Raw genomic sequence first — 56557 nt, forward strand, 5'->3', positions numbered from 1 at the left:
AGAATGCACTGGGCGCTGTGGGACCGTCGGAACTGGCTGTGCATCTGTGCTGGGACGGAGGGATCCGGGTCAACGGTGCGGTGTGCGGCGGGGTGCGTGGTGCAACAGACACGCGGGATAGTGGCGCAGAACCGGGGTGGCTGGTCACCGGGTTCGAATTGATTTTCGCCCGCGACACCGTTGCAGGCGGCGAGACACCCGATGAAACCGACCTGATGAGCGAAGGCTGTGGGGACCTGACCCCAACCGATCTGCTGGAAAGCTGGTCGCGGCATCTGCTGAATTGGATCAGCCGATGGGAAAGCGAAGGCATGGGACCGCTGCACACTGAATGGGCTGGTTTGGCCTATGCAATGGGCGAGGACGGAACCTTTCTTGGCCAATCGGGTCATTTTCTGGGACTGGATGAAAAGCTTGGCCTCTTGCTTCGCAGCGATGGGCAGACCATGCTCTTGCCGGTGACTGACCTTCTGGAGATCCGTTCATGAAACTCGCACGAGCCATTCATTTCGACGAAAGCGATCAGCGCGTCTTTCATTCCCCGGCCCGCACAGGCGAGTGGTGCATCTCGGGCGGGTTCGAATTTTCCAACTGGTCCGAGGTCGATTTGGAAGGCCGCGCAAAACAGGCGTTCACCAATGGCTGGCTGGGGGTCGAAACCTTTGGTCGGGTGAGCTTTGTTGCAGTGACGCAGTTGGAGCCATCAGAGCACGAAGCCTTGGTGCAGGGATTGGCGCAGCATTTCGTTGATCTTTATGGCGCACCGTCGGTGGATGCCGCGCGCCCGGTGGCCGAGGCCGAAATCGCGCATATGGCCGAGCTGTGCGACGAACATGCGCCCAACACGCTTTTGACGGTCAGCCGAGAGTTGACTGAGGCCGGGGTGAAAGAAGCGTTTCGTGTGATCGAGCCGCAAGAGGCGGATATGGCGCTTTTGGCCGTGCATGGGTCATTGGACGAGTAGACGGTCAAGTCAGCGCGCGTCTGCCACATCTTGCGTCGGCATCTCGCCAGAGATTTCCAAGATCAGCTTGCGCTTCACCGCTTCGGCAAAAGAGGCCCGGTTCTCTGCTGTCACCACAAAGGCGCCCAGTCCGCCGATGATCTGCGCCTCGTATTGCGCCTCAAGCCCGCCCTGCGCGCGGCCCGGATCGTCGGGGCGCAGGATTGGCAATGCGTTGATCGTCACGCCCGCTGCCACGACGGTGTCGCGCGCTTCGGCGATCGACGGGCCGGAATAGCTGCGTACGGAGTCGCCGGAAAAATCGATCACCCGCCGCCAGCCATCGAAATCGTTGGTGTCCATCAATCGCAGGCCTTCGAGCAATGCTGCACCTATGGCGTTGCGCCCGTAGGCCTGTCGCGGTTTGTTGAGCAATTCTGCAGCGAACAACGTGGCACTGTCCGGCCCATCAATGCGTGTCCAGTCGGCGACAACGGCCTGATTGGCGGCCCATTCGACATAGGTGACGGCAATTGAGCCATAGGCCGTATTGGCAATGGCGGCCAGCACCTCGGGATCGGTGATCGCCTGTGCGTAGCCTTGACGTTGAAAGTCGATCTCTCGCTGGTCGATGGAGCCGGATGCATCGGCGAGCAGCACCAATTCAAGATCGGTGTCTTGCGCAAAAGCGGGGGCGGCGAGGTTAAGCAGAAGGATCAGGAACAGGCGGCGCATAACAAATCCTCTTGGCTGGATGATTTATAGCTAGGGCAATCACCGCAGACCTCAAAAGGATTGATCCGGATCAACGCAATGCTGCTGGTTTGCCTGCATAATTGATGCATCTTTTGTCAGTCGGAGTGTCTTCCATGCGACGTGCTTTTGCCTGCTTTTCCCTTCTTGCCCTGACCGCTGCGCCGTTGATGGCGCAGGACGTCGATCATGGGCGTGCCCTGTTTCAAACCCATTGCGCCACATGTCACGGGGCGGATGCCAAAGGGCAGGGGCCGCTGGCCCCAGCGCTGGTCTTGCAGCCTGTGGACCTCACTGCGTTGGCCGCGCGTCACGACGGCGTGTTCCCGTTAGAGCGGGTTCTCAAACGGATCGACGGGACGGACCCATTGGTCAGCCATGGATCGCCCATGCCTGTCTACGGTCCCTATTTCGAAGGTGTGGCCAACACGCCAATGAAACTGCCAAGCGGGCAGCCGATCCTTGTATCGGACCCGATTGCGGATTTGGTTGGGTATCTACAATCGGTACAGAGCACGGACTAGTCAGCACTTAGTCCTCGGATGTCGCTGCCCGTTCCGCGATCCTCAGGCATAGATCGGTCGCTTTCGTCATGTCCTGCACCGACACCCATTCCAGTGGGCCGTGGATGTTTTGCATGCCGGTAAAGAGGTTGGGGCAAGGAACGCCCATCTCGGTCAGGCGCGACCCGTCGGTGCCGCCTCGGATCGGGACTGAAAGTTCCTGAATTCCGAGATCGGCCAGAGCGTCACGCGCCAGATTTACCGGCGTCATATCGTTTTCAAGCCAGTACCGCATGTTGCGGTATTGTGGGGTGATGGCGCAGGTGATTTCGGCGCGGGGTTCCGTGGCGGCGATGGTGTCGCAGACCTGACGCAGCAACGCGCCCTTGGCCTCGAGCCCGTCACGTTCGAAGTCGCGCAGGATAAGGCGCAGCACCATCTGGTCCGCGCTGCCCTGCATGTCGACGGCATGGATAAAGCCATCCGCCCCGTCCGTCGTTTCCGGCGTCATGGTGACCTGCGGCAAGGTCTCGACGATTTTCGATGCCAAGTGAATGGCGTTGACCAGCTTGTCTTTTGCAGTGCCGGGATGGATCGACACCCCGGTCACGGTAACGACGGCGAAATCGGCTGAGAATGTTTCGTAGGTGATTTCCCCCAACTCGCCACCGTCGAAGGTGTAGGCAAAATCGACACCCAGATCGGCGGGCAGGTTTTCATCCACGCCGCGCCCGATTTCTTCGTCAGGGGTAAACGCCACACGGATCGTCGGGCGCTTGATATCCGGGTTTTCCAAAAGATGACGGGCTGCGGCCATGATGATGGCGACCCCGGCTTTGTCATCTGCGCCGAGCAGAGTCAGGCCGGAAGCCGTGACGATGTCATGCCCGACCTTTTCCGCCAGATAGGGAAAGTCGTCGGGGGATAGCACCAGATCAGGGTCGTCCGGATAGGTGATTGCTCCGCCATTGTACCCTTCGACCACGCGGGGTTTGACATCTGTGGCGTTGAATTGTGGGGCAGTGTCGACATGCGCCAGAAAGCCGATGGTTGGACCCGGGGCGGTGCCGGGGATCGTGGCGATGACCGTGCCATAGGCGGTTTTGGTCACGTCTGATGCACCCATCTCGGTCAGTTCAGTGACCATCAGGTCGAGCATGTCATGCTGACACTCTGTCGATGGCGCGCCAGGTCGGTCCATGTCCGATTGGCTGTCGATAGCGCAATAGCGGACCAGACGGGTCTTCAGCTCATCGTGGAAGGGGTGCATGGGTGGCTCCTCGTTTGGTTGGGTGGAGGGGGCCGGACGAGGGTGGAAGAGTCAAGAGGGACTAGAATTGCCAGCCACGGGAAGTCTTGTGGCTGGCCAAGATGTTTGAAACTCGGGTTATTCGGCAAGAGCCACGTCGCGAGGGCCGGCGAAGTCGAGCAGGCCAATACACGGTACGTCGCCATCACAGCGGTCAGCATGCACGACGCCGCCTTTCACGAACGCATAGTCGCCCGCGCCGGTAGGAACCTCGGTCCCGTCTTCTTCGATGTGGACCCAGTTGCCTTGGATGCTCAGCCCCCAATAATCGTGGGTATGTATGTGCATTGGAAGGGCGACACCGGGGCCCATCTTGATAAGCCAAGCGGCACCTGTCGCGTCGTTGCCCCACGCCAATGCAAGCTGTACGCCCGGGATCGGTGCATCGACCCATTCCACCGTGTCGAGCGAGACGTGGGCACCCCCGTGGCTGTGGCTTTCGGCCATAACAGAGGTCGAGATAAGGGCAGCTGCGACTGCAGAAATCAAAGTCTTCAACATTGGTTTGTCCTGTTTGGAATTATTTGGTACTGGTTGGTACGAATAAAATTTGACTACTGTCAATAATAAAAAACCGACTGGTATAAAATGTCATCAGAAACCAAGAAGCCGGGGCGAGGACGCCCGAAGACACTTAGCAAAGACCACGTGATCGACGTGGCGATGCACGCCTATTGGGAGGAGGGACCAAGCGAGGTGTCGTTGAACGAGGTCTGCCAACGGGCTGGGGTGTCCAAACCGTCGGTGTACCGAGAATTCGGCAATGACGATGGTTTGTCCGCGGCTGCCCTTCAAAGATATGCCGAAACTGTGCTGTCGGAGATGCTGGCTATCGTTGGCAGTGACGACGGAGTTGCCGACAAGATTCGCAAAATCGCTTTTCTCTCGGCCGAAGACCCGTTGCACGAACACGGCTGCCTGTTTGTCAGTATGCGCAGCACCAAAGCGCAGATGGGGCCGCAAACCCAAGAGTTGATCGACCAGATCGAAGACATGGCGTTCGATGCCTTCGTCGGCCTGCTGACCGAAGCGAGCGCGTCAGGTCAGTTGAAAAACGACATCTCGGTGGAGTTGGCGGCAAGATACCTGCACGCGCAAATCGGAATGGCGCTTGACCATCGAGCCAGAGGCCAAGACCCCAAAGAAGTACTGGACTTGGCACTTTCGGTGTTGGTTGAGCCGGAGGAGTGAGCCAGATTGGGAAAGCATGATGAACAGCCCGAGTGCAAAGGGGTTGCAGTGTTCATCAGTGCAACAAAACCCGCTTAGTGGAAAAAGCGCCCGAAGAATTTCCGGGCGCTTTTGTGTCTCAGTGCTTTAGGGTAGTTGGCCTTAAAGCCAACGTAGTCCGATCAGTTCGGGATCTCGCTGGTGATGCCTTCGATGTAGAAGTCCATGCCCAGCAGCGTGCCGTCATCTGCTGTTTCACCCTCGGCCAGCCATGCAGAACCGTCCTGTTTGTTCATCGGGCCTGTGAACGGGTGGTATTCGCCTGCTGTGATCGCGTCGATCATCGCCTGTGCTTCGGCTTGCACATCGGCGGGGATGGCGTCGTTCATTTCACCGATTACGACTTCGCCCTCGGGCATGCCCGCCCAGCTGTCTATCTGCTCATAAGAGCCGTCCATCAGAGCGCCAACGCGCTTGACGTAGTAGGGCGACCATTCGTCGATGATGGATGCGATACGCGGGCCGGGGGTGCCGTCATCGTTGGTGGTGAAGGCCGCCATGTCGGACGCCTGACCAAAGCCCCATGCGCTGCCGCCTTCCTTGCCGATCTCGGCAAGTGGTGCAGTGGAGTCGGTGTGGGCCGTGATTACGTCGACACCTTGATCGAGCATGGCGCGTGCGGCGTCGGCCTCTTTCGCAGGGTCGAACCATGTGTAGGCCCATGTCACAACCAGCTCGACATCTGGGTTCGCCAGCTTGGCATGGTGGTAGTACGAATTGATGCCCATGATCACTTCGGGGATCGGGAAGGACCCGATGTAACCGATCTTGTTGGTCTGGGTCATCTTGCCCGCGATGTGGCCCACAACGGCGCGGCCTTCGTAGAACCGCGCGTTATAAGTCGATACGTTCGGATGCTCGCGCTTGTAGCCGGTGGAATGTTCAAACTTCACGTCCGGGAACTTGGCCGCGACATTGTTGGTCGGGTCCATGTAACCGAAGGATGTGGTGAAGATGATGTTGCAGCCCGACAGCGCCATCTGAGTGATCACACGTTCGGCATCGGCGCCTTCCGGTACGCTTTCCTGCCATGCGATTTCGACCTTATCGCCGTACTCTTCCTTGACGGCCAACGCGCCTTGATGGTGCTGGTACGTCCAGCCGCCATCGCCGATGGGGCCGACATAGACGAAACACGCCTTGGTCACGTCTTGCGCCATGGCGGGGGCGCCAAAGGCCAGTGTCAGGCCTGCTGCGGCTGTCGCAAGTAGGGTTCTGCGGATCATAGATAGTCTCCCGGTTGGTGAGGTGCCTGGCACCCCGATTGAGTGAATGCTCCCGGTTGTCTCACCGGGTCGCATGGAAGGTTTGTCCAAGGTTCGCTGGCGCGTCGTGGCTGCTGCGCTTGCGGTTGGACGAGATGAAAACAAGCACGAGGATGGTTATCAGATATGGTGACATCGACAAGTACTGCACACCCCATGTCAGTCCAGCGGCTTGCAAATTCAGCTGGAGTACCGTGATGCCGCCGAAAAGATACGCACCGATCAGAACACGGCCCGGGCGCCAGCTGGCAAAGACCACAATGGCCAGTGCGATCCAGCCCGCACCGGCGGTCATGCCCTCGGTCCATTGCGGCACGCGCACAAGGCTGAGGTATGCGCCGCCCAACCCGGCACAGGCGCCGCCGAACATGATCGCAAGCAGGCGCACGCGCACCACCTTGTAGCCCAAGGCGTGCGCGCTTTCGTGGCTCTCGCCCACCGCGCGCAGGATCAGCCCGGCCCGGGTGTACTTGAGGAATGCCCAGACAGCGACGACGATGCACAGGCTCAGGTAGACCATGATGTCATGAGAAAAGAGCATCCGGCCCACGACAGGCAGGTCGCTGAGGACGGGGATGTCGAGTTTGGGTAGGCTGACAGTCTTTTGCCCCTCGTAGGGTTTGCCCAACAGCGACGACAGTCCCAAGCCGACCAGCGTAAGGCCCAGGCCGGTGGCCACCTGATTGGACAGAAATACCTGCGTCAGCACGCCGAACGTCAGCGACAAAGCAGCGCCCGCAATCGCCGCCGTGGCAAAGCCCAGCAAAGGTGCGCCGGTGTTGATGGCGACGATAAAGCCGATCACTGCCCCGGTGATCATCATGCCCTCGACTCCAAGGTTCAGGACGCCTGATTTCTCGACCACCATTTCGCCGATAGCCGCCAGCAGGATCGGTGTGGCAGAGATCATGATCGACGCGACCAAGAGGATGGGGTTGATGTTGCTCAGGTCCATGTCGGGGCTCCGTGAACCAGATGAATGATCCCTGCGGTGGCGAGCGCCACGGCCAGCATCAGACCGACATGCCGCAGCGTTGGACGATGTGCGAGAACCCGCGCGAGCACAGGCCAGCGGCGGTGCAAACCAAAGGCGACACCCACCGCCGCAAGCCCGATCACCGCCACATGGGCCAGCACAAAAAGCACACCCGACGCACCACCGTTGCCGGTCAGAACGCCGTGTATCATCATCAGCGCCATTGCGCCCATCATGATCCCCATGCCAACCGGAATTATAACCTTCGGTCTCATGTTGTCACCTCGCCTGTTCCCCACCGCAGCCGATAGTTAGTCAAGACATCGACCCCCAGCAGGAAGAACAGCAACATCCCCTGGAATAGCTGGATCGACGCGCCTGGCACGCCCAGCATCAACTGCGCCAGTTCGCCGCCAATATAGGTCAGCGCCATCAACAGCCCGGCCAGCAGGATGCCCACCGGGTGCAAGCGGCCAAGGAAGGCCACGATAATCGCGGTGAAGCCGTAGCCCGAACCAAAGTCGATGCTGACCTGGCCTGCGGGGCCGGTGACTTCGAAAAGCCCTGCCATTCCGGCCAAGGCCCCGGCAAGGCCAAGGCAGAACAGGATTGTGCGGGCTGGGGACACACCTGAGAATTTCGCAGCGCGCGGGGCCTCTCCGGTCAGGCGGATGTTGAAGCCTTGAATGTGCCGCGTCAGCAGGACGTAGGCGAGGATCACTGCAATGAATGCCGTCAGCACGCCCAGATGCATGCCGGTGTTGGGCATCAGCTCAAGGTTCTGTGAAGACGACCACTGTGACAGGTTGCGCGAGCCGGGAAAGCCCATGCCTTCGGGGTTGCGCAAGAGCCCTGAGGACACAGACGCAAGTATGTTCTCGGCCACGTAGACCAGCATCAAAGACACGAGAATCTCGTTGGTCCCGAACTTAACTTTCAAGAGCGCGGGGATCATCGCCCAAGCCCAGCCGCCAAGCGCCCCTGCGATGATCATCAGCGGCAGGATCAATACCGACTCCATCGGGTAGAGCGCAAGTCCAGCCGCAGCACCGCAAATCGCACCCATGATGTATTGGCCCTCGGCGCCAATGTTCCAGATGCCCGCGCGAAAGCCAATGGACAGACCGATGGCAATCAGAATCAGTGGCCCTGCCTTCACCAGCAGTTGTGGTCGCGAAAAAGCTGCGAATTGTGGGTGGAACAGAGGATCCCAGAAGATCGTGCGGATCGCTTCGACCGGGGATGTGCCGATCAGGCCGAACATGATGCCGCCGAACAGCATCGTCAGCAGAACGGCAAGGACCGGGGTTGCGACGGTCCAAGCCTTGGATGGCTGCGGGCGCTTTTCGAGACGGATCATCGCAGACCCTCCGGATGTGCGGGGCGGCATGCGTATTTTGCATATTTGGAAAAAGAAGAACGAGGGGGTGGCGCGTACCGCTCCTGCTTCTTCTTTTCAAAAATATGCAAATACAACGACACCGTTTTGGTGGGCCTGTTGGCCAATGCGTCATGCCTCAACATGGGCCACCTCCATGTCATGCGCGCCACCCATCATCAGGCCGATCTCTTCCATGTTGAGGTCCGCCACCGGTTTGAGCGCTGACAGCCGCCCTTCGTTCAACGCGCCAAACCGGTCCGAGATTTCCAGCAGCTCGTCCAGATCCTGACTGACCACGAGGATTGCAGCACCTTTGGACGCCAGATCAAGCAACGCCTGTCGGATGGCAGCCGCCGCCGCCGCATCCACGCCCCATGTGGGTTGGTTGACGATAAGGATGTCAGGGTTCTGAGCCACTTCGCGACCGATAACGAACTTTTGCAGGTTGCCACCCGACAGCGCGCGGGCCGCGACATGGGTGCCGGGAGTGCGCACGTCGAAGCGTTTGATCACATCCGCGGCAAAGCCATCGGCGCGTTTCCAATTGATGAAGCCGTTGTTCACCAGCTTTTGTCGCCTCCCCGCAGTGAGCACGGCGTTTTCCGTGAGGCTCATGTTCGGGGCTGCGGCATGACCCAGCCGTTCTTCGGGCGCTGTCAGAAAGCCGGACGCGCGCCTTTGGACAGGGCCATCGCGGCTCACATCCGCGCCTTTGACCCAGATCGTGCCGCGTTTGGTCGTGCGTTCCCCAGACAGCGCCAGCAGCAATTCGTCCTGTCCGTTGCCTGCAACGCCGCCAAAGCCCAAGACTTCGCCAGAGCGCAGCTCAAAACTGATCCCGCGCAGCGGTGTGCCAAACGCACCAGGGGCGGGCATGGTCAGGTTGTCGACCCGTAGCAGCACCTCGCCGGGTGTGGTGTGTTTCGCAGCGGGAGAGGCAAAGCTGGACCCGATCATCATTTCCGCCATCTGGCGGGCCGTGGTTTCCGACGGGGTGCAGGTTGCGACCTTTTTCCCCAAGCGCAGGATGGTGGCGTGATCGCAAAGCGTGCGGATTTCTTCGAGCTTGTGGCTGATATACAGAATCGCCGTGCCTTCGGACTTCAGCTTGCGCAGCGTTTGGAACAGGATTTCGACCTCTTGCGGGGTCAGGACCGATGTTGGTTCATCCATGATCAGGAGGCGCGGGTCTTGCAGCAGACACCGAATGATCTCGACCCGTTGGCGTTCGCCTGCCGAGAGCGTGCCGACGGTTCGCGCAGGATCAAGCGGCAGACCGTAGGTTTCCGACACGTCCCGAATTTGCTTGGCCAGATCGCGACGGGGTGGCGGGTTCTCCATGCCAAGCGCCACGTTCTCGGCCACATCCAGCGCATCGAACAGCGAAAAGTGCTGAAACACCATCGCGACCCCGGATTTGCGCGCAGCACTTGGTTCAGACGGCGCATAAGGGGCTCCGCGTAGGGTCATCGTGCCCTTGTCAGGCTTGACCAGCCCGTAGATCATCTTGACCAGCGTCGACTTGCCAGCCCCGTTTTCACCAAGCAATGCGTGAATCTCGCCTTCGCGGATGTCGAAGGACACGTCGTCATTGGCGACGACGCCGGGATACGCTTTGGTCAGGCCCGAGAGGCGTAAGAGGTCGTCTGGCGCGTTGGTTGGCACGTGGCACCTGCTTTGGTCGTTGAAAGGCTCAATAGCTGCGCAGCGACCCCAACGGCAATCGCCTGCGGGTGCTTTCCGAGTGATTTTTGCCCAATCGGGCAGCAAATGCGAGTTATTTGGGCGTCGGTGTGCCCCATTTTCTTGAGGCGCGATATGAAGCGCGCCCATTTTGTGTCTGATCCGATCAGCCCGGCAAATCGGAAACCGCGGTGCAAGAGAGCGTCGCACAGGCCCAGATCCAGTGCGTGCGAGTAGGTCACGACAACATGCGCGGCGTCTGCGGGCGCATGGCGAACGACGCGGAGCGGATCGCTCGCGGGCAGAGCGTTCACGGTGTCCGGGACGCGATCGGGAAAGCGGTTTGGTGCGGTATCGACCCAGGTGAGGTCGAATTCTGGAATCGGGTCCAGAACATCGACCAGCGCCCGCCCGACATGGCCTGCACCCCAGATCCATATTTTTTGGCTGAGCTGTGTGAAAGCTTCAACATACCATCCGTGCAACATGCGGGGGCGCAGATCGACACCTTGGTTGCGGGCGCAGGTGGTCAGGCGCTTGACCGCCAGCGGCATGTCGCCGGGCCCCCGCGCAAACACCGTTTCGCCTTCCAAGGCCGAAAGCCGGTTGGTATCGTACACCTCGGTCAGCAGGGTCACCGCGCCGCCACAGCATTGGCCTAGCTCGGGACCAAGCGGATGACGACTGAAGCCCTCGCGCTGAAATGCCTGTTGGGCCGCTTGATACTCCAAAGCGCCGCCGCCGATGGTGCCAGACTGACCGCCTTTCCAGACGAGCATTGCAGTGCCGACCTCGCGCGGAGAGGAGCCCTGCACATCGGCGATAACGACGCGCGCGACTGGGCCGTGACGGGCGACAGCGGCACTTAAGGCGTTCAGATCAAACGCCATCTCGCACCCCTTCAATTGCCGCAAGCACACGTTCCGGCGTCGCGGGTGCGTCTAGGGCTGGATAGCCGTCGCCACAGGCCGCCACCGCATTCGACAGCGCCAGAAAGACCGACATGCCCAGCATGAACGGAGGTTCGCCAACCGCCTTAGAGCGGTAGATCGTATCTTCGCGGTTGCGACCCTCCCAGAGCGCCACGTTGAACACGTCCGGGCGGTCCGAACAGGCTGGGATCTTGTAAGTCGACGGCGCGTGGGTGCGCAGGTGGCCGACCTCGTCCCAGACCAGTTCCTCAGTCGTAAGCCAGCCCGCGCCTTGCACAAACCCGCCTTCGACCTGTCCAATGTCAAGCGCGGGGTTCAGGCTGCTGCCAGGATCATGCAGAATATCTGTACGCAGAATTCGGTATTCGCCGGTCAACGTGTCCACGGCCACTTCGCTGATTGCGCCGCCGTAGGCAAAGTAAAAGAACGGGCGACCCTGACCCTTGATGCGGTCCCAGCTGAGTTTTGGCGTTCGGTAGTAGCCGGTGGCCGATAGACTGATCCGTGCTTCGTAGGTCAGTTGTGCGACCTGCGCAAAGCTGTAGGTTTCGCCCTGGACGGTAACGTTGCCTTCGGCAAAGACCACATCATGCGCGTCACATTGGTGGAGGCTCGCCAGATGGTTCGCCATCCGGTCGCGGATCGTGTCGCAGGCCACCTTGACTGCCATGCCATTCAGGTCCGACCCGGAAGAGGCTGCTGTGGCCGAGGTGTTCGGCACCTTGGCCGTATCCGTCGCGGTGATCTTGACCATCTCCAGCGGCACGCCAAAACGATCTGCTGCCACCTGCGCCACCTTTTGGAACAGGCCTTGTCCCATCTCGGTGCCGCCGTGGTTCATATGGATCGACCCATCCTGGTACACATGCACCAGCGCGCCCGCTTGGTTCAGATGCGTGAGTGTGAACGAAATACCGAACTTTACAGGCGAAAAGGCGATGCCCTTTTTGATCACAGCATTGTCCGCGTTCCATTCTGTCACCGCGGCGCGGCGTGCGGCGTACCCGGACGATTCCAGCAGCCGGTCTGTCATCTCGTGCAGAATGAAATCCTCGACAACTTGGCCGTAGGGTGTGGTTTGCCCTGCCTCAGCACCCATTGCGCCAGTGTTCTCGACCAGCTCTTCAGACCCGCGCGAGGCGATGTCCTGCTCCTTCATCTTGCCAGGTAAACTCCGGGGGGGCGCCGGAGGCGCGGGGGGCTGGCCCCCCTCAACCTCAGGCAAATAGTAATTTGCCTGACGCACAGTGACCGGGTCGAGACCAATGTCATGCGCGATATGGTCCATAACCCGTTCGATCCCCAGCATGCCCTGCGGGCCGCCGAACCCGCGAAAGGCGGTGGCGCTTTGGGTATTGGTCTTGAGCCGGTGGCTCTCAATCCGCGCATTTGGCAGGTGATAGGCGTTGTCGGCATGCAGCATCGCGCGGTCGGCGACCGGGATCGACAAATCCTGCGCCCAGCCGCAGCGTGTATATTGTTCGAACTCGATCCCGAGGATCGCGCCCTGATTGTCAAAGCCCACGCGGTAGGCGATGCGGAAATCATGTCGCTTGCCGGTGATCATGAAATCATCGTCACGATCATAGCGCATCTTGGCCGGTTTACCGGTGGCCGATGCGACCACGGCGCAGGCAATGGCGAGTGCGTTGCCCTGGCTTTCCTTGCCGCCGAACCCGCCGCCCATGCGCCGGGTTTCGACGCGGACGGCGTGCATCGGTAAATGTAGCGCATGGGCAACTTTGTGTTGAATCTCGGTCGGGTGTTGGGTCGAGGAATGCACCACCACGTCGCCGCCTTCCTGCGGCAGCGCCATAGCGGATTGGCCCTCAAGGTAGAAATGCTCTTGCCCACCCATTTCGATCACGCCACTGATCTGGCGTGGGGCGGTGTCGATGGCTTCGCCCGCATCTCCCTTTTCCCAGATGCGTGGCCCGTCCTCGAACCGGCTGTCTGCGGCCAGCGCCTCGTCGATGGTCAGGATCGCGTCGCGTTCGGCATAGCTGATCTGACCAAGACGCGCCGCCTTTCGGGCGGCGAGGTGGCTGGTGGCTGCGACCAGAAAAACGGGCTGGCCCAGATATTTGATCGAGGCTCCGGACAACATCGGTTCGTCGTGGTTTGAGGGAGAACAATCGCAATCGCTGGGCAGGTCCTTAGCCTCCCAAACTGCGACTACACCGGGCGCAGCGCGCACCTCGTCCAGATTGATCGAGGTGATGCGACCAGCGGCAATCGTGCTTAGGCCGAATGCCAGGTGCAGCGTGTTTTGTGGAGTGGGAATGTCATCGACATAGCGCGCCTGTCCTGTGACATGCAGGCGGGCGGCATCATGGGGCAGGGGTTTTGCGACACTCATGACGACACGTCCAAGACATTTGACTGAGTGCCTTGATCCTCGTGCCAATAGCGCAACAACATGTTTTCCGCAGCCCGTAGACGATAATCAGCAGAGGCCCGCATATCGGTCAGTGGGGCAAAGTCATCGGCCATTTTGGCCATCGCGGTGCGGATTGTGTTCTCGGTCCACTTGGCCCCTTTTAGGACCGCTTCGACCGTGCCTGCGCGTTTCGGGGTACCAGCCATGCCGCCGAACGCGATGCGGGCATCTGTGACGAGGCCGTCTGCGATGGTGATGTTGAACGCACCGCAGACGGCAGAGATATCCTGGTCAAAGCGTTTGGACAGTTTGTAGACTTTCAAGCCCGGGGCGTGGCGCGGGAGAGTGACGGCTTCCACGAATTCGCCTTTGGCCCTGTCCTGTTTGCCGTAGTCGATAAAAAAGTCTTCCAACGCCATGTCGCGGCAGTGGTCGCCGGCGCGCAGATGCAGGGTTGCACCAAGGGCAATTAAGGCTGGAGGATTGTCGCCAATGGGTGAGCCGTTGGCGATGTTGCCACCAATGGTGGCTGCTGCGCGCACCTGTGCCGAGCCATACCGGCGGATCATTTCAGCATAAGATGGATGTAGATCTTTGACTGCCGCCAGCACGCGGTCCATCGTGACCCCCGCACCGATCCGGAGGGTGTCTTCGGAGTCCGCGATCTCCTGCAGATCGCGGCAGCGGTTGAGAAAGATCACCTCATCCAGATCGCGCAAGGATTTCGTGACCCAGAGACCCACATCCGTGGCACCTGCGATCAGGGTTGCGTCGGGGCGCGCGGCGTAGGCGGTGGCAAGCTCCTCTAGCGTTTCGGGGGCATCGACGCCGGGGGGCTGTCTGCCCCCCGGACCCCCCGAAGGATATTTATGAACCAGAGAAGCAGGGGGAGCGTCTTTCATCCAATCGGGCACGGGCTGGTCGGTGGCGGCTTGTGCTGCGCGGATGATTGGGGCGTAGCCGGTGCAGCGGCAGAGATTGCCCGCGAGCGCATCGTCGTGGCCAGTGTCACCATTCAAATGCGCCACCGCCATCGACACGACAAAGCCAGGAGTACAAAAGCCGCATTGCGAGCCGTGGTGGTCGATCATCGCCTGTTGAACCGGGTGCAGAGTGCCGTCCGGGCCGCTGATGCCTTCGACCGTGCGCACGGCGCATCCCTGAAGCTGCGGCAGAAACAGGATGCAGGCGTTCAGTACACGTGCGCCGCGTGCGTCTGTGACCATCACCGTGCAGGCGCCGCAATCACCTTCGTTGCAGCCTTCCTTGGTTCCCGTCAGCCCACGTTCGTCACGCAGCCAGTCAAGCAGTGTCACCGTCGGCGACACGTCCTGCAGTTCCACGCTCTCTCCGTTCAGAAGAAAGGTGATGTCCATGTGATATAACCTGCCGCCTTACCATTCGCCCCTGTTTTTGCGCGCCCTCGATGCGGCGTAGAAAGTGCGCGGGGTATCCCTGCTATACCTCAAGGCTAGGCAAGGCGGTGCCGGTTTTGCAAGCGAAAAAGATCCCGTCGGGAAGGTCGCGCCGATGGGCCTAGGCAGGATTGCTGGAAATTTGGGCGTTGAAAGGACTGACGCTAGGGCCTTGCTATGCGAATGGCCTGAAAGTCAGGCGTGACACAGCGTGAGTTTAGAATTCGGGATGAAATCCGAGGTCTGGGGCTTTCGCATGATCCAACCCCAGCATATCGTGGCAGCCATGGCAGAACCTCGATTCATTCACCTTCGCGTGCATTCCGAATATTCGCTTCTTGAAGGGGCGGTTCGGCTTAAAAAACTACCAGATCTGTGCGTGTCCAAGGACATGCCGGCGGTGGCGTTGACAGACACCAATAACCTGTTTGCAGCGCTTGAGTTTTCAGTTGGAGCCGCTGGGGCAGGGGTTCAGCCGATCATTGGCTGTCAGGTTGATCTGCGCGTGGCCGACCCGGTACCGGGTGAACGGGCCAAGCCGCCCGCACCTGTGGTTCTGTTGGCGCAGTCAGAGGTTGGATACGAGCATCTGATGAAGCTTAATTCCTGCCTGTATCTGCGCCATGACGGGGAGCTGCCGCATGTCACGCTGGATGAGCTGGCACAGCACAACGAAGATGTGATCTGCCTGACCGGCGGGCCGGATGGGGCGATTGGGCGAATCTTGCAGCAAGGCAATCGCGGTGCTGCCGAGGCGGTGATGCAGCGTCTTGCGGGGGTATTCGGCGATCGGCTTTACGTCGAGTTGCAGCGGCATCCCGGCGACACTGGTCTGCCGGAAAACGAACGTTTGACCGAACGCCCTTTTGTCGAAATGGCCTATGCGATGGGTCTGCCTCTGGTGGCGACCAATGATGTCTATTTCCCGAAATCCGACATGTACGAGGCGCATGATGCGCTGATCTGTATCGCTGACGGGGCCTATGTCGATCAGCAGGAACCGCGCCGTCGATTGACGCCGCAGCATTATTTCAAAAGCCCGCAAGAGATGGTGACGTTGTTTGCCGATCTGCCCGAGGCGACACAGAACACCATCGAGATCGCGAAACGCTGCGCGTTCATGGCCTATCGACGCGATCCCATCTTGCCGAAATTTGCGGATGATGAGGTCGAAGAGCTTAAGCGTCAGGCACGGGAGGGACTCAAGGCGCGATTGGCGGTGATTCCGCATGCGGCTGAGGTCAAAGACTATGAAGCCCGGCTTGAGTTCGAGTTGGACATCATCGAAGGCATGGGTTTTCCGGGTTATTTCCTGATCGTTGCCGACTTTATCAAATGGGCCAAAGACCACGACATTCCGGTTGGGCCGGGGCGCGGGTCGGGTGCGGGGTCGTTGGTGGCCTATGCGTTGACCATCACCGACCTCGATCCACTGCGATATCAGCTTCTGTTTGAACGCTTCCTGAATCCGGAACGTGTGTCGATGCCCGACTTCGACATCGACTTCTGCATGGACCGCCGTGAAGAGGTGATCCGCTATGTGCAGGACAAGTACGGGACAGATAAAGTGGGTCAGATCATCACCTTTGGTGCGCTCTTGTCCAAGGCGGCGGTGCGCGACGTGGGGCGGGTGTTGCAAATGCCGTATGGGCAGGTGGACCGTCTGTCCAAGATGATCCCTGTCGAAGGGGTCAAACCTGTCAGCATCGAAAAAGCGCTCAAGGATGAACCCCGCCTGCGCGAGATGGCGCGCGAGGAAGAGGTGGTGGACCGGCTTTTGACCTATGGTCAGCAAGTCGAAGGATTGCTTAGGAACGCCTCGACCCACGCGGCAGGTGTGGTGATCGGCGACCGTCCGCTGGACGCGCTGGTGCCGCTTTACCAGGACCCGCGTTCGGACATGCCCGCGACCCAGTTCAACATGAAGTGGGTGGAACAGGCCGGTCTGGTAAAGTTCGACTTTCTGGGCCTAAAGACTCTGACGGTGATCCAATACGCGCTCGACATGATCTTTAAGACCGGGCGCCCATTACATGTCGCTGCGGACGGGACCGAGCTTTACCAACCCGCCAAAGGCGCGGAAAACGATATCAGCCATATCCCTCTGGATGACGAAAAAAGCTACAGGCTTTACGCCGCGGCCAAGACTGTCGCGGTGTTCCAGGTGGAAAGCTCGGGCATGATGGATGCGCTCAAGCGCATGAAGCCGACCTGCATCGAAGACATCGTGGCGCTTGTGGCGCTCTATCGTCCCGGCCCGATGGAAAACATTCCCACCTATTGCGAGGTCAAGAACGGCTTGCGCGAACGGGAATCCGTGCACCCGCTGATCGACCATATCCTTGAGGAAACGCAAGGTATCATCGTCTATCAGGAACAGGTGATGCAGATTGCGCAGGTTATGGCGGGTTACAGCCTTGGCGGCGCCGACCTGTTGCGCCGTGCGATGGGTAAGAAAATCAAAGAGGCAATGGACGCCGAACGCCCTAAATTCGAAAAGGGCGCGGCAGAGAACGGCGTTGAGGCGAAGAAAGCCTCTGAGGTGTTCGACCTTCTGGAAAAGTTCGCCAATTACGGCTTTAACAAGTCCCACGCTGCTGCCTATGCCGTGGTCAGCTACCAGACGGCGTGGCTCAAGGCGAACCACCCTGTTGAGTTTATGGCCGGGGTGATGAACTGCGATATTCACCTGACCGACAAGCTGGGTGTGTTTTTCGAAGAGGTGAAAAAGGGGCTTTCCCTACCGTGGGTGCCGCCCTGCGTGAACCGCTCTCAGGCGATGTTCGACGTGCAGGACGGGGCACTGGTTTACGCGCTGGGCGCGTTGAAGAATGTCGGCGTGGAAGCGATGAAGCTGATTGTCGAGGGTCGTGGCGACAAACCTTTTGTGAACCTTTTCGATGTGGCACGCCGGGTCGATCTGAAACGTGTGGGCAAGCGGCCTTTGGAAATGCTGGCGCGGTCGGGTGCGTTTGATCAGTTGGACCGCAACCGTCGCCGTGTGTTCGAAAGTCTTGATGCGTTGGTCGCGTATTCGGCGGCAATCCATGACCAACGCGCGTCGGCGCAGGTTTCGCTGTTTGGTGAAGCGGGTGACGACCTGCCCGAACCGCGGTTGTCGCCTGTCACCGACTGGTTGCCTGCAGAACGGTTGTCTGAAGAGTTCAAGGCAGTCGGCTTCTATCTGTCTGGTCACCCGCTGGATGATTACATGTCCGCTCTCAAGCGCAAAGGCGCTATGACGCTTGACGATGTTTTGGCCAAGGCGCAGGGCGGCCCATGCGTGGTCAAGATGGCGGGTGTGGTTGCCGGGCGGCAGGAACGGAAATCTGCCCGTGGCAACCGTTTCGCCTTTGCTCAGCTAAGCGATCCGACGGGTGCCTATGAGGTCACGCTGTTTTCGGACACGTTGGAGGCTGCGCGCGATCATTTGGAGACCGGATCAAAGGTCATGGTGACTTGCGAGGCGACGCTCGAATCTGATCAGCTCAAACTGCTTGGCCGGTCAGTTGCGCCAGTGGATATCGCCGTTGCCGACGCAGTGAGCATGGGGTTACGCATCTTTGTCGATGAACCCGATGCGGTCGCGCATGTGGCGTCTGTCCTGACCCGCGCGGCAGATCAATTGCCGAAAGCGGGTAAGGGCCCGATCCGCATCTGTTGCCTTAATGCGCCGGGTCTTCCGGGTGAGGTTGATGTGGCTTTAGCCCGCGAATTCCCCGTGACACCCGAGATTAAGGGCGCGATCAAATCGCTGGGCGGTGTATTGGATGTCGAAGAACTTTAGGCCGCCGCAAGCGGGATATTGCAGCCCTGCTGGACGTGTGGCCGCGCCATCGCTACGGTGCGCGTAGGGAGTGCGAGGGAAGACATGAACCGTATCGCTGCGATTGTGATCGCTGCAAGCCTCGTTGCAGGCTGCGCGTCTGACCCGCTTCGCGGTGTGCCGCGTCTGTCTGAAACCGATGTAAGCGACAGTGAAATCCAGATCGCGATCCGCGCCGAGGCTGATGGTGATCTGGCTGAGCAAGACACCACGCCTGTAGCACCCGAAGGACAAGGTTTGTTTGGACGACTGTTCGGCGGAAATGCTGCGCAGGATGCGGAAGCAGACGCGCCGGCCGAGACCGAGGTCGCCGCCGATCCGTCTGAGCCCCTCGAAGAGGTTGCAGCGATAGACGTGGCTGAACCTGCCCCGGCAGCAGCCCCGCGTCGTGGCCTTTTGGGCTTTCTGAGCCGGGCCGCGCAATCGGCGCAAACTGCGGATGATACAGATGGAACGGAGGTCGCCGCGCTGGCACCGCAAACGCAAAGCGACGCGGCCCCCCGTCGCGCCGCACGTGGTGGCCCCAAGCCCGGTGACCCAGATTACGAGGTTGTCCCCATGGGTACAGTGTTGCCGTATGGGACGTTGGCCCGGGTCTGCGATGTTCCGAACCGGCAGCTTGGAACGCGCGTCGAACGATATCCGGAAGCGCGGTCAACCTACGCGATCTACGACTCACAGCCTGGGACAACGTCGCCTCACACCTTTTATGTGACCGGTTTTGATGACGGCTGCGCGCGGCAGTTCACCGCCGCTCTGGCGATGTTCGGCAGCCCTGAAACCCACGAGCAATTGCGCTATGGCCTGCCTGCAAAGGTGCAGCCCTTTTCGGAAACTGATGCGGCGTATGAAGTGGTGAAATCGCGCGTGTGTCGCGTTGGACGGGGTAAGCCATGCGGATCAGCCATGTCGCGGCTTGCGCGTAATACGGTGTTTGTCAGCGTGTACGAACGCTTTGGATCAAACCCGGTGTGGAAGACGATCCTGCTTCATGATGGCAAAGTGGTCGAGACAGATATTCGCAGCAATTGAACTTTGACTTGGAGATTTCGACCAAGGGTAACCTGGCGTTTCTCAATGCGGCGCAGCGCCTAGTAGTGCGGGGGGCGTTCGTCCCCCATCACCATCCCGCCTGAGCCTTCGACCTCGCGTTCCGCCTCGCGCATCATCAACATCTCAACCCGCGCAGTGAGGCGGTCGATCTCCTTGGCTTGGGCGGCCACGGTATCGGACAGATCGTCTGTGATGCGTATCAGATGCGCGATGCGTTCTTCGAGGGCGGTGATATCCATGGCCCAGAAATGCGCATGCGATACGCCAATGGCAAGAGGCGATTGGGCGAGAACTCTGTTCAGTTACCTAATTGTTATGAAGGTTGGGCAAACAGCGACCAGCACCTCTGCTTGCCCCGCTGTGCTACAGCGTTTAGAGGAAGCGCGACACCCAAGCCCAAGCGGGAATTGACCATGGCCAAAGAGAAAAAAGCCCCCAAGCCCAAGGCGCAGACGCCCAAAGGGTTTCGCGATTATTTTGGCGCCGAAGTGACCGAGCGCGCCGAGATGCTCGACAAGATCGCCGGGGTCTATCATCGCTATGGCTTTGATGCGCTGGAAAGCGCGGCCGTTGAGACAGTCGAAGCGCTGGGCAAGTTTTTGCCCGATGTCGACCGCCCGAACGAAGGCGTGTTCGCGTGGCAAGAAAATGATGAGGGCGGCAAGGGCGATTGGCTCGCCTTGCGCTATGATCTGACAGCGCCATTGGCGCGGGTTTATGCGCAGCACCGCAACGATCTGCCGTTGCCTTACCGGCGTTATGCCATGGGGCCTGTCTGGCGCAATGAAAAGCCTGGTCCGGGGCGGTTTCGTCAGTTTTATCAATGTGATGCGGATACGGTTGGATCCGGATCAGTTGCGGCAGATGCCGAGATCTGCGCGATGCTTGCCGACACTCTGGAGGTCGTTGGCATTCCACGTGGGGACTACATCGTTCGGGTGAACAACCGGAAGGTTCTGAACGGTGTTTTGGAGACGATGGGCCTGAATGACGACGGCCAACGCGACGCAGTTCTGCGCACCATCGACAAGTTTGACAAGGTTGGTGAAGCTGGCGTGCGTGAATTGTTGGGCAAAGGGCGTCTGGATGCGTCGGGTGCTTATATTGACGGCGTGGGTTTGAGCGAAGACCAAGCCGAACCTGTTATCGCGTTCTTAACCTCCAAGGGTGAAACTGCCGCGCAGACGATTGAGAATTTGAAGGCAGCAGTTGGTGACAGTGCAATTGGCGCAGACGGTGTTGCAGAGCTTGAGCAGATCGCTGATCTGCTGGCTGCTGGTGGCTATGGGCCAGACCAGATCGAGATTGATCCGTCTGTCGTGCGCGGTCTTGGATATTACACCGGCCCGGTGTTCGAGGCCGAGCTTACCTTTGAAATTCTGGATGAAAAGGGCCGCAAGCGGCAGTTCGGTTCGGTCGCAGGCGGTGGACGCTATGACGATCTGGTCAAGCGCTTTACCGGCCAGCCGGTCCCCGCTACGGGTGTCAGCATTGGTGTGGATCGGCTTCTTGCCGCCCTGCGTGAGAAAGGCCGGATCGGCAGCCAAAGCGCGGGCCCAGTGGTGGTCACCGTGATGGATCGCGATCGGATGGGCAACTATCAGGCGATGGTTGCGGAACTTCGGAATGCGGGCATCCGGGCCGAAGTGTATCTTGGCAATCCCAAGAATTTCGGCAATCAGCTGAAATACGCGGACAAGCGTCAGTCACCGGTCGCCGTGATCGAAGGCGGGGATGAAAAGGCTAATGGCGTGGTGCAGATCAAAGACCTGATCTTGGGTGCCAAGATCGCCGAGAGCGCGAGCCTTGAGGAATGGCAGGACCGGCCGAACCAGTTCGAAGTGCCGCGCGATCAGCTTGTGTCCAAGGTGCGCGAGATCCTCGAAAGCTATTCCTGATGTTGCAAAGCACACCTGACAAATCGCAGGCGCGGATCGCAGCCGAGGCTATCTGTGATGGCTTTGTGGCGAGCGGGGCAGCTCGGGTAGAGACTGACATTCTTTTGCCTGCCGAGGTGCTCTTGGACCTATACGGCGAAGATATTCGCGGGCGCGCCTATGTGACGTCGGACCCTGAACGCGGCGAGATGATGCTGCGCCCGGATTTCACTGTGCCGGTGGTGCAATACCACATGGCGGGCGACGGTTCGCCCGCAAGCTACACCTATTTCGGAGAGGTGTTCCGCAAACAGGAAGACCACCCAGAACGCCGCAGCGAATTTATGCAGGTCGGCTACGAGGAATTTGGCGGTTCGGATTCTGCGGTATCTGATGCTGCCGTATTCGGAGAGTTTTCCAAGGTTTTGGCACCCTTGGGGCTACGCGCGGCGACAGGTGACATTGGCATTCTGATCGCAATGGTCGCGGGACTCAGAACCACCGAAGATCGCCGCACAGCATTGATGCGCCACATCTGGCGACCTGGACGGTTTACAGCTTTGGTCAAACGGTTTGCAGGTCTCACTCCGGAGCCGGCTTCCCGGACGGCATTGTTGGCGTCGGACGCTCCGCTTGACGCGGTAGGTGTTATGATCGGATTGCGCGGGGAAAGCGAGATCACAGGTCGTATCGATGCGCTGCGCAGCGATGCTGCGCAAGCACCAATGTCGGCAGAGGAGGTTGATCTGATTTCAGCCGTTCTTGCTGTGTCGGAAACCTGCCCGAACGCGCTGGAGCATTTGCGGGATATCGCGGTGGACATGCCGGGGCTGCTGCCTGCGCTGGACCGTTTCGAGGCGCGCTGTGATGCGATGGCCAAGCGTGGTGTGGATGTCGATGCGCTTGCGTTCGAGGCATCGTATGGGCGCACGTCGATGGAATATTATGACGGTTTCGTCTTTGGCTTTTATTCAGAGGCGCGGCCTGATCTGCCGCCGGTTGCAACGGGAGGCCGGTACGATGCGCTGACCCGGCGCTTGGGGCAGGGCCGCGAAATCCCCGCTGTGGGCGGCGTGATCCGCCCCGATCTGGTGTGCGACCTTGGGGGGCTGGCATGACGATCAAACTGGGTGTGCCGTCCAAGGGACGGTTGATGGAAAAGACTTTTGACTGGTTCGGCGCGCGTGGCGTGACCCTGACCCGCACGGGATCGGATCGCGAATATGCCGGCGCGGTGGCTGGCGTAGATGGTGTCGATCTGGTGCTGCTGTCGGCGGGTGAAATTCCGCGCGAACTTGCGACGGGACGCATTCACCTTGGGGTGACAGGCAACGATCTGATCCAAGAAAAGCTGGTGCAATGGGATCAGAAGGTTGAGCCGCTGGCACCGTTGGGCTTTGGCCACGCGAACCTGATTGTCGCGGTGCCGCATTGCTGGGTAGATGTGGACACGCTTGACGATCTGGATGGTGCTGCCGCAGCGTTTCGCGCCCGGCACGGGTTTCGGATGCGGATCGCGACCAAATACCACCGCCTCGTGCGAGACTACCTGCGTCGGGGCGGCGTGGCGGATTACCAACTGGTCGACAGTCAGGGTGCAACCGAAGGCACAGTAAAGAACCTGACGGCTGAGGCGATTGCCGATATCACCTCGACTGGTGAAACCCTGCGCGCCAACCATCTGAAAATTTTGGAGGAACCACCGGTTCTGGAGAGTCAGGCGACACTGTTCCGCAGCCGAGTGGCCGAGAAATCAGATGTGGATCGCGCGGTCTTGCGCGCCTTGATCGACCGGTTAGGGGTGTAGCGCAGGCAAGTCTCTGAAAAGATTTTGAAAAACGCGTCTACGCGTTTTGGCACTTCAGGCGTAGTGTTGAAAGAGCGACCGCAGGTTGATCTGGGCCCTGAGCCGGGTCGCCAACAGGAACAGTCCGGCGGCTTTGCGTTGCAAATACAATACCTCGGTCGGTGGAATATGTTGGATCGACCGATCCCGTCCCAAAGCCATGCCGCGATCCCGCAGGTCGGACACAAGCGAGGTGTCGCCAAAATTGAACCCTGCCGGGTCGAGCATCGGTGCATTGGCCATCTCAACCATGCTGAGGATTTCGGTTCGCGTTTTGTCGGGTAAGGCGACGGACAGCAAACCAAGCTCAGTCAAAGCCTCAGCAATTGCCGGAAGGTCGTTTTGCAAGGACGGTTGCAGAATTGCGCGCGACCGCGCCACCAGTTCGGGTGGCAAGCTGCGTGTTGCTCCGAAATCCAGCAGTACAAGTTTCCCGGTCTCGGGCTGCCACCGGAAATTGGCGAAATTCGGATCTGATTGGACAAGGTGAAACTCGAATACCTCGCGCATCATCAGGTGGATCAGACGGTCTGACATCGTATCGCGCGTGGCTTGATCCGCGTTTTCCAAAGTGTCGATCGGTTCGGATGGGATGAATTCCATCGCGAGGATATCGCGGCTCGACAGGTCATCATAAACCGCTGGGACCACGAAATTCGGGTCACCCTCGAGCAAATTGCCGAATTGACGAAGGCTTTGCGCCTCTTGGATATAATCCGCCTCTTCGTGCAGTTGCTGGCGCGCGTCCTCTAGCAGTGGTTTGAGATCGAGTCCTTTGGGCATCATCCCGGACATACGCATCATGCTGGCGAGGTTGCTTAGGTCGCTGTCGATGCTGTCACGGATGCCGGGGTATTGCACCTTGATCGCCAGATCGCGCCCATCATGGCTTTGTGCGCGGTGCACCTGACCGATCGAAGCTGCGGCGATGGGGCGGACGTCGAATTTCTTGAACCGTTTGGTGAAATCCTTGCCCCACGCTTTGCTCAGCACCTGTTTGAGCTGTGCCGGCGGCATGAAATGCGCCTGACTTTGCAGCGGGCGCAGCACAGCCGCGAGCTCTGGGGTGAGCAAATCACCTGCCTCGAGAGACAGCAGTTGGCCCATCTTCATCGCCGCACCGCGCATCTGAGAAAGCTGTTGCGTCAGCCTTTGGGCGTTTGACGGGGTGAGGAACATGTCGCGGGGATTGGGCTTGCGGCCCTGTAGCAATTGTTTGGCCCCAGCGGCTGCGGCGGAGCCCAGCAGACCACCCGCCAACCCGCCCATGCGCGCGGCGCGAGATGCGCGACCGGTAGGCACGGCGCGACTGCGTGGGTCTGTGTCTTGTGTCATGAGGTCAGAGATAAGTCCCGGGGGCAACGAGACAATACAAGACCGCGCCATTCCCGGCGCGGTTCGGTGTTTTCAGGTTTCGGTGTTATTCCGCCGCTTCGATCTTGTCTTGAGTGCTGGTCTCGAAATCGGATGCGTCGTGCCGCTCGCGCAGTTGTTCGCTCGGCTCACCAGACGCGCGGTTTACCATGCGGCCACGTTGGGCAGCCGGCCGCGCATCGATGGCTTTGGCCCAACGCATCACGTTGGTGTAGCTGGTCACATCCAGGAACTCTGCCGCGTTGTAGAGACGGCCCAGAACCAGCCCGCCGTACCACGGCCAGATCGCCATGTCGGCGATGGTGTAGTCGGGACCGCTGATGAATTCGTTATCGGCAAGTTGGCGATCAAGCACGTCAAGCTGGCGCTTGGCCTCCATCGCGAAGCGGTTAATGGGGTATTCCATTGGTTCGGGCGCATATGCGTAGAAATGGCCGAATCCACCGCCAAGGTAAGGCGCGCTGCCCATTTGCCAGAAGAGCCAGCTCAGCATTTCTGCGCGGTTTTCCTTTGGACCAAGGAACGCATCGAATTTTTCGGCCAAGTGCATCAGGATCGCGGCAGATTCAAAGACGCGGATGGGGGTGTCGCTGGACCGGTCCATCAATGCAGGGATTTTGGAGTTTGGGTTGAGGTCGACAAAGCCCGATCCGAACTGGTCACCATCCCCGATCTTGATCAGCCAAGCGTCGTATTCGGCGTCGCTATGGCCGGCCGCAAGGAGTTCTTCGAACAGGATCGTGACCTTTTGCCCGTTCGGTGTGGCAAGGCTGTAAAGCTGGTAGGGATGTTTGCCGACCGGCAATTCCTTATCGTGGGTGGCGCCGGCAATGGGGCGGTTTGTGCTGGCAAACTTGCCGCCGTTTTCCTTGTCCCATGTCCAAACTTTGGGCGGTGTATAGCTGTCGCTCATGTGTGTCGTCCTGCTTTTTGCACGTTGACCCTCAACCTAGGGATCGTGGCTGGAAGTACCAGTGCAGAGGCGCAGGTCGGGTGTGCGGTTGGCTCAGAGCACACCGATTTCGGCCAAGGCACCGGCCAGTTCGGGGGGTAGTGTGTCGTCGTTGATGCGGGATTTGCCTAAATCGGGCGGCGCGTCTTCGGGTTTGAGATAGCGCCAGCCCTGAAAGGGGCGCTTTGGGGCGGTTGCGGTGCGGATCAATTCGGGGTCAAGAACGATGCCACAGCGGCGGATGCCGTCGTCGCCAATGAATTCTTCAAGTCCAATGATCCGTTGGCGGGCTTGCAATAGGCCTTTGACGACCCAGAAGATCGATCCACCGTTAAGCAGCTCTTTCTCGCGTTTCGGCCACATCCTAGTGAGGTGATAATATTGGCCATTTGCCCGCTGCTTTGAGCGGTTCTTTTGCCAATCCTCGATTTGCTCAACACTGTCAGAGCCGACAGAGAGTTTGATGAGATGGACGGTGCCTGCCATGATGTCTTCCCCTGCTGGTCAGATCATAGCGGGCGGTGGGGTGGGTTCAAGCCACGTGGGGCGATCCCACCAATTAGTATCGTGGTCAGGTCGGTGTTTTGCGCGCGCGCGGCTTGGCTTTGGGTGCGGGTGCCTCGTCTGGTGTTTGCGCTTCGCGTTCGAGCCGGGTTTTGCGCAGACGTTGGGTTTTTGCCTCGCGCTTTTCGGTCTCGGTATCAAGCATTTCGCGAACCACGCGCGTGGTTTTGTCCATCACGGTTTCCGCCCGCGTCTGTGGTGCTTTGAAGAGGGTGTCTTTGTTCAGTTTCGCCATCGTTCAATCTCCTTGACGGTAAGGGGCCGTTTGGCCGTGCCGTTTTGATCGGGGTCTTAAAACGAAAAAGCGGGCACAGCCTGAAGACCGCACCCGCCTTAAATTCAATCGTACAGAGGCTTATGCCAATGCAAGATTTGTCGCGCTTTCGCGGCCGTCACGGCCACTTTCGATGTCGAAAGTCACAGCCTGACCATCGTCAAGCTGGTGCAGACCAGCGCGTTCGAGCGCGGAAATGTGAACGAAGATGTCCTTCGAACCTTGCTCGGGTGCGATGAAGCCAAAGCCTTTTTGGCCGTTGAACCATTTCACGGTGCCATTTGCCATCGTGTTGTCTCCTAGAATTTAGTCGCCACCCGCAACATGCGGTGGCCCGGCCCAGTGTCGTCGTAGGATCGCCTGAGGCCGTTAGGAAACAGAAGGTCATCGGAAGAATCTTTGCCTGACTGATATGGGGGGCAGGGCCTGAGAATACAACTCTTATTCGCGTTATGAGTGAAATAAGCCAATTTTACAGAACCAAAATCCCGAAGTTATCCACAGGATTCTCCACAGGCGCTGCTGGATGTGGTAGGCATTGGGGCAACGCAAACTAGACGTTGTGGATTTGTCGATTTTTGCGGTATCTTGTCTGTCTGCCGCCACAGGGGAATCGCCGATATGTCACGCTTTACCGCTCCGATTGCTGAACAGATCTGGGATATGAAATACCGCCTGAAAGAGGCCGATGGCACTGCGCTGGACAGCACAGTCGAAGATACGTGGCGCAGGATTGCGCGATCCTTGGCCGAGGTCGAAGCGCAACCAAGCGTCTGGGAAGAGCGGTTTTACGGTGCGCTTGAGGATTTCAAATACCTTCCCGCCGGCCGCATCACGGCAGGTGCGGGCACGGCGCGGTCTGTGACGCTCTTCAATTGCTTTGTGATGGGCACGATCCCAGACAGCATGGGCGGCATTTTCGAGATGCTGAAAGAGGCGGCGCTGACGATGCAGCAGGGCGGCGGCATCGGGTACGATTTCAGCACGATCCGGCCCAAGGGGGCAGGGGTCAAAGGCGTGGCGGCGGATGCCTCTGGCCCGCTTTCGTTCATGGATGTTTGGGATGCGATGTGCCGCACGATCATGTCAGCGGGCTCGCGGCGCGGTGCGATGATGGCAACGATGCGCTGTGATCATCCGGATATTGAGGACTTCATCGGCGCGAAGGCCGATGCTGCACGGTTGCGCATGTTCAATCTTTCCGTACTGGTGACCGACGATTTCATGGAGGCTGTCAAGGCCGACGGGTCGTGGGAACTGGTCTTTGACGGCAAGGTGTATCGAACCGTTCAGGCGCGTGATCTTTGGAACCGGATCATGCGCGCGACATATGATTATGCCGAACCGGGCGTGATCTTTATCGATCGTATCAATCAGGCCAACAACCTGAGCTATGTCGAGACTATCGCGGCGACGAACCCGTGCGGTGAGCAACCTTTGCCGCCCTATGGCGCGTGCCTTTTGGGATCGATCAACATGGCACGGCTGGTGACAAACCCGTTCGAGGATACCGCGGCTCTTGATCAAGATGCCCTGAATAAATTGGTCTCAACTGCCGTTCGGATGATGGACAACGTGGTCGACGCATCACGGTTTCCTCTAGATGCGCAACGGGCGGAGGCGCAGGCGAAGCGAAGGATCGGCTTGGGCGTGACGGGTCTGGCAGATGCACTTTTGATGCTGGGCCTGCGCTATGGCTCGGACGAGGCAGCGACGCAGACGGAAGCGTGGCTCAAGGCGATTGCGCGTGCAGCCTATCTGGCATCGGTTGATCTGGCCAAGGAAAAGGGAGCGTTCCCGCTGTTTGACGCTGACCAGTATCTTGCGACGGGCACCATGCAGATGATGGATGACGATGTGCGCGAGGCGATCCGCGAACATGGCATCCGCAACGCGCTGCTAACCTCCATAGCGCCGACTGGGACCATCTCGCTTTATGCTGGGAACGTGTCTTCGGGAATCGAACCGGTCTTTGCCTATGCCTATACCCGCAAGGTCTTGCAGAAGGATGGCACCCGCACCGAAGAAGAGGTTGTCGATTACGCCGTCCAGATGTGGCGTGAGAAGTTCGGCGATCGGGAACTGCCCGAGTATTTCGTGAACGCCCAGACCTTAGCGCCGTTGGAGCATGTTAAGATGCAGGCCGCAGCGCAGAAATGGGTGGATTCGTCGATTTCCAAAACCATCAACTGCCCGGAGGACATCTCATTTGAGGCGTTCAAGGACGTCTACATGGAGGCGTTCGAGACTGGTTGTAAGGGGTGCACGACCTACCGCCCGAATGATGTGACGGGGTCGGTCTTGTCGGTGTCGGAAGAGAAGAAGGTCGACGCACCAGAAGTGGTGACATCGTCTGATGAAGAGCCGCAACAGCCGCACGGCGACGTGATCTACATGTCCGAGCCTTTGGATCGCCCCAAAGCGCTGGAAGGCGCGACCTACAAGTTGAAGTGGCCGGATAGCGAGCACGCGATTTACCTGACGATCAACGATATCATCGTTGGCGGTCACCGACGCCCGTTCGAAGTGTTCATCAATTCCAAAAACATGGAGCACTTTGCCTGGACCGTGGCACTGACGCGGATGATCTCGGCCGTGTTCCGGCGCGGCGGCGATGTGTCTTTCGTCGTCGAAGAACTCAAAGCCGTTTTCGATCCACGCGGCGGTGCTTGGGTGCAGGGCAAATACATACCGTCCATCCTCGCAGCGATTGGCGGCGTGATCGAACAACACATGATTGCCATCGGGTTCCTTGCTGGCGAAGGCATGGGCCTGAAATCCGACCCGCAAGCCCAAGTGGTCAACCTAGACACCCCACGCGGCAAGGCCTGTCCGTCCTGCGGTCAATACGACATGCGCATGGTCGAAGGCTGCATGACCTGTGGGTCATGTGGCCACAGCAAGTGTGGGTGAGATGGGTGTTCGGGTTATTTGTGCGCCAACGTCGCGATTGTTTTCCAACCATGTTGGGTCTTTTGGATGGAGATTGCACCGGTCGACAGCTCTTCAGTGAAACGACGCTCAGCAAGTCTGATGTCTGACTGAGCTGTTCGGTTTTCACCTAAACGCGCCATATGCATTTTTCCAAGCACCGGTTAAACTGCGGGTTCACTTACCTGCAGGTCTTTGGCGCGAAACAATAAGCGATGACGCACTGGGCAAAAGAAAAGTCGTGAGACACGTCTGAGGAATTATCTATGAAAACCGAAGCACGTGACCTTTTCGAACGGATCTTGCCGGTCATCGCCGTTCTGATCGTCTTTTTGCTTGGTGCATTTGCATTAAGCCCTTTTGGGCCAGCGCTGTTGTGGTCGGTTTTCGTGTCCGTTGCGCTTTATCCAATGCATCTTTGGTTAACCGAAAAGCTAGGGAAGCGCCGACTGGTCGCGACGCTTTTGATGGTGATCGGGTTGGTTGGTGTCGTGCTGGTGCCCATGCTCTTTCTGCTGAGGTCCATCATTGCGGTCATCCCCGAACTCGCAATCGTATTGGTTGAAGACGGCAAGCTAAGCCAGTTCGGGCTCGATCTGCCAGCCAACATGCCAGCCACCTGGCACGAACTTTGGGACGGCTTGCGGGATGATTTCAACACCATCAAGCAAGTCATTGGTGATGATCTTCGACTGCTGCTGTCCTCGGTTATGCTCGAGGGACGACTGATCGGGCATTTCGTCTTGGAATTTCTGCTGGGCCTGATCCTTGCTGCCGTCATTTTGCAGAACGCCGAAGTGCTAGAACGGCGCGCGGCTAAAGCGGCGGTCAAATTGGGGGGTGGCCGGGGGCTGCAACTGGCCGAGCGTTCGGTGCTGACAATCAGATATACTGTGCTCGGTATTCTTGGGTCATCGGCAGTCCAAACGGCCATCGCGACGTTTGCCTATTGGGTCGTGGGTATTTCGAATTGGCCGCTGCTGGCGTTTGCGACCTTTTTGCTGGGACTTCTCCAAGTTGGTCCTGTGCTGATCTGGGGACCTTTGGCGCTTTGGCTTTATCTGGACGAGCAAACCGGAATGGCGATATTTCTGACGTTATGGGGGCTATTTGCCGTTGGGTTGTCCGACAATTTTGTCAAAGCGTTGGTGGTGTCACGCGGCGCAAATTTGCCGACAACGCTTGTCTTTCTTGGCGCAATCGGAGGGTTGTTGATCTGGGGTGTGGTCGGCATCTTTTTGGGGCCAGTCATATTGGCTTTGTGTCTGGAGCTTGTCTTATGGTGGCTGGAAGACGAAGGTGACGTTACCGCCGCGAGATGAATAGCGCCGAGATCGCATAGCCGCCCGACACAGCGAAAGGGAAAAACATGCCGGAAAAATCCCCGTCCCATACCCGTGACGATGTTGATCAGCAATTTCAGATCATTCGTGATGACATTACCACTCTGACGAACCTCTTGCGTGACATCGGTGAGGAAAAGGTGGGCGAAAAACGCGACGCTGCCATTGCTGAAGCTGCGGAACTTCTCGAGAAATCCCGCGCTGCAATCGACGATGGACGGCTAAGAGCGACCCAAGCTACGGCTTCGATTGAAGATTATATTCACAAGCAACCTGTTCAATCCGCACTGATCGCACTTGGGGTTGGGTTTCTGTTTGGAATGATCACCCGTCGTTAAGGCTATATGTGATGGAAAATCTTATACTGGCGTTCCTACGCTCTCAATTCGGGGATGTGCGTCGAAAGACACGGGGCGCTTTGTTGGAAGCTGCGGCCCTCGGAATGATTGGTCTTGCAACGGCACTGCTTTTCTTAAGTTTGTTTCTTTGGCTGTCCAGCGTCATGGAGCCGTGGCAGGCAGCTGCGCTTTTGTCATGCGTCGGGTTTATCGTGGCCGCTCTCCTGATGCTCTTTGGACGTACGCTTATGAGGCCGAACGAGCCTGATCCGCATGATCAAGCGATTGCGGCGCTAAAAGCTCTGGGTCTGATGCCACAAGGAACTTTGAAAGACACGGAAAACGCTCATGGAAAACCGGAGCAGGGGATAGGACTCGTTGCTGCAGCCCTTGCTGCTGGATTGATGCTTGGGCGATCTACAAAACGATAAGGGCGTTAGTGGACGCAGCTTAAGCAGTTTCTTTGCGAGATACCTCTATGCGGGGTCTGCTCTGGGAAGGAGCGTTGCAATCGGCGTGGTCAGTAGTTTTGCTTCATCCCGCAGATCGTCGAGGGTCATCGCCTCGTTGGTGACAAATGCGATGAAGAGCTGATTCAGATTGTTGAAGATTACTCGCCCCAACGCGACCGCATCAATGTCTGGTGACAGGATGCCGTTGTTTTGGAATTGCTTAACAAGGTCACCAACCTGTTGCGCCAGTTTCGCGTCCAATTCTGAATAGCGACGTCCGTTTGGAGTGTCCGGCGCTTCAATCGCCAATCCCATCGCCCGGCGCCACATTTCCTTGGTCAGGTAATTTAGGGAGTGATCGTAGTAGCAAAATGTAAGCGCGAGAAGAGCATCACCCGGATCTTTAGGAGGGTCAGCGACGAGGTTTTGACCTTCGGCCAGCACCTCTTCCACTTCCATCGCAACAGCGGCAATGAGGATGTCGCCCTTGGTGCCATAGTAGTTGTAAACGGTCCCAACCGAGACATCTGCGGCGTCGGCCAAATCTTCGATTCTGACGCGCTTATAGCCCTCTGCCCGAAATTTATGCACCGCTGCAGAAAGAATGCGTCTTTCGCGGTCAGCTTTCTGTCGTTCGCGAAGTTTCGTCATGTCTGCCCTCTTGCGATTTGAGCGGTTGCGAAAATTATAGTTGACTACAAAAATGAAGCCATTCAACTTTTTTGTTAATCAGTGCCGCATCAGAAAGGCGCTGTCGTAAATATGGGAGCTTTGAAGATGATGACACGGACATGTGCCTTTTTGGGTGGAACAGCGATGTGGCTGGTTGGCGGTGTTGCTGAGGCGCAGGAACTCAACGCGCTTGTTTGGTGCGACCACACGGACGACGCATTGATCAAGCCTTTCGAAGAAGAATTCGGTGTTACGGTCAACGTACGCGAATACGAAGGCACCGGTGCCGCTTTGGCCCTTCTTGAGCAATCTCGCCCCGGCGATTGGGATGTTCTTGTGATCGACGGGATCGACGTGTTTCGCGCAGTGGAATCAGGTCTTATGGCGCCACTGCCAGAAGACGACCTGCCGGTTGCTGATTTCTTTCCCGAGATTGTGATGGCGGAAAACAACACCCTCGATGGTGTGACCTATGCTGTGACTGAAAAGTTCGGGTATAACACGATTTCCTATAACTCTGAGGCCGTTGATCCGGCAGACATGCAGGACCTGTCCATGGTTTGGTCAGACAAATATGCAGGCCGGATCTCCATCTATGACTATTACCTTCCTGTGATGGGTCTTGCCGCTTTGGCAGAGGGGGTGAATACCGCTGATGTCGATGCTGCATCGCTCGAAACCATTTCCCCGGTCCTGACGCAGATGCGATCCAGTGCCGCCTCGGTCGCCGGTGTGGTTGCCGCGCAAACGGCTTTGGCCACTGGTGAAGTTGATATCGTCGTGGGCGGTGGTGAATGGTTGACTGCGGTTCTGGCCGAAGAACAGCCGGAACTGACATGGACCATTCCCGATCAGGGGGCTGTCCGCTGGACCCAGTCCATCGGTGTTCTGGCCGACAGTGAACAGCCCGATCTTGCGCTGGAATTCGTGAAGTACATCGTCAGCCCGGAAGGCCAGGCGCGTCTCGCCACGTCCTCTTGTTTCTGGGGAATGCCTGCCAATGCGGCGGCCGGTGATATCCTGACGGATGATCAGCGCGCGGTTTTGCGGTGGGACGAACAGGAAGACTATCTGGCGCGGACGCAGCTATATCCTGCGCCGGATACCGATCTTGATATTGAGATGCAGGACCTTTGGCTCGATAAACTCTCGCAGTGAACGCTTCAGGTCATAACAAACTGGGCTGGGGTTTTGTCGCCCCAGCTCTTTTATGGACGCTTGCTTTCTTTATTGTGCCGTTCCTCGTGATGGGCGCAATGAGTTTCGCGACGCTGGATGGGCGCAGTGTTGTCTGGGGTTTCAGTTTGGACAACTATATCGAACTGGCAACTCGCGCCTACCTCTGGCGGGCGGTGCTGGTGTCGCTTGAGATTACATTGACGGTCACAATCGTTTCGGTTGTTCTGGCGTATCCACTTGCCGCGATCATCGCCTTCCGTATCCCTCCGCGCTGGCAGCGATTGGCTCTTTTACTGGCGATCCTGCCGTTTTGGACGTCCTATGTCGTGCGGTCCTACGCATGGCTTTTGGTGCTGGCTCGCGAAGGTTTTGTGAATCAAACGCTTATGAACCTCGGCGCGATCTCGGAGCCGATCACTCTGGCCAACACGCGCTTTGCCACAGTGACGGGGTTTGTGCATTTCTTCGTCATGCTTCTGACGCTGACGATTTACGCCAACCTTGTGCAGCTGTCCCCGAACTACCGGCGCGCGGCAATGGACCTTGGTGCAAATGCATTTCAGACATTTCGGCATGTCATCCTGCCACTGACCCTGCCGGGCATCGCAACGGGCGCGTTCCTGACATTTGTGCTGTGTATTGGCGATTACGTCACGCCACAGGTTTTGGGTGGTAATAACGAACTGACAATACCGCAGGTCATCATGGTTCAGCTTGGTCGCCGTGCTGATTTCCCGCTGGCCTCGGCGCTGGCCATTGTGATGATGGCGATCGTGACAGTTGCCTATCTTGCCAGCGCGCGTTGGCTGAAACTGGACCGGGTGTGACGATGCGCCTGCTTCCGTGGATTTACCTGATCTTGGCTTTTGGCTTCATATATCTGCCGGTTGGCACGCTGGTTCTGTTCTCGTTCCAAGAAGGCAGTCTACCGGTGCCGCCGTTCAACGGACCATCGATGCAGTGGTATGCCGAGATCTTGTCTGATGATGATGTCACCGCCGCTTTGCTCAATTCGCTTTTGGTCGCGATTGGATCGTCCGCCATTGCTGTGGTTCTTGGGTTTCTAGCTGCCTACGGTTTGGCGCGCCACGTCGTGCCGGGGTCGACGTTCATGCGTGTGCTGCTGATCGCCCCTCTGACAGTCAGCTACCTGATTGTCGGTTTGGGCCTTTTGATTGTTCTGACACGCGCCGGGTTTGGTTTGTCCCTTGCTACGGCAGGAATCGGGCATGTGGTGATCAACCTGCCACTGGCCTTTGCGATCATTTATGCGTCAATGGGCGCGCAACACGAAAACGCTGAACGTGCGGCTCGTGATTTAGGCGCAAGCGAAACCAAGGTGGTTCTGCTCGTGACCGCGCCGATGTTGGCGCCTGCGATTGCAGCAGCGTTCTTTCTGTCGGTCACATTGTCATGGGACGAATTCATCATCGCCTTCCTGTTGACCCGCTTTGACATCACGCTTCCGGTTGAAATCTGGTCGATGCTGCGCTCTGGATTATCGCCACGGCTTAACGCTATTGGCAGCGTTGTATTTTTGATTTCGGTTACAGCGGTTCTTATCCTTGAATTCACAGTCTTGCGGAGGCGCGGAACATGACGGCCTCGGTCAAAATCGATGGTCTCAACCACTGGTTTGGAACTTTTCAGGCGTTGACCGATATCTCGCTTGAGATCGGGGCAGGGGAGTACATCACCCTGCTTGGTCCGTCTGGCTGCGGGAAGACCACGCTTCTTTCGGTGCTTGGCGGCTTCGAGCAGCCGACCCAAGGCACGGTGCATATTGGTGGGACGGATATGACCCTTGTACTGCCGGCAAAGCGTCCGACCACCACGATGTTTCAGGATTATGCTCTGTTTCCGCATATGAGTTTGCGGGACAATGTGGCTTTTGGCTTACGGATGGCGGGCATGGCAAAGGCCGAGCGGGATCGCTGTGCCGATGAAAAGCTTGATCTGGTTGGCCTTAAGGCGGCTGGACTCAAGCGGCCTCACGAGCTTTCGGGCGGGCAGCGGCAGCGCGTGGCATTGGCTCGTGCACTTGCGGTCGAACCTGAGGTTCTGTTGCTTGATGAACCGCTCGGGGCGCTTGATCTGAAACTGCGGCGTGCCATGCAGGACGAACTCAAAGATATCCAGCGGCAGGTCGGGACCACTTTTGTGCACGTGACCCATGACCAAGAAGAGGCAATGGCGATTGCCGACCGGATAGTCGTGATGAATGCAGGCCGGATTGAAGATGCCGGTCCTCCGGCGCGCGTTTACCGCGAACCTGCCACGCTGTTCGCGGCCGATTTCATGGGTGAGACGAATCATATCGCAGCACAGGTGGGTGCAAATGTCGCCGAGACAGCGCTAGGTGTATTGCCTGCGCCGAACCTCCGAACCGGTGCGGCGACAATATGCATACGGCCAGAGGCGCTGCGCCATGACGGAACTGGTCTTGCGCTTGGCGATGCAACGGTGCGCGATGCAACCTTTTTTGGGACCCACACCCGCGCGCATGTTATCCCGATGGCCGCGCCCGATATGGAACTGGTGGCGCACCTGCCACCTGCGTCACTGCCCGAGGCGGGAACGGTTCTGTCGCTCTCGGTTCTGCCTGAGGCGATCCGCATCTACACCAAGGAGGCCCCATGAACCGTGCTAAACCAGAGGATTGGTATCGTATCCAGACGCTGGGTGATGACGTTACTCTGATTGATGAGCCACACATACAGCCATTCTATCGCTGTAACATCTGGCACATCCGGGGTCGGGATCGGGATATGCTGGTCGACAGCGGTATGGGCGTCGTGTCGTTGCGCGAATGGGTGCCATTGGTCACCGAACGTGACCTGACAGCTGTCGCAAGCCATACGCATTTCGATCACATCGGCTGCCATCATGAATTCGAGGATAGTGCTGTACATCGTGCTGAGGCCGATATTCTTGCGGATCCAACGCGCATAGCAACGTTGGCTGAGCCTTATGTCACAGATGAGATCTTCGACACTCTTCCTCCCTTGCCTTACGCATCAGCCGACTATGCGGTGAAAGGGGCAAAGGCGACGCGGCTTCTGGATGACGGTGATATCGTAGATCTCGGGGATCGGCATTTCGAAGTCATTCACACGCCTGGCCATTCTCCCGGTGGCATCGCCTTGTGGGAGGCGGCGAGTGGTATCTTGTTTTCAGGCGATATCGTTTATGATGGGCCGTTGATCGAAGACACCTATCATTCCGATCCACACGACTACCATGCGTCGATGGTGCGACTGTTCGATTTGCCGGTGCGTGTTGTCCATGGTGGGCATTTCCAAAGCTATGGCGGCGAGCGTCACAAGACCATCATCCGCGACTGGCTGACGTCGAAAGACTGCTAGAGACATTTGGGGGGCGCTGTTTCGAGTTCTGAATTCGGCCGCCTTTTGGGTCGCAAAACAGGGCGAATCGTAATGCAGTTTGCACACGGGTTTTGGTGACCGGTGAAGATGATTTGAGCAAAATCCCAGCTGGATGCGGCTTTGAACCGCTTAATTTGGCTTAACTTTCTGACTTTCGGCCAAACGCTGCGGTTTCCGTCTGCATTTGTCCTGCGTATACTCGTCTCTCAGAACAGCACGATATTGGCGTGCGACCAGAGGGATGCGATACGATGATACGGTCTGAGTTGATTCAAAAAATTGCCGACGATAATCCGCATTTGTACCAGCGCGATGTCGAGCGCATCGTGAACACCATTTTCGAAGAAATTATCGACGCTATGGCGCGTGGGGACCGGGTTGAACTGCGTGGGTTTGGCGCGTTTTCGGTTAAGAAACGCGATGCCCGCGTTGGGCGCAATCCGCGCACCGGCGAGGCGGTCGAGGTAGAAGAAAAGCATGTGCCGTTTTTCAAGACCGGCAAATTGCTTAGAGATAGGTTAAACGGGAAGTAAACACTGATGCGATACATTCGCTATGCATTTCTTGCGGCGCTGGCCATTGTGCTGGTGTCCGTTGCGCTCGCTAATCGTGGCACGGTCATGCTGCAGCTGCTACCTTCAGGGCTGTCCGAAATGGCGGGGATGAACCGGTCAATCGAATTGCCAATGTTCATCGTGATCTTTGGTAGCATCATCGCGGGTCTCTTGATCGGGTTCGTTTGGGAATGGCTGCGCGAGCACAAGCACCGCGCGGCAGCCTCTCAGCGGCAGGCCGAGGTTAAGCGGCTCGAGCGTGAGTTGAGGCGCACCAAGGCTGAGCGTGACAAGGACAAGGACGAAGTTCTGGCCCTTCTCGACGAGGCGAGCTGAGCCATCAGCATGCCTACTGAAATTCGCGTAAAAATCTGCGGGCTGACCCGACCCGAAGATGTGGCCGCTGTTGCCGATGCAGGTGCGGCCTATGCTGGGTTTGTCTTTTTTCCCAAAAGCCCACGCAACGTGTCGATTGACGTCGCCCGCGATTTGGCGATTGACGTGCCTGTTGGTGTGGCCAAGGTTGCGCTTGTCGTGAATGCGGATGACGCGCTCTTAGACGCGATCACCAGCACCGTGCCTTTGGATATTCTGCAGCTTCACGGGGATGAAAGCCCGGAACGCGTATCCCACGTGCGTGCACGTTATGGCCTTCCAATTATGAAAGCTGTCGGTGTGGCAGATGCCAAAGACGTGGCTGCTTTGGACACCTACGCCGAGGTGGCCGATCAGATCCTTGTGGACGCCAAGCCACCCAAGAATGCGGTCTTGCCGGGCGGGAATGGCGTGTCCTTTGACTGGCGTTTGATTTCTGCGCGCCGCTGGTCGGTGCCTTGGATGCTAGCGGGCGGATTGACGCCGGACAACGTGGCAGAAGCGATTGCTTTGACGGGGGCCAAACAAGTGGATGTGTCCTCAGGGGTCGAAGCCGCGCCGGGGATCAAAAACGCAGATTTGATCCGATCTTTTGTGCAGGCAACTGGCGTGCCAGTCATGCACTGACAGACGCGCTGCCGTGTCTCGTATTCTCTGATGATTAGAAAAAGGGGCGCGGCCCCCGGCCTCCTCCGAGGTATTTTTGAACCAGAGAAGGTGTAGGATCAGGTTGCCGTTCCGACCGCGTGTTCCACGTTTTCAACGCCATCCCGCTTGAGCAGCGCGTCCAATCCATTTGCAATTTGAGGCACAAGTCCCAACCCTTGATAAACCAGTGCGGAATAAAGCTGGACGGCTGACGCGCCGGCTTTGATCTTTGCGTAGGCGTCTTCAGCAGACGCCACACCGCCAACCCCGATGATCGGTAATTTGCCATCGGTCGCGCGATAAAGCTGAGCCAAGACGCGCGTGGATTTATCAAACAATGGCGCACCCGATAGGCCACCTTTCTCGTTTGCATGGGCTGAGGTCAAACCATTGCGGTCAAGCGTTGTGTTGGTTGCGATCAAGCCGTCAATTCCAGATGTCAGCGCGACATCGGCCACATCTGCGATTTCAGCCTCGGTTAGGTCGGGGGCAATTTTGAGGAAGATCGGGATCGGACGTTCCAACGTATTGCGTGTGTCCATGACCCCGGCGAGTAAAGCTGCGAGAGCCTCTTTGCCTTGTAGATCGCGCAGTTTTTCGGTGTTGGGCGAACTGACATTGACCGTGGCAAAGTCCAAATGGGCTGCGCAGGTTGCCAAGACGGTGGCGAAATCACCAGCGCGGTTTTCGCTGTCTTTGTTCGCACCAAGGTTCAGGCCGATGATCGCATCACTTGGCCGGCCTTTGAGTCGGGTTGCAATTGCGTCCATGCCGTCATTGTTAAAGCCGAAACGATTGATCACAGCTTGGTCTTCGGTCAGGCGAAACAAACGCGGTTTTGAGTTGCCCGGCTGCGGGCGCGGGGTGGCGGCACCCACTTCGATAAAGCCAAAACCCGCGCGTGACAGAGGTCGCAACGCGGTGGCATTTTTGTCGAACCCGGCAGCCAATCCAACTGGGTTCGGCAGGGTCAGCCCGGCCACAGTGGTGCGCAATCGCGTGCTGGTCACGGTCCCGGTCGTGGGCGACAAGCCCAGCTGTAGGACTTTCAGCGCCAGCCCATGTGCGGTTTCGGGATCGAACCGGTGGAGCAAACGCAAACCGGTCTGTTCCAACAAGCTCATGTCAGGTCGTCCGGAAAGTCATGCCCGTTATTGCCTAAAGGCAAAGGTTTTGCCCAGACCATGTCAGCCAAGCGAAGTGGCGCATACAAATGCGGGAACAGAGCGCCACCACGTGACGGCTCCCACCGCAATTCCCCGGTAATGGTCGCTTCGTCATAGGCCAAAAGCATCAGCCCATCAGCCCCTGCAAAGTGCTTGGTTGCGGTTTCGCGCACCTGTTCGGCGGTCGAGAAATGCACATAGCCGTCCGCCACGTCGATTGGCGCGCCAGCGGTTTCACCATCGGCCTGCAGCGCGGCCCATTCAGCGGAGCGGAGGAGTTTATATATCATTCCCGCGATGTGCCGCGTGTGCGGCGTCACGTCAAGCGCTGACATCTGCCTGATCAGGTGGCGCTGGAACGATATTGTTTAGGCGACCCTAGCGTAACTTTTGACTCCCTCCGCGCGGCGATGCACGATCACGGCATAATAATCCGACAGAGGGGACTCACATGTCTTACCGACTTCTTTCCAGCGCTGCGGTGCTGGCGCTGACTGCAGGTGTGGCGCAGGCCGATTATACGCTCCACGTCATCCACATCAATGATTTGCACAGCCGGATCGAGCCGATCAATCGCTTCGATTCGACCTGTTCTGCTGAAGACAATGCCGAGGGCAAATGCTTTGGCGGTGTGGCGCGGGTCAAGACGATGATCGACCAGTTGCGTGCCGAATTGGACGGCGAGAACGTGATCGTTGTGGATGCGGGTGATCAGTATCAGGGCTCGCTGATGTACACGACCTACAAGGGCGATGTTGAAGCCGAGATGATGGAGAAGATCGGGTTCGATGTGATGGCCGTTGGCAACCACGAATTCGACGATGGCGACGAAGGCTTGCTCAAGCTGGTCGACAACGTCTCCTTCCCAGTGATTTCGGGCAACCTTGACGTGAGCCAGTCAAACATTCTGGCAGGCAAGGTGCAAAACCATGTTGTTCTCGAAGTGGGTGGCGAAAAGATTGGCATCATTTCTGCTCTGGCCACCGACACAGTGGAAACGTCCTCACCGTCTGAAGCGGTGATCTTTCAGGACGAGATCGACAGCATGGCCGCCGATGTGGCCGCATTGACCGAAGAGGGCGTGACCAAGATCATTGGCCTGACCCATGTCGGTTTGCCCCGCGATATCGAGATTGCAGCCGCGGTGCCGGGCCTTGATGCCATCGTCGGCGGTCACAGCCACACCTATCTGTCGGCAAGCGACCCTGACCGACAGGGCGCGTACCCGACCTTTGTCAGCCAGGAAGACGGCACGCTGGTTCCGGTTGTGCAGGCCTATGCATATTCGAAATATGTTGGCCATCTTGAGTTGAACTTCGACGATGAAGGCAATCTGACCTATGCGGCGGGTGACACGATCCTGCTGGACGCATCTGTCGACGAAGACGCCGAGATCGTCGCCCGTGTGGCCGAGCTTGCGGGCCCCATCGAAGAGATGAAAACCCGCGTTGTTGCCGAGGCAGCCGAGGCTATTGAAGGCAGCCGTGATGTCTGTCGCGCGATGGAATGCCCGATGGGCAACCTTGTTGCGGATGCAATGCTGGACCGCGTGAAAGATCAGGGTGTCCAGATCGCCATCCAGAACGGTGGTGGACTGCGCGCGTCCATCGACGCGGGTGAGGTGACCATGGGCGAGGTCCTGACGGTCCTGCCGTTCCAGAACACGCTGTCGACATTCGAGGTCACAGGCGCACAGATTCTTGCCGCTTTGGAGAACGGTGTGAGCCAGGTCGAAGATGGCGCGGGCCGCTTTCCGCAGGTTGCCGGGATGAGCTTTACCGTTGATCTGACACAAGAGCCGGGCAGCCGTATTTCGAATGTTATGGTTGGCGATGCCGCCCTTGACCCGGAAGCAACATATGGTGCGGTGTCCAATAACTATGTCCGCAATGGTGGTGACGGCTACCGGATGTTCCGCGATGCGATGAACGCCTATGACTATGGTCCCGACCTTGCTGATGTGACAGCCGAGTTTCTGGCCAAGGTTGGTCCGTACCAGCCCTTTACGGATGGTCGGATCACTGTGAACAAGTAACGCCCAAAGCAGGCCGTGCCTTGTGGCCCGGCCTGCCGCAGCACGATGTGTGGACGTTTTTCTTTAACACTGCCGTCTGATGCGATGGCCCAGCTGTTTGATGCAACGCCGTCCAACGCGTTGCCAGACATTCCCAATTACAACATCTGCCCGACCAACTTTGTGCATGCGGTGCATAAGGTCGAAGGGCAGCGCCGCTTGGTTGCAATGCGCTGGGGGTTCCTGCCGCATTGGTACAAGGCCGAAAACGGTGGGCCTTTGTTGATCAATGCGCGGGCTGAAACGATTGCCGAAAAGCCAGCGTTCAAAGCCGCCTGTCGTGAGCGGCGCTGCCTCATCCCTGCGACAGGGTTCTATGAATGGACCAAAGATGCCGACGGCAATCGCCTGCCTTGGTATATCCACCCAACTGATGCAGACCTTCTGGTGTTCGCGGGTGTCTGGCAAGATTGGGAACGCGATGGTGTGGCCCATCGGACGTGCGCCATCGTTACCACCGGGGCGAATGATCGGATGTCGGTCATCCATCATCGTCAACCTGTAACCCTCGGGCCCGAGGATTGGGCGCTTTGGTTGGGAGAGGCGGGGCATGGGGCAGCCACCTTGATGAATGCTGCGCCCGAGAACGCGTTGGAGTTCTACAGGGTCGATCCAAAGGTCAATTCAAACCGCGCATCGGGACCAGAGTTGATTGACCCGTTAGACGTTTGATCGGGGTTTTCCCGGGCGCCGCTTGGCAGTAGCGTGTCGCCGAAGAGGGAGGCCCATATGCCCAACGCCAAGATCACACAAACCATTGATGCGCTGCGCGATATCCTTGGCGACCGGCTTTCAACCGGGCCGTCTGTTCTGGATCAGCACAGCCACGATGAGGCTTATACAACGCCCGTTCTGCCCGATGCGGTGGTCTTTCCCGAAACCACGGAAGAGGTGTCACAGATCCTGCGATTGTGTTCCCAAAACGGGTGCCCGGTGGTGCCATACGGGATCGGGTCTTCGCTCGAGGGTCATGTCGTTCCGGTGCAAGGTGGGATCACCGTGGATACCAGCCGCATGAACAAATTGCTTGAGGTTCACCAAAGTGACTTGGATGCGGTGGTCGAGCCCGGTGTCACGCGGGTTCAATTAAACGATGCGCTGCGGGCCACTGGGTTGATGTTCACCGTTGATCCTGGTGCAGATGCATCGCTTGGTGGGATGGCGGCCACGCGGGCGTCCGGCACCAACACGGTGCGCTATGGCACGATGGCGGACAACGTTCTGGCGCTTGAGGTGGTGTTGCCGGACGGGCAGATCATCGAAACCGGCAGCCGCGCGCGCAAGTCGTCTAGCGGTTACGACCTGACGCATCTTTTTGTCGGTTCCGAAGGCACGCTGGGCATCATCACCAAGCTGACGGTCAAGCTGCACGGTCAGCCTGAACATATCGCGGCGGCGACCTGCGCGTTTCCTAATATCGCAACGGCTGTGGATACCGTGATCCTTGCCATTCAGATGGGCTTGCCGATGGCTCGGATCGAGCTGCTTGATGAGGTGCAGATGAAAGGAATGAACCTCTATAATCCCGATATGGGATTGCCCGAGACGCCGCATCTTTTTCTTGAGTTTCACGGCACTGAGGCAAGCGTGGCAGAGCAGGTCGATAGCTTTGCCGCGCTGGTCGAGGAATATGGGGGGTCTGATTTCAAATGGGCAACCAAGACCGAAGATCGAAATCGGTTATGGCAAGCGCGGCACAATGCGTATTACGCGGGAAAGGCGTTGCGGCCGGGCTGCAACAGCGTTGTGACCGATTGCTGTGTGCCGATCTCGGCTTTGGCGGAGTGTCTGGTGCGCGCGAAAGAGCTGATTGCCGCTTCGGGTTTGATGGCCCCGATCGCAGGGCATGTGGGAGATGGAAATTTCCACCTTCTCATTCTGGTGGATCCCGAAAGTGCGGCTGAAATGGACAGCGCCAAGGCGTTGGCCAACCAGGTGAACATGCTCGCACTTGACTTTGGTGGGACGGTCAGTGGCGAGCATGGCATCGGGCTTGGTAAGCGAAAGTACCTGCCGCAAGAACATGGGGCGGCCTATGCGCTGATGGGGGTGCTCAAGAAAGCGGTCGATCCGGGCAATATCATGAATCCCGGGAAGCTGGTGACCTTGAATTAAGCGAGACAGGATGCGTCAACGCATCCTGACTTTCCATCAACAGAAAAAGGGGGCCGCTGCCCCCATTTCCCGATGGGCAACTCCCCCGAGGTATTTCTGAACCAGAGAAGCCTACGGTTCTCAGCCTTTGACCGCACCGGCTGTCAGACCGGACACGATTTGGCGTTGGAAGAACATAATCAGAAGGAACAGGGGCGCCGTTGTCGAGACCACCGCTGCGACTGCGAACATGACATTGCCCTTGGTCTGTGTTGTTCCAAGGAAAGACGCGATCTTGGGCACCATGGTTTGGTTTTCTTTGTCGAGGATCATCGCTGTGACCGCGAAATCGTTGTACGCGAGCAGAAAGCTGAAGAGACCTGTGGTGATCACACCGGGCCACATCACCGGTATGATTACATGGCGGAACGCTTGAAACCGTGTGCAACCATCGACCATTGCGCTTTCATCCAGGTCCTGGGGGATGTTTTTGAAAAACGAATGCAGCATCCACAGCGTAAAGGGCTGGTTGATCGCGACCAGCACGATGATGGCGGTCGGCAAATAGCCCCATACGTTCCATTCAAAGAACACCGGCAGGTATCCAGACACCAAGGTAATCGGCGGCATGGCGCGGAAGATCAGCGCGACAAGCAGGAACCAGAACGCGTAGCGATAGGTGGACCGGGCAAGGGCATATCCCCCAAGTGTGCCAAGGGTCAACGAAATGGTGACGACGAACAGGCACACCAAAGTGGAATTCCAGGCAGCTTTCCAAAACTCTTCCTGCACCCAAGCGCCAGAATAGCCTTGGGCTGTAAAGGCCCCACCGGTTTCGCGGGTGGTCATGTCTCCGGTCAAAACGTTGGTCCAGTCGGCCAATGAGAAGAAATCACCTTCGACCTTGAATGACCCCCATAGCGTCCAGAGAAATGGGAACGCAGCGGCGATCATCCAGATGATCAGGATGCCGACCAGAATGATCTGAAGGGCGAGAGGACGTTTCTGGGCTTGGTTTGACATGGTCGTCCTCCTCAAGCCGCTTTGCCGTAATCACGCCATGTGCGGATCAGTACAGGTGACAGCAGGATGGCGACACCGATGATTGTGAGCACCGATGTGGCGGCGGCAGAGCTAAGTTGCTGGGTCTCGCCGCCTAGATCATTGTAGATCGCCCAACTAAGTGAGGTGGCATGCGCGCTGGCGTTAAAGCTGACGATCGGTTCGAACACGCGGAAATTGTCCATCAACTGGATTAGCGCGATAAAGGTGGTCAATGGTAGTAGGTGAGGGATGACGACATGCCGGATCTGTTGCCAGCGGCTGGCGCCGTCGATCCGGGCGGCCTCAAGGGTGTCGGTGTTCACGGTTTGCAGTCCAGCGTAATAGACGATGAATGCAAAGGGCGCGGAGTGCCACACGCCGTAAACCATCAGCATGATCCACATCAGTCCGGTGTCGGCCTTGACCGAAAGCGACGGGTCATCAGCAAGCGCGCGCAAAGCGGTGCCCAGAATGCCGCGCGCATCAACCATCCAGAACAGGATCAGTGATCCGACCAGCGGTGTCACGATCATTGGCAGTAGCGAGAAAAAGATCATCGGTCCACGCAGCGCACGAGCCGCGCTGTTCACCGCCACTGCGATAATAAAGCCGAGGATGATGGTCAGTGGTGTGACGATGAACGTGTAGGTGAGCGTAAACCCAATAGCCTTGTAGAAAGGCAGGTTCATCAGCTTGCCGACGTAATCGCCTAGCCCTGTGCTTTGCTCCCAAAGCGGGCCAAGTTGCCCAACGGCAAGGTGGTTGCGGTCCTTGTAGATCTCCAGTCCGGCAAAACGGCCTAAAGGTTGCGCTTCGCGCAGAGCGGCAGTGGCGTCTTGGTCGATCGCGGTGGCGGTGGTGCAGCCGAAGGGACCGCAGTTTTCCACTTCGATGATGACCTGCTCGTGTTCGACATAGAGCGATTGGACGACAACGGACACGATCGGAAAAAAGATGAACAACAGCATCGCTATGGCCGATGGCAAGACAAACCAGAAAAACGCACTGTGTTTCATTGGATCAGACCCGCAAGCTTGAAGTTATACGAAAGGTCGAAGGGGCGGGATGTCCCGCCCCAAGAAAGATCACAGTTTAGTTCACGAAGCCTTTTTCTTTGGCTGCGGTCATGTACGCGTCTTCGATATCCGACAGCGCCTGTTCCGCGCTTTCCTTGCCTTGCAGGAAGTCGGCGATATTGTCGCCAAGTGCAGTGTGCAGCAGGCCGTGATGCGGCAGCATCGGATAGGGCGTGGTCCCCATTGAGATGGCCGAGAACACACCTTCGTTCACTGGGGCTGGTTCATAGCCGTCGATCATCCAGACCGCTTGGCCCATTGTCTCGTCGTTGAGGATCGCTGGGCTGATGCCGTGCTTCATCGCTTTGAAGGTGGCCGCGGCGTCTTCGTCGCTGATGTTCTTGGCAACGGTCCAGCCGTCCCACCACAGGGTCGATGCTGGGGTGTCACCAGCCGCAACCGTCATCGGTGCGCCGACCATCGTGTTCTCATAGACCTCGGGCGTGGAGCCTTCGTCGTCCATAAGAACCCCGGTGCGCGATCCCCACATGTTCATGAGAGCGACGTTGCCTGCTTCCCATTCTGCGCTCGTCGCATTGGAATCGTGGGTCAGATAATCTGGGTTCATGTAGGTGCTCAGCGATTTGAGCATCTCAAGCGTGGCAACGCCTGCTTCGTTGTTGATCGATACTTGCGCTGTGCCTGGTTCGTAGAACTGGCCACCATGGCCGATATACATGTTCACGAATTCCTGCGCGAGGTTCCAACCGGCCATATACGCGCCACCAAGTGGGTATTCGAGTATACCGTCAGCACGGATTTTCTCGGCCACGGTCAGCATTTCCTCATAGGTGGTTGGGGGCTCCATTCCGACCTGTTCGAGGATGTCCTGGCGGTACACGAGGTGCTGTGCATTTGCCATGAACGCGACGGCCATGACCTGACCATTAATGGTGATCAGCTGGTTCTTGGGGATGTCCTGACCATGTGCGGCGATCAGATCATCAAGCGGTCGAATGACGTCTTCGTTGATCAGTGCCACGATCGAAGAGTTGGCGACAATCGCAGTGGTGTATTCGGCTGGATTGCCCTGCATTCCGGGCAGGTTGATGGTCTGGTGGTCGGCTGTCAGGTTGGCCTTGGCTTCGGTCAGGCCGTCACAGGACTGTGCCGCCGCTGCGACTGTCTGGATCGCCGGGAATTCGTTGCCAACGATGCTCAACCGTCCGTCTTCGATGCCGCAATTTGCAGCCATCGTTGTGGTGGCACTGGCCGCGACAAGAAACGACCCTGTCATCAGAATTGTCTTGAGGTTCATTTTGGTCTCCCTGTGTGTCTGGATGCGCCTTGCAAACGCACATCGCTATCTCCCGGTTGGGCCGGGAATCTTGGTTTATCAGCCGTCGAGCCGCTGACCTGTTTCGGTGGAGAACAGGTGGCAAATTTCGGGCGGGACGTGGATTGAAACGGTGTCGCCAATTTCGGCGCGGAACGATTTGTCGGCTTTAACTGCAACCAGAGCCTGGCCAATGCGCACCGAAATCATCGTTGCATCGCCCAAAAGTTCCAATGTGTAGATTGGCGCGGTGATCTGACCATTTCCATCGGCGGCAAGCGACGCGTCCTCGGCACGAAACCCCAGAGTGGCCTTGCCGTTAGCGGCTGTCAGGCCGGGGATCTGCGTGTTGCGGGTTTCAAAGACGCCCTTAATGATCTCACCATCAAGTAGGTTCATCGCCGGATTGCCGATGAAACTTGCGACGAACATGTTGGCCGGGCGGTCGTAAATTTCGGTTGGGCTGCCGACTTGTTGGACGATGCCCTTCTCCATGACGACCACGCGATCCGCGAGGGTCATCGCTTCGATCTGGTCATGGGTCACATAGATCGTCGTAACCGCCAGTTCGTGGCTCAGATTCTTGATCTGGGCGCGGGTGCTGACGCGCAGCTTGGCATCGAGGTTGGACAGTGGTTCGTCCATGAGAAACACGTTGGGTTCACGCACAATAGCGCGCGCGAGTGCGACGCGCTGGCGTTGACCGCCCGAAAGTTCGGCAGGTTTGCGATGCAGGAAATCGTCAAGTTCGACCATCGCGCTGGCGCGCCGGACCCTTTCTTCATGGGTCGATGTATCGATCCCGCGCACTTTCAGCGGGAAGCGAATGTTCTCATAGACGTTCATGTTGGGGTATAGAGCGTAGGACTGGAACACCATCGCCACATCTCGGTCTTTTGGATCAAGCTGGTTCACGACTTTGCCGTCAATCGCGATCTCGCCCTCGGTGATGTCTTCCAGCCCTGCGATCATGCGCATGGTTGTTGTCTTGCCGCAGCCCGATGGCCCCAACAGCACAAGGAATTCTTTGTCCGCAATGGTCAGGTTGAAATTATCGACACCGATAAAACTGCCCCAACGTTTGTTGACGTTCCTAAGCTGGATTTCCGCCATGCTTCCCCCCTGCGCAAAGATCGGATTTGCGGTAGACCACTCCACCAAGCCATAGGGCTGACGGTTTGGCAAGAATTCTTTGCAAACGTGTGCAAAAAATCAAATTTGATATCGGGGACAGTGAAACCGGTATGCGGTTTTGTTTGATTTTGGGCGCAATCGGCCCTTTGATCACAACGGAACGCAGCGTCATGCACAATCTGTCGTAGCGTCGGGGTGTCTTGTTCTCGGGAAATATCCGCTAAAAAGACCTGCCGCACGCGCATGCGTTTGCGCAGATAAGCCTTGGGAGGGGACGCGATGACCTTTGCGAGTTTCGAGGACCGCAATGCGATCGAAAATGAAATGCCATGGGCCGAACGGGACGTGCCAGCAACGCTTTATGGTCAGTTAAGCAAAACAGCCGCAGCGTTTCCAAACTGCCCGGCAGCCAGTTTTCAGCTTCTGTCTGGTCCGGGTGACAAGGCCGAAACGCTGAATTGGTCTGACCTTTTTGCCAAAACTGTTCAGGCTGCAAATCTTTTTCGAAAGCTGGGAATCGGTGAAAACGACGTGGTCGCCTATGTGCTTCCAAACAGCAGTGAAACCATCCTGACGTTGCTTGGTGGTGCGATTGCAGGGATCGTAAATCCGATAAATCCTCTGCTCGAACCCGAACAAATCGGTGCCATCCTGCGCGAGACCGAAGCCAAGGTTGTGGTGACCCTCAAGGCGTTTCCAAAAACCGATGTGCCACAAAAAGTCGCCGAGGCGTGCCGTCATGCCCCGAAGGTCCAAACGGTTCTTGAAGTGGACCTCAACCGCTACCTTACGCCACCGAAATCATGGATTGTTCCGCTTGTGCGGCCCAAAAATCCCGGGGGTCACCACGCCGATGTGCTGAGTTTCAATGCCGAGTTGAAAAAGCAGAACACGACGCTTGATTTTGCTGATAGCGCGGGCGACCGGGTCGCCGCGTATTTCCATACAGGTGGCACGACGGGCATGCCCAAAGTGGCTCAACACAAATATTCTGGGCTGATTTACAACGGATGGCTGGGGCACCGGCTGCTCTTCTCGGAAGAGGACAGCATCATGTGCCCGCTGCCGCTGTTTCACGTCTTTGCGTGCCATGTGATTCTCATGGCCTCGGTGGTATCGGGGGCGCATACGGTGTTCCCGACCCCGCAGGGATACCGGGGTGACGGTGTTTTTGACAATTTCTGGAAGCTCTGTGATCGGTGGAAAACCACCTTTGTCATCACAGTGCCCACCGCGATGTCGGCTTTGATGCAACGCCCGGTGGATGCGGATATCTCGACGATCAAAACTGCTTTTTCCGGCTCGTCGCCGCTGCCTTTGGAATTGTTCCATCGGTTTGAGAAATCCTGCGGTGTGACCGTGGTCGAAGGCTATGGCCTGACCGAGGCGACATGCCTTGTGTCTTGCAACCCACCAGACGGCATCAAGAAAGTCGGTTCCGTCGGCATTCCGTTTCCTCATACGGATGTGAAGATCCTGATCCAAAAGAATGGTGATGTGGTGGCTTGTGCTGCGGACGAAATCGGTGAGATTTGCGTGTCCAATCCAGGTGTTTTCGCGGGCCATACCTATACGGAGACCGCCAAGAACCAGGACCTTTTTCATTACGGAAAATACTTGCGGACCGGCGATCTGGGTCGCATTGATGCCGATGGCTATTTGTGGATCACGGGCCGTGCAAAAGATCTGATTATCCGTGGTGGCCACAACATCGACCCGGCCGAGATCGAAGAGGCGCTTTTGGCGCATCCGGCTGTCGCCTTTGCTGGGGCCATCGGTCAGCCCGACGCGCATTCCGGTGAGTTGCCTTGCGCCTTTGTCGAACTGATGGATGGTGCAAGCGTGACCGAACAGGAGCTTTTGGAGCATTGCAAGGTACATGTGCACGAGCGCGCCGCCATGCCCAAGCATATGACGATCCTCGATGAACTGCCCAAGACCGCTGTGGGCAAAGTGTTCAAACCAGACCTGCGCAAGCACGCTATCACGCGAGTATTCAACGCCGCATTGGATAAGGCAGGAAGCCCGGCACGAGTGGTTGCAGTGGTCGATGACAAGACCCGTGGTCTGGTCGCACAGGTGGATTTGTACGATGCCCCGTCCGAGGATGTTGGGCATGTTCTTGGCAACTTTACCAACCGTTGGGAAGCGGTAAGCTAAGCCTGTTTCGGATCGGTAGTGCCGATCCGAAAAAGAAGAAACACTCACTGTGAACGTGTCGTGATGTTGCACTTGACCGAAGGCGGTTGGGATAGTCCTATTTGCCCATGTCACTGGTGCCGCCTTTTCCAAACCATATCTCAGCTGTGTTTGAGGCGTATCCCGACCAAGCGCGCAATGTTCTTTACGACCTCAGGGAGATGGTCTTTGGCATCGCATCCAGTATCCCAGAGGCGGGCCCTGTGATGGAAACATTGAAATGGGGGCAACCGTCTTATGCGGTAACCACTGGAACCCCGGTCAGGTTGGGTGTTTCGAAAGCAGGCGAACCTGCAGTGTTTGTCCATTGCCAGACGCGCGTGATTTCCGATGCCCGCGCGCTTTTCGACCAGGGCCTGTGCTTCGAGGGAAATCGCGCAATCTCGTTTCCCTCGGGGTGTCCCATTCCCGAAACCGCGGTGCGGCACGTCTTGTACACCGCGCTGTCTTATCGCCTGAAGGCTTAACCTGCGATCGGGTCGATCAGCGTAACGGGCAGGTTCAGAGCCTGCTCCAGCGTATGCGCAACTTGTAGCAACCGTGCCTCACCGCGTGGTGGACCAATCAGTTGCAGGCCAACCGGCATGCCGGAGGGCGTAAAGCCGACAGGTAGAGATAAGGCCGGAAGCCCTGCAACTGTTGCCAGAAACGCAAATTGCAACCAGTCGATATAGTCGCGCATCTGGCGTCCTGCGACCTCGGTCGGGTATTCAATCTCAACGGGCAGGGGCGCAAGACCATTGACTGGGCAGGCCAGAACATCATGGGTGCGGAAGAAGGCGTTCATGGTGTTATAGATATTGGAGCGATCGCGTTCCGCCTGAACGTAATCGTCAAAGGTCATCGCGCGGGCGTCAGCGAGGTTGCCCTTGATCGTGTTCTTGTAATGCCGGGTGACGCTTTCTGGTGTGACCTGATAACTGCCCAGAAAAGACAGGCACCGCAGCGCGCGGAATGCCTCGTCAAGGCGGGGCAGATCAGGACAGTGTTCTGCAATCGTTACATTCGGAAGGCGTATGCTTTCAAGCGCTGTGCGCAGCACCGTGTCGATCTCGGACGTGATGGCAGCAAATCCGTTCAGATCGGATGTGTAGGCAATTCGTACTGCACCGGCATCCTGACGGGCGGTCTCAAGATAGGGCGTGGGTGGTGCCGGGAACGAGATTGGCCAGGCCGGATCGTATCCCGCCATCGCATCAAGAAAGAGCGCACAATCCAGAACGTCACGGGCCATTGGACCCTCGACACCGCCATTGGTGAAGCCAAGCTGCGCGGAACTACCCCCGGCAATACCGGGCGACGGACGCAAACCAACGATGCCGCAGTAATTGGCCGGGCTGCGCAAGCTGCCGCCGAAATCTGACCCATGGCTGAGCCAAAGCTCTCCGGTGGCCAAGGACACTGCTGCACCACCAGAGGAACCGGCGGCGTTCATTGCCGTGTTCCAGGGGTTGCGCGTCGCGCCGAATACTGCGTTGAACGTGTTGGCCCCGGCCCCAATCTCGGGCGTATTGGTCTTGCCAAGCACAACGCCACCACGTTCCTCGATCCGTGCAACCAGCGGATCAGAGGACGCGGGCACATGGTCGGCCATCCCTTGGGTGCCAAAGGTGGTCCGCACACCTTCGACCGGGGTGAGGTCTTTGATCCCAAGCGGAAGGCCCGCGAGCAAGCTGTCGGCGGCCGAAGGCGTGGCGCGGGCTCGATCAATGCAGCGTGTGACCACAGCGTTCACTTGTGGTTCGACCTGATCCATGCGCGTCACGCTGGCGTCGATCAGATCGGAGGTTGTCACGTCACCGTTTTGCAACAGAGCGATCACATCACGTGCCGGTTTGGCACAAAGCTCGGGGCCGGAGAAGCGCGTGGTGGGGCGAGTCACGATTTGCAGAACATCCCGTGCAGATGGGCAATCAGCTGTGCCGTGTTGTCGTCGTTGAGGCTGTAGTAGATCGTTTTTCCATCGCGCCTGGTCTTGACCAATTGTTCGTCGCGCAAGCGGGCCAACATTTGGCTCACGGCGGCCTGACGGATATTGAGCAGCGATTCCAGTTCGCCGACGGACTTTTCCCCAGCGCCAAGATGGCAAAGGATCATCAAACGACCTTCATGAGCAAGCGTCTTCAGGTACGCCGCAGCCTGCTGCGCGCTTTGCGCCATGTCCTGCACGGCTGTCGGTGCGAAACCCGTATCGTTCATCGAACAATCCCCATCGTTCCAAAGCCTATAGCATTGTTGGGTGGGACGTTTCAAAGTCTTATCTTTACGCTTTACGTATCGGGACGCGGCGGAGCGCCACCCACGAACGCATTGCCGTTTTTGTAATCACAAGCAGCCTCCTGCATTTCAAGATGCAACCCGCCGTCGGTATAGGGATGCGCGCGAGCGAGGTCTTCGTCCACGTCAATGCCCAGACCGGGGCTGTCTTGCGCGGTGATATACCCGTCTTCGACCTTGATCGTGTTCTGGATCAGCGCGTTGTGAAACGGTGTATCGATGGTTTCGGCCAGCAGCATGTTGGGGATCGAGGTGCATAGATGCACATTTGCGGCCCATTCCACTGGTCCCGCATACAGATGTGGCGCGATCTCTGCGTTGAACGCCTCGGCCATGATCGCGAGCTTCTTGGCCTCCCAAATTCCTCCGACTCGCCCCAGCGCCGGTTGCAGAATCTTGGCACCAGCAGTGCGGAGCACGGTTGCGAATTCGGTCTTGGTGGTCATCCGCTCACCCGTGGCGATGGGAATACGCACGGCGCGCGCGACTTCGGCGAATTCAAGCAGGTTGTCGGGTGGGATTGGCTCTTCGTACCAGAGTGGCAGATACGCCTCGATTGCTTGCCCAAGTCGGATCGCACCCGAGGTGGTGAACTGCCCGTGGGTGCCGAACAACAGATCGGCCTTGTTCCCGACCGCGGCACGGATGGCCTTGCACATTTCAACCGAGAGCGAAATGTCGGTCATCGCAGGCTGGTGGCCGCCGTGGATCGTATATGGCCCAGCCGGGTCGAATTTCACAGCAGTATAGCCTTGCCGCAAATATTCGGTCGCCGCTTCGGCCTGCGCGTCCGGGTCCGTCCAGAATGCGCTGATATCATGGTGGGGCAAGGGATACAGATAGGTGTAGGCGCGGACCTTTGCGTTCATCCGTCCACCCAAGAGCGCCCAAACAGGTCGACCGCGCGCTTTTCCCAGAATGTCCCAACAGGCGATCTCAAGCCCGGAAAACGCACCCATGACCGTTAGATCAGGGCGTTGTGTGAACCCGGCCGAATAGGCGCGGCGGAACATCAGTTCTATATTCTCGGGGCTTTCGCCCTTCATGTGCCGCTCGAACACATCCTCGATCACGGCTTTCATCGCGCCCGGGCCAACCGACGAGGCATAGCATTCGCCCCAACCGGTGATCCCCGTGTCAGTTGTCACTTTGACCAGCGTCCAATACCGGCCGCCCCAGCCGGGGGCAGGGGGGGCTGTTATGATGATGTCGAGCGTGTGGAGTTTCATGGCTGTTCCCCTGCTGTCGGGCGGATGGTCCAGTGTAGCATCACGGGTTTACGTGGGCGGAAATCCCACCCTGTCATTGATGTTGCGCCTAGAACAGAATCACGTTGCGCTTGGCTCCGCCCGCCTTGGTGTCGGCGATGGCTTCGTTGATCTGGTCCAGTGACCACCTGCCTGACACCAACTCATCCAGCTTGAGCCTGCCTTGGCGATACAGGTCAGCCAGCCACGGAATGTCCCGGCGGATCACTACATCCCCCATCTTTGACCCGACCATGCCCTGCGCCATATAGGCCAAAACAACCGGCTCGTATTCGGCCATCGCGCCGGAATGCGGCATACCAATCATCACCATGCGCCCGCCCCATCCCAGATAGCGCGGCGCGTGATTATAGGCCGGGATGGCACCAACAGTCACAGCGACCAGATCGGCGCCGCGGCCAAGGATGCGCATCACCTCTTTCCAAGGCGCTTTGCCGGTGGCCAGAACGCCGTCAGTTGCGCCAAATGCTTTGGCGGTCTCCAGCTTTTCCTCGGTCACATCCACGGCCACGATCCGTCGCGCCCCGGCAATGCGCGCACCTTGAATGGCGTTCAGCCCGACGCCACCAGCACCGATCACCACCACATCTTCGCCTGCGCGCAACTGGCCTGCATTTACCACCGCTCCGACGCCAGTGATCACACCGCAGGCCATCAGCGCGACCGCCTCTGGGGGCATGTCGTCGGGCAGGGGCACGACCTGGCTTTGGTCAACGACCACGCGTTCAGCAAATGCACCGCAATTCATCGCCTGAACCACCGCTGTGCCATCCTCGCGCGTGATCGGGGACGCCCCAGCGCCGGGTGTTTCGCAAATCGTAGGTTTGCCGCTCGAACAGTTCGGACAAGTGCCGCAAGCCTTGATGAGGGTAACGACAACGCGCTGTCCCTCCACTAGATCACGCACACCCGTCCCGATTGCCGACACCCGTCCCGCTGCTTCGTGCCCATAGACTGCTGGCAGGTCGCCGCCCCACGCGCCTTCAGCAAAGTGGATGTCCGAATGGCAAATCGCCACCGCTTCGAGCGTCACTTCGATTTCTCCGGCCCCTGGCGCGCGAAGAGTGAGCTCTTCCAAGCTCAACGGTTGGCCGAATTCGGTGCAGACAGCAGCTTTGATGCGGGTCATGTGATCTCCCATGGCTTTCGCGCAACCTGCGGCGCACATCGACCAAGCGCAAGCGGGAAGTCAACCTTGGGCGGTCAGGCCGCGACAGCATTCCGGCGCGGGGCCAGAAAGACGACCAGCGCAACCACGATCAGAGCCAGCGACAGCAAGAACGGCGCGCCAGGGAAATAGACGCTCGCCCCAGCACCTGTGTACTGCGCAAAGACGGACGTCATCAGCAGGGGGGCCACGATCATCGCCACAGCTCCAACCGAGGTTAGCGCGCCTTGTAACTCGCCCTGCCGTTTGTCTCCGACGGCTTTGGACATGATGCCTTGCAAGGCTGGGGTGATCACTGCACCGAACGCGGCCAAAGGCGTAAGGATCAGGGCAATCGTGCCCGATGTGACAAAGGCTAACGCGCCAAATGCGAAGATGTCGAAGATTAGGCCATAGATCACAGTGCCGCGTGTTCCCAGACGGGCGAGGATCACGCGGATCAAGCCACCCTGTACGATGGCCATCATGATGCCGAACAATCCCAGCGAAAGGCCGATCATGCCAGCGTTCCAGCCAAAGCGGGCTTGTCCGAAATATGCCCAGACCGACGGGTACACAAAAAAGGCCACCTGATAGAGGAAGAACACCGCAAAGAGACGTCCCATGCCGGGAAACTCTCCTAGTGATCTGAAGGCCCCCAAAGGATTTGCGCGCCGCCAGTCGAACGGGCGCCGGATCGCATCGGTGACGGTTTCGCGCAGCACGAAAAATCCCAGTAAAGCATTTGCGCCCGCCAGCGCTGCAGCCGCCCAGAACGGCGCGCGTGTGCCCCATTCGCCCAGCACACCGCCCATCAATGGCCCGATGACAAAACCCAATCCGAAGGCCGCCCCGACCAGTCCAAAATTCTGCGCTTTCTTCTCGGGGTCTGAGATGTCAGCCATATACGCCGAGGCAGTGGATTGCGTGGCGGCTGTGATGCCACCGATCACACGCCCGATCAGCAACAACCATATCGATCCAGCCACCGCCATCACGACATAGTCCGCAGCCATCACCACCAATGAGATGAGCAAGACTGGCCGTCTGCCAAAGCGGTCGGACAGGTTGCCGATCACCGGGCCGAACAGGAATTGCATCACGGCATAAACGGTCGCCAGCACACCGCCCCAAAGCGCCGCGTTGGCCAGGTCGCGGCCTGTCACGTCACGGATCAGGTCGGGCATCACCGGAATGATCAGCCCGATCCCCATCGCGTCGATCATCACGGTGATCAGGATAAAGACAACGGGCAGGCGCATGGGCGAAACTTTCAGGTTCAGGCCAGAGCGCCCGTCATGTGTAAACTACACTTGACAGTTTTTCAGTCAATGCGCCAGTGCAGCAATAAAATCTGACAGCGCTTTCGTATAGTCATCCGGTGCCTC

Annotated in this window: 56 protein-coding genes (1 of these 56 cut by a window edge); 26 read left to right on the forward strand and 30 right to left on the reverse strand. The window is 58.2% G+C overall.

Translation table 11 applies throughout. The features are described from left to right. Positions 1-488 (forward strand): DUF4444 domain-containing protein (locus tag ACTG4M_RS03955; protein ID WP_439122336.1); only part of this gene is annotated, 488 nt, incomplete at its 5' end. Next, positions 485-964 (forward strand): DUF6505 family protein, encoded by a 480-nt coding sequence (locus ACTG4M_RS03960; RefSeq protein ID WP_439122337.1) that lies wholly within the window; start codon positions 485-487, stop codon positions 962-964. The genes ACTG4M_RS03955 and ACTG4M_RS03960, both read left to right, overlap by 4 nt. 9 nt (positions 965-973) lie before the next feature. Here the strand turns inward: ACTG4M_RS03960 and ACTG4M_RS03965 are convergent, their stop codons facing one another. After that, positions 974-1678, reverse strand: coding sequence for a DUF1194 domain-containing protein (locus ACTG4M_RS03965; RefSeq protein ID WP_439122338.1), 705 nt, complete (start codon positions 1676-1678; stop codon positions 974-976). A gap of 134 nt (positions 1679-1812) precedes the next feature. Between ACTG4M_RS03965 and ACTG4M_RS03970 the strand changes: the two genes are divergently transcribed. Beyond that, positions 1813-2220 (forward strand): c-type cytochrome, encoded by a 408-nt coding sequence (locus ACTG4M_RS03970; protein ID WP_439122339.1) that lies wholly within the window; start codon positions 1813-1815, stop codon positions 2218-2220. A gap of 7 nt (positions 2221-2227) precedes the next feature. Here the strand turns inward: ACTG4M_RS03970 and pepT are convergent, their stop codons facing one another. Beyond that, entirely contained in the window at positions 2228-3469 is a 1242-nt protein-coding gene (gene pepT / locus ACTG4M_RS03975) for a peptidase T (RefSeq protein WP_439122340.1), read from the reverse strand. A gap of 117 nt (positions 3470-3586) precedes the next feature. Next, positions 3587-4009 carry a cupin domain-containing protein gene (locus tag ACTG4M_RS03980; protein WP_439122341.1) on the reverse strand — a complete coding sequence of 141 codons (423 nt, stop codon included), beginning with the start codon at positions 4007-4009 and terminating at the stop codon, positions 3587-3589. A gap of 87 nt (positions 4010-4096) precedes the next feature. Between ACTG4M_RS03980 and ACTG4M_RS03985 the strand changes: the two genes are divergently transcribed. Continuing rightward, complete coding sequence (locus tag ACTG4M_RS03985; protein ID WP_439122342.1) at positions 4097-4699, forward strand: TetR/AcrR family transcriptional regulator; 603 nt, start codon at positions 4097-4099, stop codon at positions 4697-4699. A 161-nt stretch (positions 4700-4860) separates the two neighbouring features. Here the strand turns inward: ACTG4M_RS03985 and ACTG4M_RS03990 are convergent, their stop codons facing one another. From ACTG4M_RS03990 to xdhA, 8 genes are all read right to left on the reverse strand, one after another. After that, a complete protein-coding gene (locus ACTG4M_RS03990; RefSeq protein ID WP_439122343.1) occupies positions 4861-5964 on the reverse strand; it encodes a BMP family ABC transporter substrate-binding protein in 1104 nt (367 codons plus the stop codon). Positions 5965-6025: 61 nt separating this feature from the next. After that, positions 6026-6958, reverse strand: a complete 933-nt coding sequence (locus ACTG4M_RS03995) for an ABC transporter permease (RefSeq protein ID WP_439122344.1) — start codon at positions 6956-6958, stop codon at positions 6026-6028. Further along, positions 6949-7254, reverse strand: a complete 306-nt coding sequence (locus ACTG4M_RS04000; protein WP_439122345.1) for a hypothetical protein — start codon at positions 7252-7254, stop codon at positions 6949-6951. Before ACTG4M_RS04000 ends, ACTG4M_RS03995 begins: the two co-directional genes overlap by 10 nt. Next, positions 7251-8339, reverse strand: coding sequence for an ABC transporter permease (locus tag ACTG4M_RS04005; protein ID WP_439122346.1), 1089 nt, complete (start codon positions 8337-8339; stop codon positions 7251-7253). The genes ACTG4M_RS04000 and ACTG4M_RS04005 overlap by 4 nt, the downstream gene beginning before the upstream one ends. 150 nt (positions 8340-8489) lie before the next feature. Continuing rightward, positions 8490-10025, reverse strand: a complete 1536-nt coding sequence (locus ACTG4M_RS04010; RefSeq protein ID WP_439122347.1) for an ABC transporter ATP-binding protein — start codon at positions 10023-10025, stop codon at positions 8490-8492. Continuing rightward, complete coding sequence (gene xdhC, locus ACTG4M_RS04015; protein ID WP_439122348.1) at positions 9980-10933, reverse strand: xanthine dehydrogenase accessory protein XdhC; 954 nt, start codon at positions 10931-10933, stop codon at positions 9980-9982. Before xdhC ends, ACTG4M_RS04010 begins: the two co-directional genes overlap by 46 nt. Next, a complete protein-coding gene (gene xdhB / locus ACTG4M_RS04020) occupies positions 10923-13334 on the reverse strand; it encodes a xanthine dehydrogenase molybdopterin binding subunit (protein WP_439122349.1) in 2412 nt (803 codons plus the stop codon). Before xdhB ends, xdhC begins: the two co-directional genes overlap by 11 nt. Beyond that, positions 13331-14731 carry a xanthine dehydrogenase small subunit gene (xdhA, locus tag ACTG4M_RS04025; RefSeq protein ID WP_439122350.1) on the reverse strand — a complete coding sequence of 467 codons (1401 nt, stop codon included), beginning with the start codon at positions 14729-14731 and terminating at the stop codon, positions 13331-13333. Before xdhA ends, xdhB begins: the two co-directional genes overlap by 4 nt. Before the next feature lie 325 nt (positions 14732-15056). Here xdhA and dnaE point away from each other — a divergent pair, with 325 nt between their 5' ends. Further along, positions 15057-18557 carry a DNA polymerase III subunit alpha gene (gene dnaE, locus ACTG4M_RS04030; protein ID WP_439122412.1) on the forward strand — a complete coding sequence of 1167 codons (3501 nt, stop codon included), beginning with the start codon at positions 15057-15059 and terminating at the stop codon, positions 18555-18557. An 84-nt stretch (positions 18558-18641) separates the two neighbouring features. Continuing rightward, a complete protein-coding gene (locus ACTG4M_RS04035; RefSeq protein WP_439122351.1) occupies positions 18642-19628 on the forward strand; it encodes a hypothetical protein in 987 nt (328 codons plus the stop codon). A 59-nt stretch (positions 19629-19687) separates the two neighbouring features. Here ACTG4M_RS04035 and ACTG4M_RS04040 read toward each other — a convergent pair whose 3' ends face one another. Further along, on the reverse strand, positions 19688-19882 hold the full coding sequence (locus tag ACTG4M_RS04040; protein WP_439122413.1) for a SlyX family protein: 195 nt from the start codon (positions 19880-19882) through the stop codon (positions 19688-19690). Positions 19883-20062: 180 nt separating this feature from the next. Here ACTG4M_RS04040 and hisS point away from each other — a divergent pair, with 180 nt between their 5' ends. From hisS to hisG, 3 genes are read left to right on the forward strand one after another with little or no spacing between them, the layout of a single operon-like run. Beyond that, entirely contained in the window at positions 20063-21547 is a 1485-nt protein-coding gene (gene hisS / locus ACTG4M_RS04045) for a histidine--tRNA ligase (RefSeq protein WP_439122352.1), read from the forward strand. Beyond that, positions 21547-22644 carry an ATP phosphoribosyltransferase regulatory subunit gene (locus tag ACTG4M_RS04050; protein ID WP_439122353.1) on the forward strand — a complete coding sequence of 366 codons (1098 nt, stop codon included), beginning with the start codon at positions 21547-21549 and terminating at the stop codon, positions 22642-22644. The genes hisS and ACTG4M_RS04050 overlap by 1 nt, the downstream gene beginning before the upstream one ends. Beyond that, positions 22641-23333 (forward strand): ATP phosphoribosyltransferase, encoded by a 693-nt coding sequence (gene hisG / locus ACTG4M_RS04055; RefSeq protein ID WP_439122354.1) that lies wholly within the window; start codon positions 22641-22643, stop codon positions 23331-23333. The genes ACTG4M_RS04050 and hisG overlap by 4 nt, the downstream gene beginning before the upstream one ends. A gap of 54 nt (positions 23334-23387) precedes the next feature. On the opposite strand, the gene ACTG4M_RS04060 is transcribed toward hisG, so the two are convergent. The 5 genes from ACTG4M_RS04060 to ACTG4M_RS04080 all read right to left on the reverse strand — a co-directional run bounded on the left by ACTG4M_RS04060 (position 23388) and on the right by ACTG4M_RS04080 (position 26824). Then, on the reverse strand, positions 23388-24707 hold the full coding sequence (locus ACTG4M_RS04060; protein WP_439122355.1) for an ABC1 kinase family protein: 1320 nt from the start codon (positions 24705-24707) through the stop codon (positions 23388-23390). Positions 24708-24792: 85 nt separating this feature from the next. Next, positions 24793-25659, reverse strand: coding sequence for a glutathione-dependent disulfide-bond oxidoreductase (yghU, locus tag ACTG4M_RS04065; RefSeq protein ID WP_439122356.1), 867 nt, complete (start codon positions 25657-25659; stop codon positions 24793-24795). Positions 25660-25752: 93 nt separating this feature from the next. Beyond that, entirely contained in the window at positions 25753-26184 is a 432-nt protein-coding gene (locus ACTG4M_RS04070; RefSeq protein WP_439122357.1) for a DUF1489 family protein, read from the reverse strand. 85 nt (positions 26185-26269) lie between these two features. Continuing rightward, positions 26270-26497 carry a hypothetical protein gene (locus ACTG4M_RS04075; RefSeq protein WP_439122358.1) on the reverse strand — a complete coding sequence of 76 codons (228 nt, stop codon included), beginning with the start codon at positions 26495-26497 and terminating at the stop codon, positions 26270-26272. A 120-nt stretch (positions 26498-26617) separates the two neighbouring features. After that, the gene (locus tag ACTG4M_RS04080; RefSeq protein WP_439122359.1) at positions 26618-26824 is read right to left on the reverse strand and encodes a cold-shock protein; all 207 of its coding nucleotides are present in this window, start codon (positions 26822-26824) and stop codon (positions 26618-26620) included. A 333-nt stretch (positions 26825-27157) separates the two neighbouring features. Between ACTG4M_RS04080 and ACTG4M_RS04085 the strand changes: the two genes are divergently transcribed. The 4 genes from ACTG4M_RS04085 (at position 27158) to ACTG4M_RS04100 (ending at position 31579) form a co-directional block, all read left to right on the forward strand. Continuing rightward, positions 27158-29449 (forward strand): adenosylcobalamin-dependent ribonucleoside-diphosphate reductase, encoded by a 2292-nt coding sequence (locus ACTG4M_RS04085; RefSeq protein WP_439122360.1) that lies wholly within the window; start codon positions 27158-27160, stop codon positions 29447-29449. 284 nt (positions 29450-29733) lie between these two features. Further along, positions 29734-30789, forward strand: coding sequence for an AI-2E family transporter (locus tag ACTG4M_RS04090; protein WP_439122361.1), 1056 nt, complete (start codon positions 29734-29736; stop codon positions 30787-30789). A gap of 47 nt (positions 30790-30836) precedes the next feature. Then, positions 30837-31148, forward strand: a complete 312-nt coding sequence (locus ACTG4M_RS04095; protein ID WP_439122362.1) for a DUF883 family protein — start codon at positions 30837-30839, stop codon at positions 31146-31148. A gap of 11 nt (positions 31149-31159) precedes the next feature. Beyond that, positions 31160-31579 (forward strand): phage holin family protein, encoded by a 420-nt coding sequence (locus ACTG4M_RS04100; protein WP_439122363.1) that lies wholly within the window; start codon positions 31160-31162, stop codon positions 31577-31579. 45 nt (positions 31580-31624) lie between these two features. Here the strand turns inward: ACTG4M_RS04100 and ACTG4M_RS04105 are convergent, their stop codons facing one another. Then, a complete protein-coding gene (locus ACTG4M_RS04105; protein WP_439122364.1) occupies positions 31625-32251 on the reverse strand; it encodes a TetR/AcrR family transcriptional regulator in 627 nt (208 codons plus the stop codon). A gap of 126 nt (positions 32252-32377) precedes the next feature. Here ACTG4M_RS04105 and ACTG4M_RS04110 point away from each other — a divergent pair, with 126 nt between their 5' ends. The 8 genes from ACTG4M_RS04110 (at position 32378) to ACTG4M_RS04145 (ending at position 38393) form a co-directional block, all read left to right on the forward strand. After that, complete coding sequence (locus ACTG4M_RS04110) at positions 32378-33430, forward strand: extracellular solute-binding protein (RefSeq protein ID WP_439122365.1); 1053 nt, start codon at positions 32378-32380, stop codon at positions 33428-33430. Then, positions 33427-34278, forward strand: a complete 852-nt coding sequence (locus ACTG4M_RS04115) for an ABC transporter permease (RefSeq protein ID WP_439122366.1) — start codon at positions 33427-33429, stop codon at positions 34276-34278. Before ACTG4M_RS04110 ends, ACTG4M_RS04115 begins: the two co-directional genes overlap by 4 nt. After that, positions 34254-35051, forward strand: coding sequence for an ABC transporter permease (locus ACTG4M_RS04120; RefSeq protein ID WP_439122367.1), 798 nt, complete (start codon positions 34254-34256; stop codon positions 35049-35051). Before ACTG4M_RS04115 ends, ACTG4M_RS04120 begins: the two co-directional genes overlap by 25 nt. Then, positions 35048-36091 carry an ABC transporter ATP-binding protein gene (locus ACTG4M_RS04125; RefSeq protein WP_439122368.1) on the forward strand — a complete coding sequence of 348 codons (1044 nt, stop codon included), beginning with the start codon at positions 35048-35050 and terminating at the stop codon, positions 36089-36091. Before ACTG4M_RS04120 ends, ACTG4M_RS04125 begins: the two co-directional genes overlap by 4 nt. After that, a complete protein-coding gene (locus tag ACTG4M_RS04130) occupies positions 36088-36816 on the forward strand; it encodes an MBL fold metallo-hydrolase (RefSeq protein ID WP_439122369.1) in 729 nt (242 codons plus the stop codon). Before ACTG4M_RS04125 ends, ACTG4M_RS04130 begins: the two co-directional genes overlap by 4 nt. A gap of 272 nt (positions 36817-37088) precedes the next feature. Continuing rightward, positions 37089-37370: an integration host factor subunit beta gene (gene ihfB, locus ACTG4M_RS04135; protein ID WP_439122370.1), complete on the forward strand. Its 282-nt coding sequence runs from the start codon at positions 37089-37091 to the stop codon at positions 37368-37370. A gap of 6 nt (positions 37371-37376) precedes the next feature. Further along, positions 37377-37727, forward strand: coding sequence for a lipopolysaccharide assembly protein LapA domain-containing protein (locus tag ACTG4M_RS04140; protein ID WP_439122371.1), 351 nt, complete (start codon positions 37377-37379; stop codon positions 37725-37727). Between the two features lie 9 nt (positions 37728-37736). Further along, positions 37737-38393, forward strand: a complete 657-nt coding sequence (locus ACTG4M_RS04145) for a phosphoribosylanthranilate isomerase (protein ID WP_439122372.1) — start codon at positions 37737-37739, stop codon at positions 38391-38393. Between the two features lie 98 nt (positions 38394-38491). Here the strand turns inward: ACTG4M_RS04145 and ACTG4M_RS04150 are convergent, their stop codons facing one another. Together ACTG4M_RS04150 and ACTG4M_RS04155 are read right to left on the reverse strand one after the other, a co-directional pair. Further along, entirely contained in the window at positions 38492-39538 is a 1047-nt protein-coding gene (locus ACTG4M_RS04150) for a quinone-dependent dihydroorotate dehydrogenase (RefSeq protein WP_439122373.1), read from the reverse strand. Next, positions 39535-39870, reverse strand: a complete 336-nt coding sequence (locus ACTG4M_RS04155) for a DUF952 domain-containing protein (protein ID WP_439122374.1) — start codon at positions 39868-39870, stop codon at positions 39535-39537. Before ACTG4M_RS04155 ends, ACTG4M_RS04150 begins: the two co-directional genes overlap by 4 nt. A 161-nt stretch (positions 39871-40031) precedes the next feature. Here ACTG4M_RS04155 and ACTG4M_RS04160 point away from each other — a divergent pair, with 161 nt between their 5' ends. Genes ACTG4M_RS04160 through ACTG4M_RS04170 form a run of 3 tightly spaced genes read left to right on the forward strand, consistent with a single transcriptional unit; the run spans position 40032 to position 43769 of the window. Next, a complete protein-coding gene (locus ACTG4M_RS04160) occupies positions 40032-41615 on the forward strand; it encodes a bifunctional metallophosphatase/5'-nucleotidase (RefSeq protein WP_439122375.1) in 1584 nt (527 codons plus the stop codon). 45 nt (positions 41616-41660) lie between these two features. After that, positions 41661-42326 carry an SOS response-associated peptidase gene (locus tag ACTG4M_RS04165; RefSeq protein ID WP_439122376.1) on the forward strand — a complete coding sequence of 222 codons (666 nt, stop codon included), beginning with the start codon at positions 41661-41663 and terminating at the stop codon, positions 42324-42326. A gap of 57 nt (positions 42327-42383) precedes the next feature. Continuing rightward, complete coding sequence (locus ACTG4M_RS04170; protein WP_439122377.1) at positions 42384-43769, forward strand: FAD-binding oxidoreductase; 1386 nt, start codon at positions 42384-42386, stop codon at positions 43767-43769. 120 nt (positions 43770-43889) lie between these two features. Here the strand turns inward: ACTG4M_RS04170 and ACTG4M_RS04175 are convergent, their stop codons facing one another. The 4 genes from ACTG4M_RS04175 to ACTG4M_RS04190 form a co-directional block, all read right to left on the reverse strand. Beyond that, positions 43890-44771 (reverse strand): carbohydrate ABC transporter permease, encoded by an 882-nt coding sequence (locus ACTG4M_RS04175; protein WP_439122378.1) that lies wholly within the window; start codon positions 44769-44771, stop codon positions 43890-43892. Between the two features lie 11 nt (positions 44772-44782). Continuing rightward, the gene (locus ACTG4M_RS04180; RefSeq protein ID WP_439122379.1) at positions 44783-45808 is read right to left on the reverse strand and encodes a carbohydrate ABC transporter permease; all 1026 of its coding nucleotides are present in this window, start codon (positions 45806-45808) and stop codon (positions 44783-44785) included. 76 nt (positions 45809-45884) lie between these two features. After that, positions 45885-47126, reverse strand: a complete 1242-nt coding sequence (locus ACTG4M_RS04185) for an ABC transporter substrate-binding protein (RefSeq protein ID WP_439122380.1) — start codon at positions 47124-47126, stop codon at positions 45885-45887. A 78-nt stretch (positions 47127-47204) separates the two neighbouring features. Next, entirely contained in the window at positions 47205-48257 is a 1053-nt protein-coding gene (locus tag ACTG4M_RS04190) for an ABC transporter ATP-binding protein (protein ID WP_439122381.1), read from the reverse strand. 300 nt (positions 48258-48557) lie between these two features. Between ACTG4M_RS04190 and ACTG4M_RS04195 the strand changes: the two genes are divergently transcribed. Together ACTG4M_RS04195 and ACTG4M_RS04200 are read left to right on the forward strand one after the other, a co-directional pair. Further along, positions 48558-50438, forward strand: a complete 1881-nt coding sequence (locus tag ACTG4M_RS04195) for an acyl-CoA synthetase (RefSeq protein ID WP_439122382.1) — start codon at positions 48558-48560, stop codon at positions 50436-50438. A 107-nt stretch (positions 50439-50545) separates the two neighbouring features. Next, a complete protein-coding gene (locus ACTG4M_RS04200) occupies positions 50546-50944 on the forward strand; it encodes a DUF1801 domain-containing protein (protein WP_439122383.1) in 399 nt (132 codons plus the stop codon). On the opposite strand, the gene ACTG4M_RS04205 is transcribed toward ACTG4M_RS04200, so the two are convergent. From ACTG4M_RS04205 to pcaD, 6 genes are all read right to left on the reverse strand, one after another. After that, entirely contained in the window at positions 50941-52359 is a 1419-nt protein-coding gene (locus ACTG4M_RS04205) for an amidase (RefSeq protein WP_439122384.1), read from the reverse strand. The genes ACTG4M_RS04200 and ACTG4M_RS04205 overlap by 4 nt on opposite strands. Beyond that, positions 52356-52676 (reverse strand): ArsR/SmtB family transcription factor, encoded by a 321-nt coding sequence (locus ACTG4M_RS04210; protein ID WP_439122385.1) that lies wholly within the window; start codon positions 52674-52676, stop codon positions 52356-52358. The genes ACTG4M_RS04205 and ACTG4M_RS04210 overlap by 4 nt, the downstream gene beginning before the upstream one ends. Before the next feature lie 71 nt (positions 52677-52747). Further along, complete coding sequence (locus ACTG4M_RS04215) at positions 52748-53983, reverse strand: mandelate racemase/muconate lactonizing enzyme family protein (protein ID WP_439122386.1); 1236 nt, start codon at positions 53981-53983, stop codon at positions 52748-52750. 88 nt (positions 53984-54071) lie between these two features. Beyond that, positions 54072-55151 (reverse strand): Zn-dependent alcohol dehydrogenase, encoded by a 1080-nt coding sequence (locus ACTG4M_RS04220; RefSeq protein ID WP_439122387.1) that lies wholly within the window; start codon positions 55149-55151, stop codon positions 54072-54074. Between the two features lie 74 nt (positions 55152-55225). Beyond that, positions 55226-56431, reverse strand: coding sequence for a TCR/Tet family MFS transporter (locus ACTG4M_RS04225; protein WP_439122388.1), 1206 nt, complete (start codon positions 56429-56431; stop codon positions 55226-55228). 66 nt (positions 56432-56497) lie between these two features. Beyond that, on the reverse strand, positions 56498-56557 hold the 3' end of the coding sequence (gene pcaD / locus ACTG4M_RS04230; protein ID WP_439122389.1) for a 3-oxoadipate enol-lactonase. 729 nt of this gene lie beyond the right edge of the window; only the last 60 of its 789 coding nucleotides appear in the window; its start codon lies beyond the right edge, outside the window; its stop codon occupies positions 56498-56500.

This window comes from Marivita sp., from assembly GCF_965656765.1.
Classification (GTDB): Bacteria; Pseudomonadota; Alphaproteobacteria; order Rhodobacterales; family Rhodobacteraceae; genus Marivita.

Bases quoted from the DNA above. Each gene is read 5' to 3' on its own strand.
- pepT (WP_439122340.1), bottom strand. From the start codon at position 3,469: ATGCACCCCTTCCACGATGAGCTGAAGACCCGTCTGGTCCGCTATTGC.
- ACTG4M_RS04210 (WP_439122385.1), bottom strand. From the start codon at position 52,676: ATGAACGATACGGGTTTCGCACCGACAGCCGTGCAGGACATGGCGCAA.
- ACTG4M_RS04175 (WP_439122378.1), bottom strand. From the start codon at position 44,771: ATGTCAAACCAAGCCCAGAAACGTCCTCTCGCCCTTCAGATCATTCTG.
- ACTG4M_RS04220 (WP_439122387.1), bottom strand. From the start codon at position 55,151: ATGACCCGCATCAAAGCTGCTGTCTGCACCGAATTCGGCCAACCGTTG.
- ACTG4M_RS04100 (WP_439122363.1), top strand. From the start codon at position 31,160: ATGGAAAATCTTATACTGGCGTTCCTACGCTCTCAATTCGGGGATGTG.
- yghU (WP_439122356.1), bottom strand. From the start codon at position 25,659: ATGAGCGACAGCTATACACCGCCCAAAGTTTGGACATGGGACAAGGAA.
- ACTG4M_RS04085 (WP_439122360.1), top strand. From the start codon at position 27,158: ATGTCACGCTTTACCGCTCCGATTGCTGAACAGATCTGGGATATGAAA.
- ACTG4M_RS04215 (WP_439122386.1), bottom strand. From the start codon at position 53,983: ATGAAACTCCACACGCTCGACATCATCATAACAGCCCCCCCTGCCCCC.
- xdhC (WP_439122348.1), bottom strand. From the start codon at position 10,933: ATGGCGTTTGATCTGAACGCCTTAAGTGCCGCTGTCGCCCGTCACGGC.
- ACTG4M_RS03965 (WP_439122338.1), bottom strand. From the start codon at position 1,678: ATGCGCCGCCTGTTCCTGATCCTTCTGCTTAACCTCGCCGCCCCCGCT.
- ACTG4M_RS04195 (WP_439122382.1), top strand. From the start codon at position 48,558: ATGACCTTTGCGAGTTTCGAGGACCGCAATGCGATCGAAAATGAAATG.
- ACTG4M_RS04180 (WP_439122379.1), bottom strand. From the start codon at position 45,808: ATGAAACACAGTGCGTTTTTCTGGTTTGTCTTGCCATCGGCCATAGCG.
- ACTG4M_RS04145 (WP_439122372.1), top strand. From the start codon at position 37,737: ATGCCTACTGAAATTCGCGTAAAAATCTGCGGGCTGACCCGACCCGAA.
- ACTG4M_RS04165 (WP_439122376.1), top strand. From the start codon at position 41,661: ATGTGTGGACGTTTTTCTTTAACACTGCCGTCTGATGCGATGGCCCAG.
- ACTG4M_RS03960 (WP_439122337.1), top strand. From the start codon at position 485: ATGAAACTCGCACGAGCCATTCATTTCGACGAAAGCGATCAGCGCGTC.
- ACTG4M_RS04095 (WP_439122362.1), top strand. From the start codon at position 30,837: ATGCCGGAAAAATCCCCGTCCCATACCCGTGACGATGTTGATCAGCAA.
- ACTG4M_RS03995 (WP_439122344.1), bottom strand. From the start codon at position 6,958: ATGGACCTGAGCAACATCAACCCCATCCTCTTGGTCGCGTCGATCATG.
- ACTG4M_RS04155 (WP_439122374.1), bottom strand. From the start codon at position 39,870: ATGATATATAAACTCCTCCGCTCCGCTGAATGGGCCGCGCTGCAGGCC.
- ACTG4M_RS04105 (WP_439122364.1), bottom strand. From the start codon at position 32,251: ATGACGAAACTTCGCGAACGACAGAAAGCTGACCGCGAAAGACGCATT.
- dnaE (WP_439122412.1), top strand. From the start codon at position 15,057: ATGGCAGAACCTCGATTCATTCACCTTCGCGTGCATTCCGAATATTCG.
- ACTG4M_RS04080 (WP_439122359.1), bottom strand. From the start codon at position 26,824: ATGGCAAATGGCACCGTGAAATGGTTCAACGGCCAAAAAGGCTTTGGC.
- ACTG4M_RS04125 (WP_439122368.1), top strand. From the start codon at position 35,048: ATGACGGCCTCGGTCAAAATCGATGGTCTCAACCACTGGTTTGGAACT.
- ACTG4M_RS04005 (WP_439122346.1), bottom strand. From the start codon at position 8,339: ATGATCCGTCTCGAAAAGCGCCCGCAGCCATCCAAGGCTTGGACCGTC.
- ACTG4M_RS04190 (WP_439122381.1), bottom strand. From the start codon at position 48,257: ATGGCGGAAATCCAGCTTAGGAACGTCAACAAACGTTGGGGCAGTTTT.
- ACTG4M_RS04110 (WP_439122365.1), top strand. From the start codon at position 32,378: ATGATGACACGGACATGTGCCTTTTTGGGTGGAACAGCGATGTGGCTG.
- ACTG4M_RS03980 (WP_439122341.1), bottom strand. From the start codon at position 4,009: ATGTTGAAGACTTTGATTTCTGCAGTCGCAGCTGCCCTTATCTCGACC.
- ACTG4M_RS04225 (WP_439122388.1), bottom strand. From the start codon at position 56,431: ATGCGCCTGCCCGTTGTCTTTATCCTGATCACCGTGATGATCGACGCG.
- ACTG4M_RS04200 (WP_439122383.1), top strand. From the start codon at position 50,546: ATGTCACTGGTGCCGCCTTTTCCAAACCATATCTCAGCTGTGTTTGAG.
- hisG (WP_439122354.1), top strand. From the start codon at position 22,641: ATGACGATCAAACTGGGTGTGCCGTCCAAGGGACGGTTGATGGAAAAG.
- ACTG4M_RS04150 (WP_439122373.1), bottom strand. From the start codon at position 39,538: ATGAGCTTGTTGGAACAGACCGGTTTGCGTTTGCTCCACCGGTTCGAT.
- ACTG4M_RS04090 (WP_439122361.1), top strand. From the start codon at position 29,734: ATGAAAACCGAAGCACGTGACCTTTTCGAACGGATCTTGCCGGTCATC.
- xdhB (WP_439122349.1), bottom strand. From the start codon at position 13,334: ATGAGTGTCGCAAAACCCCTGCCCCATGATGCCGCCCGCCTGCATGTC.
- ACTG4M_RS04185 (WP_439122380.1), bottom strand. From the start codon at position 47,126: ATGAACCTCAAGACAATTCTGATGACAGGGTCGTTTCTTGTCGCGGCC.
- ACTG4M_RS04060 (WP_439122355.1), bottom strand. From the start codon at position 24,707: ATGACACAAGACACAGACCCACGCAGTCGCGCCGTGCCTACCGGTCGC.
- ACTG4M_RS04130 (WP_439122369.1), top strand. From the start codon at position 36,088: ATGAACCGTGCTAAACCAGAGGATTGGTATCGTATCCAGACGCTGGGT.
- ACTG4M_RS04050 (WP_439122353.1), top strand. From the start codon at position 21,547: ATGTTGCAAAGCACACCTGACAAATCGCAGGCGCGGATCGCAGCCGAG.
- ACTG4M_RS04075 (WP_439122358.1), bottom strand. From the start codon at position 26,497: ATGGCGAAACTGAACAAAGACACCCTCTTCAAAGCACCACAGACGCGG.
- ACTG4M_RS04160 (WP_439122375.1), top strand. From the start codon at position 40,032: ATGTCTTACCGACTTCTTTCCAGCGCTGCGGTGCTGGCGCTGACTGCA.
- ACTG4M_RS04140 (WP_439122371.1), top strand. From the start codon at position 37,377: ATGCGATACATTCGCTATGCATTTCTTGCGGCGCTGGCCATTGTGCTG.
- ACTG4M_RS03990 (WP_439122343.1), bottom strand. From the start codon at position 5,964: ATGATCCGCAGAACCCTACTTGCGACAGCCGCAGCAGGCCTGACACTG.
- ACTG4M_RS04170 (WP_439122377.1), top strand. From the start codon at position 42,384: ATGCCCAACGCCAAGATCACACAAACCATTGATGCGCTGCGCGATATC.
- ACTG4M_RS04000 (WP_439122345.1), bottom strand. From the start codon at position 7,254: ATGAGACCGAAGGTTATAATTCCGGTTGGCATGGGGATCATGATGGGC.
- ACTG4M_RS04035 (WP_439122351.1), top strand. From the start codon at position 18,642: ATGAACCGTATCGCTGCGATTGTGATCGCTGCAAGCCTCGTTGCAGGC.
- ACTG4M_RS03970 (WP_439122339.1), top strand. From the start codon at position 1,813: ATGCGACGTGCTTTTGCCTGCTTTTCCCTTCTTGCCCTGACCGCTGCG.
- hisS (WP_439122352.1), top strand. From the start codon at position 20,063: ATGGCCAAAGAGAAAAAAGCCCCCAAGCCCAAGGCGCAGACGCCCAAA.
- ACTG4M_RS03985 (WP_439122342.1), top strand. From the start codon at position 4,097: ATGTCATCAGAAACCAAGAAGCCGGGGCGAGGACGCCCGAAGACACTT.
- xdhA (WP_439122350.1), bottom strand. From the start codon at position 14,731: ATGGACATCACCTTTCTTCTGAACGGAGAGAGCGTGGAACTGCAGGAC.
- ihfB (WP_439122370.1), top strand. From the start codon at position 37,089: ATGATACGGTCTGAGTTGATTCAAAAAATTGCCGACGATAATCCGCAT.
- ACTG4M_RS04070 (WP_439122357.1), bottom strand. From the start codon at position 26,184: ATGGCAGGCACCGTCCATCTCATCAAACTCTCTGTCGGCTCTGACAGT.